Below are 55,811 nucleotides of genomic sequence, written 5' to 3'. Positions count from 1 at the left end.
CGAGATCTCCGGCGGAGGGGTCGCTTCCTGCAGTACCGAACGTGCGCAGGATCTCGGCGCTGGTTGCCCCGTCGAGGATCGCGTGGTGGGCCCGAAAATAGACGGCCACCGTGTCTGGTTCCGCCAATCCCTCCAACACCCAGATCTCCCAGAGCGGCCGGGCTCGGTCGAGCGGGCGACTTCCCAATGCGCCGCACGCCTCGAAGACGGCGCGTTCGTCACCCGGCTCGTCCACCACCACGCGTCGGACATGATCGGTCACATCGAGGTGGTATTCCTCGACCCATGCGGGTCGACCGAGGTTGAGGGGGGAGTCATAGATCTTTCGGCGCAACTCAGGGATCTGCTTGACGCGCCGTGCGAGCTCCGTCCGGAACCGCTCGAAAGTGTAGCCACCGCGGAGCCCGGAAACGTCGAGGTTGATGGTCGCGCCCACGACGAGTGGTTGCTGTTCGGTCTCCAGGTGCAGCAGGCTGGAATCGAAGCCGGTCATTCTCTCCATCAGAGACCCTTCTGGTCGGTTCGTGCGATCTGTGGGTTCACGCCGCGCCGGCAGGTGCCGCGCCGCGGGCCCGGGAGAGGAGTTCGGCGAACTCCTCCTCGATCAGCTCGGCTACCGCCGTGGGGTCGGGCAGCAGATGCTCGCACGTGATCACTCCCAGATCGAGGTGGTCGTCGAAGGACAGGCTCGTCACCGACAGACCGGAACCGTGCAGCAGCGGACCGAACGGGTGAATGTGGGTGATCTGGGCGCCCAGAAAATAGATCGGCTGCTTGGGGCCGGGCACGTTCGAGATGATGAAGTTGTAGATCACCGGGTGCACGTCCGCCAGACGCAGGAACTCGTAGACACGCATCCCTGCATCGAGTATCGAACGCGGGCTCATCCGCCCCCAGTTCTCGAGCAGTGCGGGCCGGATGCTGCCGGCCTGCTTCTTGGAGACCTGCGATAACGCGGCGATCTTGGTGTACCGCTTGACAGGGTCTAGCTCGTCGGTGGCCAGCGCGGCGAACATCGCCGAGACCTGGTTGGCGCCGGTCGGTGGGGTGTCCGCTCGGATGGACATGGGGACGACGGCCACCATCGGGCTCTCCGGTGCGGTGTCATAGATGTCCAGGTAGGAACGCACGGCCCCGCCGATCACGGTGAGCAGGACGTCGTTGACCGTCCCACCCAGGAGAGTCTTCACCTCTTTGACCTGCGCAAGGTCGACGGTCGCGGTCGCGAGCGCGCGGTGCGGTGTCAGGGCATGGTTGAACACCGTCCGGGGCGCGGTGAACGGCGCGGGCATCGACTCAGTGGTCCCGACCTGGTCCCGGACGCGCTTCATCTCCCGGGGGATTCCCAGCGTCTCCGGAAGCAACCGGAAGAACGCGGCCGGGCGGCCGATCAGATCGCGCACGCCGCCGAGGATGAGCTGCACGGGGTTCGGGTTGCCGACGTGCGTGCGGATCAGGGCCGGGTCCTGCACCGGGGTCGAGGCGTCAGTGGCGGCGAGAGCGGACAACAGTTCGGAGCCCAGCATGCCGTCGAGTACCGAGTGGTGTACGCGGTAGAACACGGACACGGTCGCAGCGACGTTCTCGCCCGGTTCGCGGCGCTCGATGAACCAGGCCTTCCACAACGGGTGGGCCCGGTCCAACGGCACCGACGCGAGCTCTCCGCAGAGGGAGAGGAACTCGTCGTCGTCGGAGCCCGGTTCCATCTCGATCAGCTTGACGTGGGTGGAGATGTCAAAGTCGAAGTCCTCGACCCACGCCGGGTGCCCCAGGTTGAGGCGCGAGTCGTAGATCTTCCGACGGAACGGGGGGATCTCTTTGACCCGCCGGGCCAACCCGCTGCGCATGCGTGCGAATGAGTACCCCTCGGTAATGGTGGAGACATCGAGGTGCACGATGCCGTTGATCACCATCTGCTGTTCCGGAGTTTCCAGGTATAGGAAACTCGCGTCCAGACCCGTCATTCGTTCCATCGGGTGCCTCTCTTCAGCGGGTGTCTACCGATGAAGTGTCCCTCATGAGCACCGTGGACGGGGCAGGTCTCCGAAGTGTCCTTGGAGAAGAATCGCACGGTCCGCATGGTGGCGGGGGCGGGCGTACCGGCAGTGGGGCCTAGAATCGGGGCCGTGGCCGAGAACGCACAGAACGACTCCCAGATCACCGCTGAGGCGGCGGCACCGCGCCCCGTGCTCGTCATCGACTTCGGTGCCCAGTACGCGCAGCTCATCGCGAGACGGGTGCGCGAGGCCCGGGTCTACTCGGAGGTGATCCCGCACACCGCGACGGTGGAGGAGATCCGCGCCAAAGACCCGGTGGCTCTGATCCTGTCCGGCGGGCCGGCCAGCGTATACGCCGAGGATGCGCCGGTCTTCGATCCGGCGGTGCTCGAGCTCGGACTGCCGGTGTTCGGCATCTGTTACGGCTTCCAGACGATGGCGGGTGCGCTGGGCGGCGCGGTCGAACAGACCGGTAACCGCGAGTACGGACGCACCGATATGACCGTGTCCGGTGGCTTGTTGCATGCGGGGCTGCCCGGGTCTCATCCGGTGTGGATGAGTCACGGCGACGCCGTCACCTCCGCGCCTGAGGGCTTCGCGGTCACCGCCTCCTCCGCCGGTGCGCCGGTAGCGGCCTTTGAGTGCGTTGAGCGTCGGATGGCCGGCGTGCAGTACCACCCCGAGGTCCTGCACTCGCCGCACGGACAGCAGGTGCTCACCCGGTTCCTCACCGAGGTCGCAGGACTCGAGCCGACGTGGACCGCCGCTAATATCGCCGACCAGCTCATCGACGCCGTCCGCGAGCAGATCGGCGAGGGGCGTGCGATCTGCGGACTGTCCGGCGGCGTGGATTCGGCCGTCGCTGCGGCGCTGGTCCAGAAGGCTATCGGCGACCGGCTCACCTGTGTGTTCGTCGATCACGGTCTGCTCCGGGCCGGCGAGCGCGAGCAGGTGGAGAACGACTTCGTGGCCGCCACCGGCGCACGGCTCATCACGCTGGACGATTCGGAGACCTACCTCGGCCACCTCGCCGGGGTCACGGATCCGGAGGCCAAGCGCAAGATCATCGGTCGCGAGTTCATCCGCTCTTTCGAGCGAGCCGTCACCCAGGCGCTCGAGCTGCAGGGCGATGATGCCGCCTCCGTGGACTTCCTGGTGCAGGGCACCCTGTACCCGGACGTCGTGGAGTCCGGCGGTGGTGCCGGTACGGCCAACATCAAGAGCCACCACAACGTGGGCGGACTGCCGGACGACATCGAGTTCTCTCTCGTCGAACCGCTGCGACTGCTGTTCAAGGACGAGGTCCGCGCAGTGGGGCGCGAGCTCGGCCTGCCCGAGGAGATCGTCGGCCGGCATCCTTTCCCGGGTCCGGGTCTGGCGATCCGCATCGTCGGAGCCGTTTCCAAGGACCGGCTGGACACCCTGCGCGCGGCAGATGCGATCGTGCGCGAGGAGATGACGGCCGCGGGCCTTGACGGGATCGTGTGGCAGTGCCCGGTGGTGCTGCTGGCGGACGTGCGTTCGGTGGGTGTGCAGGGCGACGGGCGTACCTACGGTCATCCGATCGTGTTGCGTCCGGTCAGTTCCGAGGACGCTATGACCGCCGACTGGACCCGCGTGCCGTTCGAGACGCTCGCGCTGATCTCAAACCGCATCACCAACGAGGTGCCAGACGTCAACCGCGTCGTGCTGGACGTGACCAGCAAGCCGCCGGGGACCATCGAGTGGGAGTGACGGCTCCCGTCTAGGCCAGGGGCCACACGCCACAGCCCGCACGCCGCAGGCCACAGCCGCGCCGCTCAGAATCATCCGCCCGCGATATATCGGGTGAGGATGACTCTGAGCGGCGCGGGTGTCTGTTCTGAGTCCCTGAGTCCCTGAGCCACTGGGTCCCTGAGCCGCCGGGGCGACCTGCGTCTTGCTGGTCGCGCACGGCCCGGTCAGCGACGGATCACCATGACCAGCCCCACGAGGACGGTCAGGACCAGCCCGGCGGCCAGCAGGGCCATCTGCGGGATGACTGGTGCGCCGAGGATGGCCCATACGGCCACTGCGAGGGAGGCGAGCCCGGCAACGGCCAGGACCGGGGATCCGGACCTGCGCTGTTCGTGCGGCTCCACCGTGACGCTTGGGACCGCGGTCTCTGGAACCACACCGAAGTCCGTGGTGGAGAAGCCGGTGCCGTACGGCAGCGGGGCGTAGAGCCGCTGTTCGGGCTGGGCGGGCGGGTCGTCGTAGCCGTCTGTCGGCGGAATATTCGTGGTCATCGGGTCACCTTCACGCTTCCCATTTCGTTGGCGATGTCCAGGGTCAGCACCGGGCCGACGGGGTTGTCAGCCGGGTCGGGACAGTCGACGTCGCCTATTTCGGTCCGGCAGGTCGCGTCCACGGCGAGCCCGTCAGGCAGCGTCACGCGCACGTCACCGACCTCGTTGGAGATGCGGTAGGTGCGGTCACGGTCGAGTTCGAGTGTGCTCATGTCCACGGTCACGGTGCCGATCTCGTGAACGATCGGGGCCTCCAGTTGGGCGGGGACGGTGATCTCCACGCGCTTCTCGCCGATGTTCTCCCAGCCGCCAGCGGGCACCTGGATGAGTGAGGCCAGCAGCACGAACCCGGCGAGGGGGCCGGCCACCACCAGGAGGCCGTGGCCGCGGCGGGTGATCGCGCCGACGAGCAGGCCTCCGGCCACCACGGCGAGGGCGAGGGCGGCGATCCGCGTGGCGTCGAGCCAGGTGAAGCCACCCAGCCTGGACAGACCGATGGAGACCGCGACCGAGATGAGCGCCAGCCCGAGCGTGACTGTGGTCAATCTCGACCGGGGCCGGGCGGGTGCGACCGGCGAGGGGGCGGCACCGGGTTCGGGCAGATCCCACGCGAACGGCGCGGCGCCGAGCGGGTCCCACGAGGGTGGCACCGGGGAACTGAAGGGAGCGTTGGCGCCGGACGAAGAGGAGGGCGGCACCGACGAGACCTCCATCCATCCGGCGGGTGGCTGCGGGGTGCGTCGGTACAGGCCGTACCAGCCGGCGAGCATCGCCGCGGTCAGGAGGAACCCCACGCCCACGACGAGGGACTCTCCCGACCCGCCGATGGTGGGGGCGGACAGGAGGACGACGACGACGAGGATCACCGCGGTGACCTTGGAGCCCGACGCCCGGCCTTTCCCGATGAGCGCTTCTCCCGAGGAGGCCTCGTCCCCGGCGGAACGCAGGAGCAGCCACATCAGGGCGTAGAGGAACACTCCCGCCCCACCCCACAGCGCGGTGACGACAAACGCGACGCGGAATAGGACCGGGTCGACGCCGTAGCGACGGCCGAACCCGCCGCAGACGCCGGCGATCTTGGAATCGTCCGGGGTCCGGACGGGACGGGTCCGCCACATCTCGCGGAGGTTGGACTGGATGCCGTGGGGCTGTGTTTCGGTCATGGACTCATCGTCGCCGCTCATCGTCGTCTCCACATCAGGGGACGACCCTGATTTACGCCCCTGAGGCCGCGGGGAAGGGAGGATGGCGGAATGGTCGACACGGTCGTGGAATTCCTCAGTTCGGACTCGCCCCTGCGTCTGTTCGGGGTGACGTTGGTCGGGGTCAGCGGCCGGACCGTCCTCAAGGTGTTGCTCAGCGTGGTGCTGTTCGTGGTGCTCTCGCTGTTCGCCTCGACGTCCCGGGCGGTGATGCGGGCCATCACCGGTCCCGCGGGGTCCGTCTCCAGGTTCTGGGCCAGGCAGGGGGTGCAGTTGCTCACCGCGATCGTGGCAGTGTTGGGGCTGCTGTCGATCTGGGTGACGCCGGGCACCGACCTCACGGTGGGGGTCGGGCTGGTGACCGCAGGACTGGCCTTCGCGCTGCAGAAAGTCATCGCGAGCCTCGCGGGCTACTTCGTCATCCTCCGAGGGAGGGTCTTCGCAGTCGGTGACCGGATCGCCGTCGGAGGGGTTCGTGGTGACGTCATGTCGTTGGGGTTCCTGCGGACGACGGTCATGGAGATGGGGGCCCCGGCGTCGATGACGGCGTCCGAAGCCGGTAACTGGGTTCCGAGTCGGCAGTTCACCGGCCGGGTGGTGACGGTGTCGAACTCGGTCATCTTCGACGAGGCGGTCTACAACTACACCCGGGGGTTCCCGTTCCTGTGGGAGGAGATCTCGGTCAACCTTCCCTTCGAGGTGGACCTGCGTCTCGTCGACGAGTTGTTCGTCTCGTGCGCCGATCGGCACACCCGGGAATTGAGCGAGCAGGCCATGGTGAGCATGCGCAGGATGAGCCGCGTGTATGCGGTCGATGTCCGCGAGTTCGGACCGCAGGTCTTCGCCTCCCTTGAAGAGGATTGGATCCTGGTGACCGTTCGGTTCGTCGTCGGCAGTCACGGTGGGCGGGCCGTCAAGGACGCGGTCTCGCGGGACCTAGTGGCGGGACTCCGGGAGGCGGGGATCGCTCCCGCGAGCGTTGTCTACGACATCCGCTCGATCGGCGACGGTTCCGCGGACCCGGGCCGCTCGTCGGCGGACGGGCATCGAGATCGCCCCTAGGGGGTCACCCGGAGATTCCCCGGGAACATCCCGATGCCGACGGTCCTGCGATCTGAGAGTCTGAGTGGATGACAGACGAACCTCCTGCTGACGCTGCGTCCGGCCCGGTGCCCGCAGTGGGGGCGACGTGGTCGTCGACTCCTCCCGGGGTAGCGAGGCCCCCGGTCTTCGGGTGGTATCCGGAATTGTCGCGCCGTACCGGACGGGCGGCGGTGCTCGGCGGCGTGTGTGCAGGCGTGGCGGAGCACCTCGGGGTGCGGGTGACCCTCGTCCGCATCGCGTTCGTCGTCCTGGCCTCACTCTCCGGCGCCGGAGTGGTGCTCTATACGATCCTGTGGGCTTTGGTGCCCGCTGCACAGTCCCCAGCCGTGCCGTCGCGGTCGGGTGTCGCGACCGCGGACGTGGGTGTGCGACGGCGGGGGCTGGCGCTACTGGCGCTGGCCGTGGTGGGGGCAATGACGTCGATCATGGCCGCGACGGCCACCGGCCTGCACGTCCTGGTCCCGGTCCTGGTCGTGGCGGTCGGTGTCGTGCTCGTCTGGCAGCAGTACGACGGTGGGGGACGAGTCGCCCCGCGTTCGGTCTTCGGCTGGGCCAGGGTTACGGCGGGGGCCACCCTCGTCGTCATCGGTCTCGCGGTCGTCGTGCTCGGTCAGGTCGAGCTCGCCGCACTACGGTCGTCCCTCCTCGCGGTTGTGGCCACCCTCGTCGGCGTGGGACTGCTCAGCGTGCCGGTGGGGTTGCGACTGTGGCGGTCGCTCGAGGAGGAGCGCGCGGCTCGAGTTCGTGAGACCGAACGCTCCAACATCGCCTCGCACCTGCACGATTCCGTCCTGCAGACGCTGGCACTCATCCAGAAGCGGTCCGAGGACCCGGGCCAGGTGTCGCGTCTGGCCCGCCGGCAGGAGCGAGAGTTGCGGCAGTGGCTGTTCGGCGCGGGCTCCCGGATGTCCTCGGGCGCGGCGACCGTCGCAGGGGCTGTCGAGGTGATGGTCGCCGACGTCGAGGATGACTACGGCCTGCGGGTGGACCAGGTCGTGGTGGGCGGGGACGGACCGGTGGGCGATGCCGAGGAGGCCGTCCTGGGTGCAGTCAGGGAGGCCCTGGTCAACGTCGCTAAACACGCTGGCGTCGAGACCGCCGACGTGTTTGTGGAGAACGACGGACGCACGCTCAGCGCGTTCGTCCGCGACCGCGGCTGCGGCTTCGATCTCGACGCCGTCGACGAGGACCGCCACGGGTTGGCGCGGTCGATCCGCCACCGTGTGGAGAGTCGAGGTGGGACGGTGGGCGTGCGCAGTACGCTCGGCCGCGGGACGGAGATCGGGATCGAGATGCCGCTGGAGGGCGAATGACGAACGGGCCGCAGGACAGGCCGGAGGGGGACGACGGGACGTGCCGGGTCTTCCTCGTCGACGACCACGCGGTGTTCCGCAGCGGGGTCCGGGCTGAACTCGCCGGACAATCGGCGATCGAGATCGTCGGCGAGGCGGGGTCGGTCGCGGATGCGGTGTCAGGCATCGGCCGGGTGCGTCCCGACGTGGTGCTGCTCGATGTGCACATGCCGGATGGTGGTGGCGTGGCCGTGCTGCGCTCGGTGCTGAGGGCCGACCCGGGCGGTGTCGTGGATCCCGCCCGCGCCCCGGAGCCGACCTTTCTCGCGCTGAGTGTGTCCGACGCGGCTGAGGACGTGATCGCGGTGATCCGGGCCGGTGCCCGCGGCTACGTCACCAAGACCATCACCGGCGAGGACCTGGCCGACGCGGTACGCCGAGTGGCCGACGGGGACGCCGTGTTCTCTCCGCGACTGGCCGGATTCGTGCTGGACGCGTTCGCGCGTGCCGCCCCCGGCCCCGCGGAGCGTGGCGAGCCCGTCCACGACCCCGAGGTCGACTCGCTCACCCCGCGCGAGAAGGAGGTGTTGCGACTGCTGGCCCGCGGGTACACCTATAAGGAAATCGCCGAGAAGTTGTTCATCTCGGTCAAGACCGTGGAGACCCACGCCTCCAACGTCCTGCGCAAAACTCAGCAGTCCAACCGCCACGCGCTCACCCGCTGGGCGCAGTCCCGGCATCTGGACTGATCAGCCTCTTCGTCGGGATCGGCCTTCACGCTCGGCCCGAGGCAACTACGGTGAGGTCGTGAGTGAACCCCGCGACCTGCCCGTCTGCATCATCGGCGACTCGTTGGTGGCCGGCTACGGCGACGAGACAGGTCGCGGGTGGACCGCCCATCTGGTCGAGGCGGGGCTCGGGGTCGGGTTGCAGATCCAGGCCGCGGTCGCCGGGGTCGGCGGGGACACCTCGGAGATGATCCTGGACCGCTGGGACGAGGTCGACCGCCGACGGGCCGCGTTCCCCACCACCGCGGTGATCGCGCAGTTCGGCGTCAACGACGCCATAGAGCACGAGGGCGAGATACGCGTCGACGAGGCGGGCACGGCCCGGGCACTGCGCGGGATGATCGAACGGACACCGCAGGGACAGTTCCTCGTGGTGGGGCCGCCGCCGGTCGCGTGGGACGAGGTCAATGAGCGGATCGCCGTTCGTTCAAAGGCGATGGCGCAGGTGTGCGCCGAGTCCGGGGTGCCGTTCGTGCCGACCTTCGACGTGCTGATGGCAGGCGGGGCCTGGGTACGCGAGGTCATCGCCGGAGACGGAGCGCACCCCGGGCCCGACGGGTACGCACAGTTCGCGCGGGTGGTGTCCAGCCCGGTGCTCGAGTGGTTGCGCCTGCTGCCGGATCTCGAGCCGGATTACTAGCGGGAACTCTTCATGGCGGGCCTGACCGTCACGGCCGGGTCGCGCTGTAGTTCGGACAGGCGCTCGGAACCCATGGGCAGTAGCGCGATGCGCCCGTCGGAGTCGAAGTGCAACGCCCAGCCGTAGGTCTTGGCCAGCGGAGAGGTGCGCAGGCACGGCTGACCGGTCGAGAAGAACCGCTCGCGTGCCGCCGGGCGATCGGCGTCTGGTATGCCCTTACGTTGGCAGTGCACGTCGAAGAGGAGGTCGTCGCTCGTCCACGTGTAGTCGTTGCCGGCCAGGCGCGCGTACTGCAGTTCGGCGACCGTTCCCTTGCCCGCCGGAGGGGCGAGGGCGGACTCTGCCCTGGTGTCGGGTGCGGGCAGGATCAGGGTGTGGGCGTAGTGGGTGGTGTGCATGGCATCCCTCTGTATTTGTAGTGGTATTGCGAGGGTGTAGGACAGTAGAAGGGGTTGCGGGGGAGAGTAATGTTAGTCGCGCCGCATCGCTCATGTGGTGGAAGGAGATCGATGCACGATGACCATTCCGCAGAATTCTGACCGCGAGGGCGACCCGTTGGCCGCAGACCTCGCAGCCAAGGCCAGTCACGACCACGAGGATGAGATCGCGGACGAGTGGGGAGTCGAGTCCTTCCCCGCCAGCGACCCGCCGAGTCGCTGACCTCCGCGCTATATCCCGAACTGTTCGGCCACCGCCCGCAGCGCACTCGCGCTGCGGGCGAACTGTTCCCGCTCGGTGGTGTCGAGTTCGAGCTCCACCACCCTCTGTACCCCGGTCCGCCCGATCACCGCGGGCACCCCGATGAAGATCCCGTCCTCGCCGTATTCGCCGCGCAGCAGTGTGGACACGGGCAACGAGACCTGCTCGTTCCGCAGCACCGCCCGGGTAATTCTGGCCAGTCCCATGCCGATGCCGTAGCTGGTGGACCCCTTGGAGTCGATGATCCGGTAGGCGGCGTCCCGGGTCTCGTCGAAGATCTGAGAGAGCCGCTCACGTTTGGCGGGCTCGCCGTCCAGATCCCGACGTAGCGGGACCCCGGAGACGTTGGCAGAGGAGAAGACCGGCAGCTCGGTGTCGCCGTGCTCGCCGATGATCAGGGCGTGCACGCTCATCGGGGCGACGTCGTAGTGCTGGCCCAGCATGAACCGGAAGCGTGCCGAGTCGAGGATGGTGCCGGAGCCGATGACCTGCGCGGCGGGCAGCCCTGAGTAGCGCCATGAGGCCTGGGTGAGGATATCGACGGGGTTGGTGGCCACCAGGAGGATGCCGTCGAAGTCGGTGGCCATGACGTCTCCGACGATCTTCTCGAACAGTGCCATGTTTTTCCCCACCAGCTCGAGTCGGGTCTCGCCGGGTTTCTGGGCGGTGCCTGCGCAGATCACCACCATGGTGGCGTCGGTGCAGTCGGCGTAGGTGCCCTCGGTGACGAGGGTGGGGGAGGGCGCCCACACGACTCCGTGGTTGAGGTCCATGACCTCGCCGACGAGTTTGTCGCGGTCGGTGTCGATGATGGCCAGGTGGTCCGCCAGACCCTGGTTGACGAGGGCATAGGCGTAGGCGACGCCCACGTCCCCGGCGCCGATGAGCACGATGCGGTTCCCGACGGAAGCTCTCATGGTCACCGAGGGTAGGCGGTCCGGGCCGACCAGGGGTGACGACGACGAGGACCGCCCGTCTCGAACAGGTGTTCTTGCGCGGTGTCGTACCCGTGGTGTTCACTGTTCCCGTGGTCGAAAAATAGTTCGATTAATGCATGTGACGGAGTGTCGCGCTGACGGGAGGTTCTGGTGATGGTAAAAGGTGCTGCTTCTGTCGCCGATCTGTCTGGTCTCGATACGGACGCGCGCGTCGCGGAGTTGCGGCGGCGCCTGGCCGCGATGCCGGGTGGGGGCGCGCCCGCGGCCGAACGTTCGGTAGCGCCAGCGGTGGCCGCCCGGGGTGTTCGTGCAGAGTCGGAAGTTCCCCTCGCCTCCGCGCCCGTGGGGCCCGCTGAGGCTACGGTGCCCGCCACGTCTGTCTGCGTCCCGGCCCCGGTCTCGGACTCCGCCCCGGCGCCGGCACCCGCGGCGGTCGTGCCCGGGGCGGCCGTGCCCGGCTCCGTGGCCCACCTCCTGCCGGGCGGGGTGCTGCCCGCAGGTCATGTCACGGCGGTGTCCGGCAGTGCGACCCTCCGTGTCGGTCTGCTCGCCGCGGCCACGGCGGCCGGTGCGAGGTGTGCGGTGGTCGGATGGCCGGAGCTCGGGGTGGCGGCAGTGGCCGAACAGGGTGGCCGGTTGGATTTTCTAGCGCTGGTCCCGGACCCCGGGCCGGACCCTGCGGCGGTGGTGTCCGTGCTGCTCGACGGGCTGGATCTGGTCCTGCTCGGGCCCGGTGTCGCGGCCGTAGCACCGTCTCGGGCTCGCGTGCTCGCCGGCCGGGTGCGGGCTGCTGGGGCGGTGCTGCTTGTGGGTGCTGGTTGGCCCGGGGCGGAGCTGACACTGGCGGGTCGGCACTGCCGCTACGGCGGGCTGGGCGCGGGCGCGGGCCGGCTCGCCTCGGTTTCCACCGTGGTGCGCAGCTCCGGCCGGGCTGCATCCACCCGGACCGCGGAATGGGTGGCGGCGGGATGAGTTCTCGGGTCATGGCGGTGTGGTGCCCGGACTGGCCGACGGTCGCGGCGGCTCGGGCTGAGGGGCACGGACTGCACCTGCCGTTGGCCGTCGTGGGTCCTCGCGGGGTGCTCGCGTGCAACGCCGTCGCCCGGGCGGTCGGGGTGCGGCGCGGACTGCGCCGACGTGAAGCGCAGTTTCGATGCCCGGAGCTCGTGGTGGTCGCGGCAGATTCGGCCCGCGATGCCGCCTGGTTCGAACCGGTGGTGCAGGCGCTCGACGCCGTGGTCCCGGGCATCGAGGTTCTGCGTCCGGGGCTGTTCGTGTTCTCCGCGGCCGGTGCCCTGCGCTTTCATGGAGGGGTCGAGCAGGTCGTCACCCGGGTCGTGGACTCGGTGGCTGCCGCCGGTGTGGAGTGTCAGGTGGGGCTCGCGGACGAGCTGCCCACGGCGGTGCTCGGCGCTCGTGGCTCGGCCCTGCTGGAGCCGGGTGGGGACGCCGATTACCTGGCCCGGCTGCCAGTGGGCGCTCTGGTGATGGAGCCCGCTCTGGGAGACCCCGAGGTGCTCTCCGAACTGGTGGGGCTGTTGCATCGGCTCGGGGTGCGGACGCTTGGGGACTTCGCCGCGCTCCCGCCACGTGATGTGGCCACCCGATTCGGGGAGGCCGGTGCGGTGGCTCACCGCATCGCCTGCGCTGTTCCGTGGCGTCCGCCCTCGGTATCCGCGGTGCCCACGGGCTCTGCGGTCGAGCACCAGTGTGACCCGCCCCTGGAGCGGGTCGATGAGGCAGCCTTCCTCGGCCGGCGACTGGCTGGAAAGTTGCACGCTGTGCTCGCCGCCGCCGGGGTCTCGTGCCTTCGGCTGTCGATCACCGCCCGGGTCGAGGGCGGTACGGAGGTCAACCGGGTTTGGCGATGCTCGTCGCCGCTCACTCCGGAGGGCACGGCCGATCGGCTCCGCTGGCAACTCGAGGGTTGGCTCACCGGCACCGCGATCGCCGGCGGGGCCGGGGGAGCGGTCACCGCACTGATCCTGGAACCGGTGGAGGTCGTCGCCGCCGGCCATGTCCAGGAGGGGCTGTGGGGAGAGGCCGGGCTCGCGGAGGCCCGTGTGCATCGCGCGCTGGTGCGGGTTCAGGGGCTGCTCGGACCCGAGGCGGTTCGTGTGCCGGTGCAGGTGGGCGGCCGCGGCCCGGCCGAGCGAGTGCGGTCTCTGCCGTACGGCGACGCCCCAGCAGAGCCTGCTTCCCGGGGGCCGTGGCCGGGAGCCCTGCCCGCGCCGTCGCCCTCGGTGGTCTGGCCGGGCCCGGGCTACCGGCTGGAGATCCGCGAGAGCGGCGACCCGGGAGCCACTGTAGCGGCGCGGGTGCCTCTCGTCGGGGGGGTCCTACTGCGCAGCGCGACCGGGGAGGCGGTCGGGGTCACACCGCGGGGCCTGCTCGGTGGGCGGCCAGCCGCGATCGAGGTGGGCGGGCGCAGGTGTGCGCTGCTCGGATGGTCGCGTCCGTGGCCGATCGACGAGGCCTGGTGGGAGCCCGCGCCCGGCGGTGAACCCCGTAGGCCCCGGGCCCGCATGCAGGTCCTCCCCGAGCGTGCGGCGGCGTTGTTGCTCTGCGGTGCGCTCGGGGACGAGTCGGGGCGCTGGACTGTCGAAGGGGTCTACGAATGAGCCGTGCGGGTTCAGCGCTCGATATCCACCACCACGCGGGTCGGGTTCTGCAGCAGAAAAGCGGAGAAGGGGCGATCGGAGCCCTTGAGTCCGATCACGGACTGAGCCTGGCCCTCGAACTGCCCGTTGAACGCCACCCCGGCCACCCCGGTCGCGCCGTCCCCGGCCACCGTGCCCACGGGCACTTCCTTCATGTCGGTCTCGGGGGGAATGATCTGGCCGCCGATCATCACCTGCAGGAACGAGTCGCCGGGCACATCGACAGGGAAGCCGCTGCCCTGTTGGGTGGGGGGGTCCACGTAGTCCACGGAGTAACTCGGGGTGCCGCGGCCGTCGAGCTCAAAGACCACGCGGTCCCGGCCCCGGAAGTCGCCCATGCGGATCTCGGACACGACCAGTTCGGCGCGCTCGGAGGTGGGGCTCGGCTCCTCGCGCTTAGGGGCGGAGTCCGTCGGGCTGGCACTGGGATCGGCGGCCTCGGTCTCTTCCGGCGACAGGGCCTGCGCCAGGGCTGCCGGCGAGGATTCCGCAGTAGTCGCCTGACTCGTGGTCGGGTCGTCAGTCGAGGTGCCGGTCCCACAACCCGTGATGGCCAGGGACGCGGTGGCGGTCAGGGCGGCGGCCGCGATGAGGCGGCGATGTCGGGTACGCATGCCCACAGCTTAAGTCTCTCTTGTCACTTTTGTCCCACAAGGTGGCTACAGTTACAGCACTTCATGCGGTGGGGCACCATGGGGGCGTGTCAGTCATCAATCCCACCCCACTTACCTCCTGGTGTTCGTTCCAGTCGGCTGACGAGCCACCGGCCGGAACCGCGGCTCACGAGCAATCGTGGGTCCTGCTGGAGTTGCCCGCACGCTGGGGACGCGACATCTTCGACGGCGAAGCGCTGGGCGAAGAGCTATCCGGGCAACTCAAGGAGCATGTCGCGGCCAGCGGATCCCGGATGCTCTTCATTCGGCGCCCCGGACGCGAGGGACAACGCATCGACCGTCACCGTTTCTACCTGTGCGACACCAGGCCCGGCCGACGGAGTATCCGCGTCGGCCGCGTCGACCATCCTGCAGACATGCTCGAATTGGACCTTTCACCCGGTGCGCATGTGGAAGGCACCCGCGAGGTCGCGGCGCCGGTCCCGCTGGTGTGTACCCACGCCAAGCGGGACCAGTGCTGCGCGCTTCGTGGGCGCCCTGTCGCTGCCGGGTTGGACGAGTTGGTCGGTGCTCGCTTGTCCGCGCTCGACCCGGACGCCGCGGTGTGGGAGTGCTCCCACACCGGCGGGCACCGCTTCGCCCCGGTTCTACTGCTGCCCGGCACCGGTTACACCTACGGGCCTGCGGATACGGACCTCGCGGCCCGCATTGTCGAGGCCGAATTGGATGGTCGGGTCGTCACCGAGGGACTGCGGGGTCGCAGCACATGGCCGCCGGCCGGTCAGGTGGCGGAGGTCGCCGTCCGTGAGTCCGGCGTGGAGGCGGGGATCGACGACCTCGTGGTCGACATCGACCCGGATGACCCGCTCGTGGCCGTCGTCCGACACACCGACGGGCGCGCCTGGCGTGTCGAGGCGGGTAAGCGACCACTACCGCCACGCAAGCAGAGTTGCCGCAAGCCCGCCGGCGAGGCCTCGGCGTGGGTCGTGGAGTCCCTCACCCTGCTCTGAGCAGATCTGCGGGCACCGGGCGGGTGAGCACCGGTGAACTGGTACCACGGACCGAAGACGTGGTCAGAACTCGAACGGGTGCTCTCCGGACGGCCCGATCCGCGTGGGTCGCAGGACCAGCACCCCGGCGACGGCAGCGACGCCCCCGCCTGGTCGCGTAAGCGTGGCGAATACACGCCCCCTCCGCTGCCGCGTACCCAGGGACGCGTGCCATACGCGGAACTGCACGCCCACACCGCCTTCAGCTTCCTCGACGGAGCCTCCTCTCCCGAGGTCATGGCCGAGACCGCGGCGGAATTAGGACTCACAGCGCTCGCGATCACCGACCACGACGGGTTGTACGGAGTCGTGCGCTTCGCCGAGGCCGCCTCCGAGCTGGGCCTGGCCACGGTGTTCGGGGCGGAACTCTCGCTACCGGGCGGCGAGCACCTGTTGGTCCTGGCTCGGGGCGCGGAAGGCTACCGAAGATTGTCGCGGGCGATCGCCCGTGCTCACCTGCGGGGCGGGGCCAAGGGCGAGCCCCGGTATGAGATCGCCGAGCTCGCGGAGGCGGCTGGCGGTCACTGGTATGTGCTCACCGGTTGCCGCCGTGGCCGGGTCCGTAGGGCCCTGGAGCGCGACGGTACGGGGGCGGCCGATTTCGACATCGCAGCCGCTCGTACGGCTCTGGATGAGCTCGTCGAGCTGTTCGGTCAGGACAGAGTGGTTGTGGAACTCACCTGTCACGGGGTGCCCGAGGACACGGAACGGTGCGACGCGCTGGCCGGTCTCGCCGCACAGACGGGACTGCCGCTCGTAGCGACCACCGCCGCCCACTGCGCGGGACCCGAGGATGCGCGACTGGCCTCGGTCATGGCGGCGCTCGGGGCGCGTGACGCGCTGGAGACCCATGCAGCGCACCTACCCGCGGCGGGCGGGGCGCACCTGCGCTCCGGTGAGGAGATGTCAGAGCTGTTCGACCGCTGGCCCGGCGCCGTCACCGGGGCTGACAGGCTCGGCAGGGAGTGCGCGTTCGACCTCCGGCTCATCGCCCCCCAGCTGCCGCCATTCGACGTCCCGGAGGGGCACACCGAGGACACCATGCTCGCCGAGCTCGCCTATGCGGGCGCTGCCCGGCGCTACGGGCCGCGCGAGAAGGCGCCGGAAGCGTACGCACAGATCGACCGCGAGCTGAAGGTGATCGCCGAGCTGGGCTTTCCCGGGTACTTCCTCGTCGTCCACGACATCGTCGAGTTCTGTCGCCGCGAGGGCATCCTCTGCCAGGGTCGTGGCTCCGCCGCCAACTCGGCGGTCTGCTATTCGCTGGGGATCACCAACGTCGACCCCGTGCGCGCCCAGCTACTGTTCGAACGATTCCTGGCACCGGAACGCGACGGTCCACCCGACATCGACGTGGACATCGAGTCCGGTCGCCGCGAGGAGGCCATCCAGTACGTCTACACCCGGTACGGGCGGGACCACGCCGCCCAGGTGGCCAACGTCATCACCTACCGCGGGCGCTCGGCGGTGCGGGACGTGGCTCGTGCCCTGGGCTACTCGCCGGGGCAACAGGACGCGTGGTCCAAGAGCGTCGACCGGTGGTCGGGTCTGAAGAACCACGAGCGGGAATCCACCGAGCACACCGTCCCGCCCGATGTTCTCGCACTGGCGCGGCAGCTCGTCGGACTGCCCCGCCACCTGGGGATCCACTCGGGTGGCATGGTGATCTGCGACCGCCCTGTGGCTGACGTGGTGCCCGTCGAGTGGGCGCGGATGCCGGGCCGGACGGTCCTGCAGTGGGACAAGGACGACTGCGCGGCGGTCGGCCTGGTCAAGTTCGACATGCTGGGACTGGGCATGCTCACCGCGCTGCACCACGCCATCGATCTCGCGTCAGAACACAAGGATCTCGAGGTGGACTTGGCCCAGCTGGACCTCGCGGACCCCGAGGTCTACGAGATGTTGTGCCGCGGCGATTCGGTGGGCGTGTTCCAGGTGGAGTCCCGAGCACAGATGGCCACGCTGCCCCGGCTCCGGCCGAGGACGTTCTACGACCTGGTGGTGGAGGTGGCGCTCATCCGCCCCGGCCCCATCCAGGGCGGCTCCGTGCACCCCTACATCCGTCGGCGCAACGGGCGGGAGAAGGCGGTATTCGACCATCCCGCGCTCGAATCGGTGCTGGGCCGGACGCTGGGGATCCCGCTGTTCCAGGAACAGCTCATGCAGATCGCGACCGTCATCGCGGGCTTCACCGGGGCGGAAGCCGACCAGTTGCGCCGCGCGATGGGGGCCAAGCGGTCGCCCGAGCGGATGGCCCGACTGCAGGAACGGTTCTTTGACGGGATGCGCGAGTTACACGGCATCGGCACCGACCCGCCCGGGACGCCTGTCACCGGGCAGGAGGTGGGGGAGCGGATCTGGGAGAAGATGTGCGCCTTCGCCAACTACGGATTCCCCGAGAGCCACTCCCAGTCCTTTGCCGCGATCGTCTACTACTCCGCATGGTTCAAGTGCCACCACCCGGCGATCTTCTGCGCGGCGCTGCTGCGTAGTCAGCCGATGGGGTTCTATTCGCCGCAGTCACTGGTGGCCGATGCCCGACGGCACGGTGTCCTGGTGCACCGTCCGTGCGTGAACCGCTCACTCGGCGGTGCGAACTGCGAGAACCAGGGCAGCGAAGTGCGGCTCGGACTGGAGTCGGTGCGGGCGATCGGCGCGGATCTGGCCACCGCGATCGCCGACGAACGTGACACCCACGGCCCCTACACCTCCGCAGCCGACCTCGCGGGGCGCACCGGCCTGTCCGTCCGGCAGATGGAGGCACTCGCTACCGCCGGGGCTCTTGACTCACTCGGCACGGGGGGCAGGCGGGCTGCGCTGTGGTCAGCGGCCACCGCGGCGCGCGAGAAGCCCGGGATGCTGCCCGGGCTCAGCCAGGTCGACGCCCCGGCCCTGCCCGGGATGAGCATCCTCGAACTCACCTCCGCGGACCTCGCCGCCACCGGGATCAGCCCGGAGGACTACCCGACCGTTCACGCCCGCCCGTGGCTCGACTCCCGCGGCGTGTGCACGACCGCCGGACTCGCCCATGTCCCGGACGGCAGTCGCGTCGAGGTCGCCGGCGCCGTCACCCACCGGCAGCGCCCCGCCACCGCAGAGGGCGTGACCTTCCTCAGCCTCGAGGACGAGACGGGGATGACCAACGTCGTGTGCTCGGTGGGGCTATGGGCGCGTTATCGGCCGATCGTCTCCGCATCTCCGGCGCTCATCGTTCGCGGGACCGTGGAGAACCGCTCGGGCGCGGTCAGCGTGGTGGCGGACAAGATCGAACGCCTCCACCTGGGTATGGCCATCGGCCGCAGCCGGGACTTCCGATGACCTGCCGAAGATGTCGGGTACGCCGATACATGCCACGATGACAAGGTGGAGGTGGCTGCGTTAATCGCGGCCGTTCGCGCGATCGTCGTCGTGTACGCGTATCCGCACCGCTGCCGCTACGGGTGTGCCCACCTGCACCTCGCGGCCCCGCAACTCGACGGAGATGACGCCGAGCTCCACCTGCCGCGAGACGACGGCCACCTCAGAGTCCGGCCGCAGACCGATCTCGGCGAGGTGACGCAGGACGGTGTTGTCACGGTCCGACACCCGTGTCACAACACCTGTAGCGCCTTCAGGGGCCTCGTCGAGAGGCAGGTCGCCGACAGGATCGACACGACCGTCACGGGTGGGGATGGGGTCGCCGTGTGGGTCACGCCGAGGGTGATCGAGAAAGCTGTCGAGAGCGTCAACGAACCGGTCCGAGACCACATGTTCGAGGGCGTCGGCCTCGGCGTGTACCTCGTCCCAGGAGTAGTCCAGGCACCTGGCCAGAAACGTCTCGAGGATCCGGTGCCGGCGGACCATGGCCACCGCCAGTGATCGACCGACGTCGGTGAGCGTGACCGGCGCGTACGGGCGATGATCCGCTAGCCCCAGGGCCACCATCTTGCGGACCCCCTCGGTGACGGTTGAGGGCGAGGCCCCGAGCCGCTCTGCCAGGGCGCCGGAGGTCACCGGGTCCCCACCGGAGCCAAGGGAGTGAACCGCCATCAGATAGGCCTGCATGGTCGGCGTGAGATCGGTTAGTCGCACAGTGGCCACATCGCTCATGCCGCCAGTGTTCCAGCCCGCCGCGACCGCCGGCCGGTCACGGCACGCGTCACGATCCCCCGCTGAGGCGCGAACAGTTGAGCCACCGTGAACAGGGTCGCCTGAACGATCACCACCATCGGTCCGGGGGGCAGGTCAGCGTAGTAGGCGACGTACACGCCGGTGATGCCGCCGATCAGGGCCACCACGACTGCGACGACCATCAACGAGCGCATGGTGTTGGTGAGCAACTGCGCGGTGGCGCCCGGAATGATGAGAGTCGCCACCACGAGGATCACCCCCACGGACTGGACGCCGGCGACGGTGGCGGTTGCGAGCGTGACCAACAGGACACCGGTCAACACTTTCGTCCGCAGCCCCAGGGTATGGGCGTGCAGTTTGTCGAACGCCAGGAGGACGAGGTCCCGGCGGAACGTCAGCAAGACCACCACGGTGAAGGTCGCGACGATGACGACCTGGACGAGTTGTTCATCGCCAACGCCGAGCAGGCTGCCGAACAAGATCGTGTGTAGGTCCTGCTGGCTGGGGAAGCGCGAGATGAGTACGAGTCCTATGGAGAACAGCGCGGTGAACACAATTCCCATTGCCGCGTCCTCACGAACGGTCCCGCCAGCGCGGACGGCACCGATCAGCCCGACCGCGATCAACGCGGCCAGGAGGGCACCGATGGCGAACGGCATGCCCACCATGGAGGCGATGGCGACGCCCGGCAGGACGGCATGGGAGACCGCGTCGCCCATGAGCGCCCAGCCCATGTGGACGAGCCAGCAACTCAGCAATGCTCCGGCGACGCTGGCGGCGACCACCACGATCATCGCGCGCCGCATGAAGTCGTACACCATCGGCTCGAGCAAGAAGTCGATCATGTGAACACCTCGTGGGACTGGTCGATGCGGTTCGGTGACGTCGTCGGGTCAGACGGCGCCGGGTCAGGATGGCGCGCGCCGAGCAGCGTGGCCAGCATCTCCGGAGTGGTGGTTTCGGCAACAGACCCGTGAGCGACCAGTCGGCCGTCCAGGAGCGCGACGGAATCAGCCAGTCGGTCGACAGTGTCGAGGTGGTGGGTCGAGACCAGCGCCGTCCGGCCCTCGGCCGCCAATTCGCGGAGCACGTCCAGGTAGACGCCTTCACTTCCGGCGTCCATGCCGCTGAACGGCTCGTCGAGCAGAAGTAGGTCGGCTTCCTGGGCAAGGCACCGCGCCAGCAGTACCCGGCGACGTTGGCCGCCGGAGAGCTCACCAATTCGACGCCGGGCCAGGTCGGACAGCCCCACCCGGTCGAGCGCCCCGTCGACTGCCTCGCGGTCCGAGCGGGATGGTCTCCGCCATAGTCCAGTGAACGGCCTGCGTCCCTGCATGACCACATCGCGCGCGGTCACCGGGAAGCCCTCGTCGATGCCGTCCGCCTGACCCACCGTGGCGACCCGGCCGGAGCGCAGAGCGTCGCGAATGGGCTGGTCAAGTACTCGGATGTGTCCGCGTACCGGTTTGACCAAACCGAGCAGAGCTAGAAGGAGGGTCGACTTACCGGAGCCGTTCGGGCCGAGGAGAACCGTCACCGTCCCGGTAGGTATCTGTATCGACACGTCGGCGAGGGCGCGGACCTGCCCTCGGTCGACTGTGAGGTCGGAGACGTCGACGGCGAAGTTATTCCGGTCGCTCATGATCGGGTCAGTCCCTTCGTGATCAGATCGATGTCGTGCTCGAGCAAGGCGATGTAGGTGGGCACGTCGCCGCCGGCATCCGACAGCGAGTCCACGTAGAGGGTCCCTCCGAACTCCGCGCCGGTGGTACGCGCCACCTGTCGCATAGCAGTGTCGGAGACTGTCGACTCGCAGAACACCGCCGGGATCTCCTGATCACCAACTGCGTCGATGAGCGCAGCCACCTGTTGGGGTGTTCCCTGCGCCTCGGTATTCACGGCCCACATGAAGTGTTCTTCGAGTCCGACGTCGCGCGCGAGATAGGAGAACGCTCCCTCGCAGGTCACCAGCGAGCGGAAATCGGCGGGCAATGAGGCGATGGAACTTTCGGCCCGCTCGAGGATCGCGTCGAGTTCGTCGTCGTATTCCGCTGCCCGTCGGGCGAACTCGTCGGCGCCCTCCGGGTCCATCTCGGTCAGTGCGGCGGTGATGTTGCGGACGTAGGTCTTACCCTCACGCGGTGAGATCCAGGCGTGGGGATTGGGCTTGCCCACGTACTCACCGGACACGATGGGCAGTGGCTCCACGCCCTCCGCGGCAACCGCGTGAGCGGCGCCGGACTGGAAGAAGCGGCTGAGCCAGTCGTCGACGCCGAGGCCATTGGAGATGAGAAGGTCGGCGCCCGCGACCCGCCTGAGGTCGCCTGTGGTGGGTTCGTACTGGTGAATGTCGGCGCCCACCTGGGTGATGGACTCGACGGCCGCACGGTCTCCGGCGATTCGCTCGGTGATGTCCGCGAGGATCGTGAACGTCGTGGCCACCAGTGGGCGGTCATCGTCCGACGAGTTCGCGTCGACGACACCGCATGCAGAGAGGGCGAGAGGCAAGACCAGTAGGGCTGCGAGGATTCGCCGGGAGCGAAAGGCGATTTTCGGCATACCGAAAAATATACCGGCGCTCTACGGTAATTCCAATTACGGGGCCCCCGTGAAGCCGTGTTGTCGCCACGCCTCGTAGACGGCCACCGCCGCCGCATTGGACAAGTTCATCGAACGGCGGCCCGCCAACATGGGGATTCGCACCCTCGCTGTGACCCGTGCGTCGGACAGCACGTCCTCAGACAGTCCTGTGGGTTCGGGGCCGAACAGCAGGACGTCGCCGGGGGAGAAGCTCACCTGTTGCAGTGACAGGTCTGCTCCTGCGGTGAACGCCCAGACCCGGGCGGGCAGGAGCTCCGCGTACGCCGCCTCCAGGTCTTCGTGGACCTCCACGTGTGCAAGGTCGTGGTAGTCCAGTCCCGCGCGTCGAAGCTGAGGCTCGGACAGATCGAAGCCGAGCGGGCCCGCGAGATGCAGCTCGCAACCCGCACCCGCGGCCATCCGGATCGCGTTGCCCGTGTTGGGCGGGATGCACGGACGGTCGAACAGCACGCGCACACCCACACCAGTCATGGGGGATATTCTCGCAGCGCGGTGCCGACGAGTCCGCCCCGGAGTGGGATACTGGTCCCCGTGACCGCGATCAAGCTGGACGGCAAGCTCACCCGCGACGAGATCGTCGCCGACCTCACCACCCGCGTAACCGCGCTGCGTGCCAAGGGCATCACCCCGGGACTGGCCACAGTTCTGGTCGGGGATGACCCGGGCAGCCGCTCCTACGTCAAGATGAAGCACCGCGACTGCGAGCAGGTCGGCATCAGCTCGATCAGACGCGACCTGCCCGCCGAGACGACCCAGTCCGAGCTCGAGGCCGTGATCGATGAGCTCAACGCCGATCCGGCCTGCACCGGTTACATCGTCCAGTTGCCGCTGCCGGAGCAGCTCGATGAAAACGCGATCCTCGAGCGGATCGACCCGGCCAAGGACGCCGACGGCCTCCACCCGGTCAACCTCGGCAAGCTCGTGCTGAACGAGCCCGCACCGCTTCCGTGCACCCCGAACGGGTCTATTTACCTGCTGCGCCGCTTCGGGATCGAGCTGAACGGGGCGCACGTCGTGGTGATCGGTCGCGGCGTCACCGTCGGTCGGCCGATCGGGCTGATGCTGACCCGGCGCAATGAGAACTCCACGGTGACCCTGTGCCACACCGGCACCCGCGACCTGGCCGCGGAGACCCGGCGGGCCGACGTGATCGTTGCCGCAGCGGGTGTCCCGCACATGCTCACCGCCGACATGGTCAAGCCGGGGGCCGCGGTACTCGATGTGGGAGTGTCTCGTCTCGACGGCAAGCTCGCCGGCGACGTCCACCCGGACGTGTGGGAGGTCGCGGGCGCGATCTCCCCCAACCCCGGCGGCGTCGGCCCTCTCACCCGTGCCTTCCTGCTGAGCAACGTTGTCGAACGTTGTGAGCGGCTCGCTGCCGACGGCTGACGATCCGACGATGACTCTTCGACTATGACGCACCCCGCCCCCGACCGGCCGACCCGGCCCGTGACCGACGCGCAGCCCCGCAGGACCAGACCGGCGCGACTGAGGTGGGCGCAGATCCGGGCACAGTGGCCGCTCGCCCTCGTATTGCTCGGAGTGGCCGTGGCGCTGGGGTTCGTGGTGCTCGAGAGGTGGAGGCGCGGCGCATTCCTGCTCGGGTTGGTGGCGCTGGCGGCCGCGGTCCTGAGAGCGGTGGTCCCCGACGAACGGGCCCGTCTACTGGGGGTCCGGAGCAAGTCCTTCGATGTGGCGTTCTTCACGGGCGTCGGTGCCGTTGTGCTGTGGCTGGCCGCGTCCATCGACTCACTGGGAACCGGCTGACCGTTCGCTCGATCCCCGAGCAGAGGCCGGCTTGTCACGCGTCGGCGTGAAGAACTCGCCGACCTGCCTCGGGTACGTGCTCCGATGCCTCGTCGACCGTGCGTACGACGACCATCGAGCAGTCATTTCCGAGCCCGTTCGACACCTTCTGGGAGGCCGCACTGCGGCTCTCCTCCGGCACATCACCGTGCGGGACCACCAGCGCGACGGCGATTCCCTCCGGGAAGGACTGCGCCGTCCCGGCAGGGACCGGGCCCCCGATCACGACGGATTCGACCCCGGCGATGTCCGAGACCGCCTCCCGAACGAGGACGTCGAGATGCGCGTCCGGATACAGCAGGTCGGCGAGGGCGGCCCACATGACGTTCTCGCGAACCATCGTCACCTCGTCCCTGACGGGGAAGCGCACTAGGCCCATCATCGCCAGTCGGGTGGCCACCTTAACGAACTGTTCTGGGGCCACCGCGGCGCCTGCGGCCACGTCCGGAGTGGGTGCTGATTCCTCACCGAGTAGATGCCGACGCGTCAGTTCTGAGACCGTACGGCCCGCTGCACCGGGGAAGAGTGCGGCGATCGGATTGTCGAAGTTCATCACCCCGACCGTACCAGCGAATCGAAGTGCCCCGCGGCGCGCGAGAGCGCCTCAACCAGGGAAAATGGGGCGGCGGGTCCGCCCGACCGTGCCTCAGCGCAGCCGCAACGGGATACCGTCGCGCACGTGCGCGCGGACGTCGTCTGAGTTGATCAGGTACCCCATCACGACCAGGGCGAGCAGTGAGAACACGGTCCCGACCACGGAAATGAACGTGAGACTGTCCAGGACCATGCGGACCAGCGAACTCAGTGCGAGCAGCGCCACCCCGACGCTGATTACCACCAGCGACGCACGGTGGGCGCGCCACAGTAGCACCGCACCCACGATGAGAATCAGACCCAACGCGAGCGAGGACACGGCGGAGACGATCATCGGGCCGAAGCCGGACGTGTCAAAGCCGCCGGAGGCGGTGGCGGTCACGCCCAGAACAGTGGCAAACCCGATGGACATCCCGATGATTCCGAAACCGCCAGAAAGCCCGGCGAGGCCGAGAGCGGCGGGCCGGTTCGTATGTTCTTGGCCATTCATGCCAGCCGCCTGGCCCGTTCGGTGGAACCGTGCTCGGCAAGTTCCATGGTGCGTTCCAGCATCGGGCCTACCACGTCGTCCTCCGTCAGAAATCCATCGTGCCCAGAGGGGCTGTTGATCACTACAAGCGGGTCGGCGGCGGGAAGCAGGGCTGCGAGTTCCTCCTGCTGGCGCAGCGGGTAGAGCCGGTCCGTGGTGACGCCGCCGATCACGCAGGCGACCGGGCACGAGCGCAGCGCCTCGTCGACGCCGCCCCGGTCCAGACCCACGTCGTGCCGGTTGAGTGCATCGGTGAGGAGAACATAGGTGCACGCGTCGAAGCGGGAGACGAGCTTGCCGGCCTGATGATCGAGGTACGACTGCACGGCGAAGCGGCCTGACATGGACAGGTCCTCGGCTCGCGGGTCCTCGCCGGGCTGGGGTCGGTTGGCAAATCGTTCATCCAGCTCCGCCTCGCCACGGTAAGACAGGTGGGCGATGCGCCGGGCGATGCCCAGTCCGGTCACGGGCGTGCGGCCGGTGCCGTGGTAGCCGCCCTGCTGCCAGTGTGGGTCGGAGGTGACTGCCATGATCTGGGCGGTCTGGATCCCGATCTGGTCGGCAGAGGCGCGCGCCCCCACGGCGAGGACGCAGGCTGCGCGGACACGATCCGGGTACGTGATCATCCATTCCAGCGTCCGGGCCCCGCCCATGGAACCGCCGATCACCGCGGCCCAGCGGTCGATGCCCAGCAGGTCGGCGAGGATCCGCTCGGATTCCACCATGTCCCGCACTGATACAGCGGGGAACCGGGCGCCCCAGTAATGCCCGTCGGGGTGTAGAGAACTCGGGCCGGTCGAGCCCCGGCAGCCACCGAGGACGTTGACCGAGAGCACGCAGTACCGGTCGGCGTCCAGGGAGAGACCGGGGCCGACGAGACCGTTCCACCAACCGGGGGTGGGGTGAAGGGAGTCGACCTGACCCACGACGTGGGAGTCCCCGGTCAGCGCGTGCTCCACCAACACAACGTTGGACCGGTCCGCGTTGATCCGACCCCACCGTTGTACCGCGAGTGTGACCCCGGGCAGGACGACACCTGTGACCAGGGTGATGTCACCTAACGCGACGTGGCCGAGGGTGCCGTCGCCCGGGGGCAGCAGCGCGAGGGGGTCGGTGGGGCGGATCATGCGCGCGAGGTCAGGAGATCGCGGCGAACCCGAGCTCGAGGTCGCCGATGATGTCCTCGACGGCCTCGATACCCACCGACAGGCGGATGCTCGAGATCGAGACACCTGCCTTGGCGTTGGACTCCGGGGTGCCCTGCGAGTGGGTGGTGGTGGCCGGGTGGCTCACGAGCGACCGCACGTCGCCGATGTTGACCAGGCACGAGTGCAGCTTGAGCGCGTCGATGAACGCCCACGCCTGCTTCTTGAGATCGTCCTCCGACGCACCGTCCGGGGACGCGAGCTCGAACGTGATGATGGCGCCCGCACCCTTGGGGGAGATCTTCTTCTGATTCGCGTTCCAGGGCGAAGAAGCCAGTCCGGCGTAGTTGACGGTGGCCACGTCGCCGCGGGCCTCGAGCCATTCAGCGATCTTCTGGGCGTTGGCGACGTGCCTCTCGACACGCAGGCTCAGGGTGTCGATGCCCTGGGCGATGGCCCACGCGTTGAACGGGCTGGGCGCGGCCCCCGTGTCCCGCAGCAGGGTGACGCGCGACTTCAGGGCGAGCGCAGGTGCGCCCAGGTCGGCGTACACGGCACCGTGGTACGCGGGGTCTGGGGTGGTGAACGACGGGAAGAGGTCCTCGCCGTCACGCTGCGCGCGCCAGTCGAAGGAGCCGCCGTCGACCAGGACGCCGGCGAGCGATGAGCCGTGGCCGCCGAGGTACTTGGTTGCGGAGATGACGACGACGTCGGCGCCCAGCTCCAGGGGGCGGACCAGGTACGGCGTGGCCGTGGTGTTGTCCACGACGAGCGGGACCTGATTGTGGTGCGCCACCTCGGCGATGGCCGGTATGTCGAGGACGTCGTTGAGCGGGTTGGAGATCGTCTCCGCATAGAACGCGCGGGTGTTCGGCCGGACGGCGGCCTGCCACGACTCGGGGTCGTCCGGGTTCTCGACGAAGGTGGTCTCGATGCCGTACTTGGGCAGTGTGTGCCGGAGCAGGGCGTCGGTGCCCCCGTAGACGCGGGGCGAGGCCACCACGTGGCCACCGGCCTGCATGATCGACTGGATCGCAGCGGTCTCCGCGGCCATTCCCGAGGCGAACATCGTCGCTGCGACGCCGCCTTCGAGCGACGCGATGCGCTCTTCCACCGCGGCGACGGTCGGGTTGGTGATGCGGGTGTAGATGGGGCCCATCTCGGACAGCGCGAAGCGGTTCGCGGCCTGCTCGGCATCGGCGAACACGAACGACGTGGTCTGGTAGATCGGCAGGTTGCGGGAGCCGGTGTCCGAATCGACGGGCTGCCCGGCGTGGATCTGGCGGGTCTCGAAGGCCCAGTCTGGATTGCTGTTGTCGTACGTCATGGGGGCGGTGCCCCTCCTCTCGTCAGAAGGGTCCGCCCGCTACAACGTCAGCGGACCCGCGCTTGCCTCTCACCCGGTCGGGTGTCGGCCAGGTCGTCTCCCGGGGCACCCCACCGCGGAGGAGGGTTGCCGTCCAGCGAGCCGGGGCTTGTCGCTGGCACTCATGACCTGGTGAGAAGGCTAGCCTAGGTCGCCTGACGCCTGCAATGAGGGGTCATGGGGCACAACCTCACTTCTTGTGGGCTCCGCATCGGTAATGTGAGGCGCACGTCACGATTTGCGTCGATAGTGCCGATCCCGGGATGGCCGGTCGGAGGAAGAGGGCCGGATGTCGAAGATCAAGGTGGAGGGGACTGTCGTCGAGCTCGATGGCGACGAGATGACCCGGATCATCTGGAAGTTCATCAAGGACGAGTTGATCTATCCGTACCTGGATGTGGATCTCGAGTACTACGACCTCGGAATCGAAAGTCGTGACGCCACCGACGACCAGATCACCGTCGACGCCGCCGAGGCCATCAAAAAGCATGGAGTGGGCGTCAAGTGCGCCACCATCACCCCTGACGAGGCCCGCGTGGAGGAGTTCGGTCTCAAGCGCATGTACCAGTCCCCGAACGGCACCATCCGTAACATTCTCGGCGGGACGATCTTCAGGGCTCCGATCATCATCTCCAACGTGCCGCGATTGGTTCCGGGCTGGACCAAACCGATCATCGTCGGCCGCCACGCCTTCGGCGACCAATACCGGGCCACCGACTTCGCGGTCCCCGGCGCCGGCAGCGTCACCATCACGTACACGCCCGCCGACGGCTCCGAGCCGATCGAGCACGAGGTCGTTCAGATGCCCGAGGATGGGGGCGTGGTGATGGGGATGTACAACTTCACCAAGTCCATCGAGGACTTCGCGCGCGCTTCCTTCAACTACGGACTCCAGCACGAGTATCCGGTGTACCTGTCCACCAAGAACACCATCCTCCAAGCGTACGACGGCGCCTTCAAGGACATCTTCCAGGACGTGTTCGACCGCGAGTTCAAGGCGGACTTCGACAAGGCGGGCCTGACCTACGAGCACCGGCTCATCGACGACATGGTCGCCTCATCGATCAAGTGGGAGGGCGGTTACATCTGGGCGTGTAAGAACTACGACGGCGACGTGCAGTCCGACACCGTCGCCCAGGGCTTCGGCTCGCTCGGCCTGATGACTTCGGTGCTGCTCACCCCGGACGGTAAGACCTGTGAGGCGGAGGCCGCCCACGGGACCGTGACCCGACATTTCCGTCAGCATCAGGAGGGCAAGCCCACCTCCACCAATCCGATCGCCTCTATCTTCGCCTGGACACGTGGGCTCGGGCACCGGGGCACCCTGGACAACACGCCTGAGGTCGTCGAGTTCGCCCATCGACTTGAGGACGTCGTCATCGAAACGGTCGAAGGTGGCCAGATGACAAAGGACCTCGCGCTGCTCGTCGGTGGAGATCAGGACTACCTCACCACCGAGGAGTTTCTCGCAGCGCTGGACGAGAACCTCAAGAAGACGCGCGCCTGATCCCCCCAGCCGGATCGAGCGCCCGGGCGCCTGCCCCGACCCGCCGCGTACACCGGGCCCGACGCCGCTCGCTCCCCACTTTGTCGTCGCTACTGCGGTGGCCATCGGAGTGTCGTCGCAGTGGTGACGACAAATCGGCCAGCGGCCAGCGGCCAGCGGTGAATAGCGAACGGCGAATAGCGAAGGGCGAAGGGCCAACGGCGAATAGCGGGCGACGAATAGCGAACGACGAATAGCGAACGACGAACGACGCCCCACGAAACCCAGGAGCCCTAGGTGGACCAGAGTCCTCTGATCGATATCGGCCTGCCCGTCGCGCTGGCGATCATCATGGTCGGAATCGGGTTGAGCCTGACCAGGGAGGACTTCGCGGTCCAGGCGAGATCTCCCCGGGCGAGTGTTGTCGGGCTCGTGGGCCAGTTGGTGCTGGTACCGCTGGTGGGCGTCGGCGTGGCGGTGGCGTTCGACCTCGCCCCACTCTTGGCTCTCGGTGTGGTCCTGGTGGCTGCCTCGCCAGGCGGCGCGACGTCGAATCTCATCACCTATCTGGCCCGCGGCAACGTCGCGCTGTCGATAATCCTCACCGCCATCGCTTCGGTCGCGGTGATCTTCACTCTGCCGCTGTGGTTCGACCTCGGGGCCCGCATCATCCCCGGTGCCGACGCCTTTGAGGTGTCGGTGCCACTCGCGCAAACCTTCGGGCTCCTGCTCGGCGTCATCCTGATCCCCGTCGTCGTCGGCATGGTCCTGCGAGCCCGGAAGCCGGCGCTGTCGGACCGCATCGAGCGATTCGTCGGCGTCGTCGGACTCGTCGTGCTGGTGCTCCTGATTATTGGCGTCGCGCTCGGGGAGCGGGACCGCATCGTCGACCTCATCGTGTCCGTGGGCCCGGCGGTGGTCGTCCTCAACGTGACCGTGATCATCGTCGGCGGCCTGTTGGCCTGGGTCTGCAGGCTTGGGCGCGCCGAGCAGATCGCGATCGCAGCGGAGTTCGGGGTCAAGAACACCACGCTCTCGCTCCTCATCGCGTTCACCGTCATCGGTAGCGAAGAGGTCGGCCTCGCCGCGGCCGTGTACAGCATCGTCATGTACATCACCACGTTCGTGCTGGTCTACGGTGGCCGCCGGTTGATGCGCACGGCCCCCGGGCCGGGCTGATCGTCACCCGGCCGCTCGACTCGGCGTAACCTGCTGCGGTGTCCCAGCCAAGCGCCAATCCGGCCACCAGTGCGACGGCGCGTCCGTCGACCGCTCGCGTCCGCCTCGCGATCCTCGCATTGTCGCTCGGCGGGTTCGGCATCGGCGTCACCGAGTTCGCGGCGATGGGTCTGTTGCGGCTGATCGCCGACGGCTTCGACATCACCGAACCGCAGGCCGGCCACATCATCTCGGCCTACGCCCTCGGCGTGGTGGTGGGCGCTCCGCTGCTGACCGTGTGGACCTCTCGCTGGCGACGACGCACCCTGCTCGTGATCCTCATGGTGCTGTTCACCATCGGCAACACGGCGGCAGCCTTCGCCCCCACGGTCGAGGCGTTGATTGTTGCGCGCTTCGTCGCCGGCATCCCACACGGTGCCTACTTCGGGGTCGCGTCGCTGGTGGCGGCCTCCCTCGCCGGACCCGGCAGACAGGCGCGTGCAGTGGCCCAGGTGCTGCTCGGTCTGTCGGTGGCCAATGTGGTCGGCGTGCCGGTGGCCACCTGGCTCGGCGAGTCATTGGGCTGGCCGTCGGCCTTCCTCGCAGTCGGGGTGATCGGCGCGGCGACCGTGGTGGCGATCCTCGTCGTCGTCCCCGAACCCACCGGCGGGGTGGTGGTCAGGGCGCGCGAGGAGTTGGCCGCGCTCGCCCGTCCGCAGGTCCTCGCCACACTGGCGGTCGCCGCGATCGGGTTCGGCGGGATGTTCGCCGTCTACACCTACATCCAGTGGACGATGGTCGATGTCGCCGGGATCGACCGCTCCTGGATGCCCGGGGTGCTCGCCGTCTACGGGCTCGGGATGGTCGTGGGCAACGTGGTGGGTGGCATCGTCGCCGACCGGGATCTCGACCGCGGCCTGGTGATCATCACGACCGTGATGACCGCGATCCTGGCCCTGTTCGCCATCGCCGCGCACCACCCGGTCTCCGCCGTGATCGGGCTGTTCCTCGTCGGCACCACCGGGTCTGCGCTCGTGCCCGGGCTGCAATCTCGTCTCATGCGCCACGCAGGGCGCGGGCAGACCCTGGCCGCAGCGCTGAATCACTCGGCACTCAACGCCGCCAACGCGCTCGGGGCGTGGATCGGGGGAGTGGTGATCGCGTTCGGGTTTGGTTACACCTCGCCGGCGCTCGCGGGGGCAGTGTTGGCGCTGGTGGGGCTCGCGGTGCTGGTCCCGGCGGTGTTGGCCGCGCGGCGTGCGAACGCCGCACCGCAGGGGACGCCGCACCGCAGGGGACGCCGCACGGCGGGTGAAGGCCGTACCGCGCGGTAACGCTGCGCCGAGGGGGAAGTAGGGCGGGGTCGGCGACATCCCCAGCTGACGCCCACCCATCTGACGCCCACCGCAGTCGCTCGTCGCCTACGCTGTCTCCTCGCACACTTCGAGCACCCCGCCCAGCGCATCCCACCCGACTCACGCTGCCTGCCGGCCCACTCCGTGCACTCCGCCAGCGCATCCGACCCGACTCACGCTGCCTGTCTGACCCGCGCTGGCGGAGTGTCCGGCTTTGGTCCGGTTGCGCTGGCGGTGTGGACCCGACCGCCAGCACAGGTCACGGAGGCAGCGCATCCGGCGACGCTCACGCTGCCGGTCGACACACTCCGCTGAACAGCGGTAAACCACGCAGCGCCTGCCGCTGAAATCCAGGCGCGCCGTGTTCCGCAGGCGTCCGGACCGGCCGTGGCCATTCGTTGCCGCTCGGGGATGGGCGTGAAACTGCCTGCTTCGATCCACAACCACCCGCTTATCCACAGATGCCGGTCCAGTGGATATTTTTCAGCTGGCATTGTCCGTTTGCGCAGGCAAGATCCACTCCATGGAATCTCGCACAAGTGACACACATCCGTACGTTCAGACGCGGTCGAGGATCATGCGCGCGGTCGCGAGGTGCCCGGCATGGGTGGGGTGTAGCGGAACGGCGCCGGCGTCGACCCCGAGAAACGAGGTCCATCGGTCGGGGTCGCAGGCGCTGTGCCCCGGCGGCGCGCGGTCGGCAACGATTTCCACGCCTTCAGCACGGGCCACCTCGCGCAACATCGCGTTGAGGCGATCGATGTGTCGGCGTCCGAAGTTCTGGTTGGCGGCACTGTAGGGCGCGATGTTCACGCAGGGGACGGGGTGGAACGGCTGGAGGTATCCGACGAGCACGATCCGAGCGCGCGGGGCCCGGGCACGGATATCGCGAAGGAGTTGGCGTAGCCCGGGCGCCACCCTCGGCACCTTCGCCGCCCATTCGCGCTCGAGGTGGCTGCAGTCGGCGCTGAGGACGCACAGTTCCGCGAGTCGCAGCACGTCGGTGTCGTTCCCGCCGACCTGCAGTGACACGAGGTCGACACCGGAGTGCAGCGCGTTGATCTGGGGCGGTCCGTACTCGGCGCGGCTAGTGTAGGTCAGCGGCACCTTAAGCCCACGGCAGGAGACATCGATGACATTCCAGTTTGTCGCCTCGCGTATCCGACTCGGGTAGTTGTCAGCCGAGCGGAAGCAGGTGTCGCCGCCGAACGAGCCGAACGTCATGGGGTCCATCCCGACAATCGACCCGGTCGAGGTGAACGAGTCGCCCATCGCCACGTACGTGAGTGGCTCGGCGAGACGGCCGGTCGGAGGTGCCAGCGGAGACGACGAGTCTGCGAAGGGCGTGGAGCCGGCGACGGTGGCGATCGACCCGTCCAGCGACTGAGCTCGCGCGCCAGGGGCGACCGCAACCAGTCCCGTCGCGATGAGCGCGAGCACTGCGCAGTAGGCGAGAAGAGAAACAGCGACCCTATTCACCCAGTTCATGATCGCAGTGAACCATCCATTGGCTTGGTCGTCCATCGGTCCGCGCCTCATCCGGTCGGGTCACCGCAGTCCGACAATGCGGCTGCCCTCGTATCCGCTAGATGACCGATTCGCGCTCATCATCCCCGGGGGATCGCTGCGGCTACCCTGGTCGGCGTGACTCTCACTGTATCGACCGTCAACGTCAACGGGATCCGCGCCGCAGTCAAGCATCGGTCGGAGACCAACCTCGGGTTCCTGCCCTGGCTGGAGGCCAGCGGCGCGGATGTCGTAGCGCTACAGGAGGTGCGCGCCGACGAGGACCAGGCACACAAGGCGTTGGCGCCCGCGCTCGAGGCCGGCTGGCATCTCGTGAGCGCGCCGTCGGAGCTCAAGGGCCGGGCCGGTGTCGCGCTGCTGTCCCGTCACGAGCCGTCGGACGTCCGCGTGGGCTATGGCGATCCAGAGTTCGCCGACTCGGGCCGCTACATCGAGGCCACCTACCCGGGCGCCAAGGACGGCGAGACCGTCACGGTCGCGAGTCTGTACCTGCCGTCGGGCTCGGTGGACACCCCCAAGCAAGACGAGAAGGACCGCTTCCTGGGCACCTTTCGGGAGTTCCTCACCGAGCGCGCCGAGTACCTCTCCGGCCGCGACGGCCACGAGATGATCATCTGTGGCGACTGGAATATCGCCCACCGCGAAGAGGACCTGAAGAACCACAAGGGCAACCACAAGAGCTCGGGTTTCCTGCCGCACGAGCGCGAGTGGATGACCGACGTGTTCGCCGACGGCAGCGGCTGGACTGACGTCGTCCGTCACCGACGCCCGGACGAGGTCGGACCGTATTCGTGGTGGTCGCAGCGGGGTAAGGCCTTCGACAACGACGCCGGCTGGCGCATCGACTACCACGTGGTGACCGACGGTCTGGTCGATCGGGCGGTGAGCGACCGGGTGGATCGCGCGAGCGCCTACGACATGCGGTGGTCCGACCACGCGCCCGTGACGGTGGTCTACGAGTAGGAGCGGGAAGAGCGACGACGACGACGAGGGCAGCCGCAGCGTTCGGGCCGCGGTCGCAGGTGCCGCGCGGGGTACAGAGCCGTAACCTCGGCACCATGCCGAAGTACGCGACAGCCGACCGTCCTGACCGAGCCGGGCTCGAGGATTTCCTGCGACCCCGGCACCGCGCCGTCCTCATCACCCACCGCAGCTCCGGAGAGCTGCAGTCCTCACCGGTGACCTGCGGTGTCGACACGGAGGGCAGGCTCGTCGTGGCGACCTACCCGCAGCGGGCGAAGGTGGCCAACATCCGCCGTGACCCTGCAGTGAGCGTGTGTGTGCTCTCCGACGACTTCAACGGCCCGTACGTTCACCTGGACGGCACCGCCGAGATCGTGGACCTGCCCGAGGCCGTGGAGCCGCTGGTCGAGTACTTCCGCAGTGTCGCCGGCGAGCACGACGACTGGAACGAGTACCGCTCGGCGATGGTGCGTCAGGGCAAGTGCCTCATCCGCGTGACGATCGACGACTGGGGCCCGGTCGCCACGGGCGGGTTCCCACCCGAACAGACTTAGACGACGAGCGGGGTGCGGGAAGTGAGATGGCCGCCACCTGCCCGTTCCGAACGTCATCGGCGGCCGTGGGATGATGAACGCCATGTCTGAGCAGTCCTCCTCCGCAGCTCCCACGTCCGCCGATGGGCCGGCCGAGACCACAGCGCCCGCCAAGCGCCAGCGCGTCCTGTCCGGCATTCAGCCCACCGCCGATTCGTACCACCTTGGAAATTACCTGGGTGCCGTGCGCCAGTGGGTCGACCTGCAGGACGAGCACGACGCCTTCTACTTCATCCCTGACCTGCATGCGATCACGGTGAAGCAGGACCCCAAGGAATTGCGGGAGCGAGTCTTCCGGGGCTGCGCGCAGCTCCTCGCACTGGGCATCGACCCGCAGCGTGCGGTGCTGTTCGTGCAGTCGCATGTCCCCGAGCACGCCGAACTGTCCTGGGTGCTCAGTTGCATCACCGGCTACGGCGAGGCCGCTCGCATGACGCAGTTCAAGGACAAGGCAGCCAAGCAGGGCACCGACGGCACCACCGTGGGATTGTTCACCTACCCGGTGCTCATGGCCGCCGATATTCTTCTCTACCGCCCGCACCTGGTGCCGGTGGGCGAGGACCAGCGTCAGCACCTCGAACTCACCCGTGATCTCGCGATGCGGTTCAACTCGCGCTACAAGAAGACGTTCGTGGTGCCGGAGGGCAAGATCCTCGACGGCTCGGCCAAGATCTACGACCTGCAGGACCCCACGTCCAAGATGAGCAAGTCGGGCGAGAACCCCAAGGGCCTGGTGAACCTGCTCGACGATCCCAAGGTTTCCGCCAAGCGCATTCGCAGCGCCGTCACCGACTCAGACGGTGACATCCGCTTCGACCGCGAGACGAAGCCCGGAGTGTCCAATCTGCTGACAATCCAGTCCGCGTTCTCCGGTCGGCCAGTCGCGGAGATCGTGGCCGACTACAAGTCTGCGGGGGCGCAGTACGGGGCTCTCAAGACCGACACCGCCGATGCGCTCGAGGCGTTCGTGACTCCGCTGCGCGGCAAGTTCGACGAGTTCATGTCCGATCGCGCCGAGCTCGAGCGGATCCTGGCGGACGGCGCCGAGCGTGCCCGGGAAGTGGCGAGCCCAGTGCTCTCGCAGGTCTACTCGGCAGTTGGGCTCACCGCACCCCGCCGAGGCTGACCCGGCCCCGCCTCTCCGCCCACAGCCGCGCCGTCCAGAGTCACCCGCCCGCGATTTTTCAGGGCCGGATGATTCTGGACGGCGCGGCTGGCGGCGGCGTGGGCGATCGCATCAGGGCGGCCGTCAGCGCAGCGATTGGCCGTGGGTGCCCACGTGGCGGACGTGGCTCCCCGGTTGGCGGACGTGGCTCCCCCCGGTTGGCGGACGTGGCTCCCCGGTTGGCGGACAGGATGTTCGATAGCGGGCTGGATTTCGCACTGAATGTCCGCCTGGTGCGAGTGGGTGTCCGCCAACCGGCGGCGGTAACGGGGGCAGCGGCGGCGGGGGCAGATCAGGGTTCGCGGGTGCCCTGCTGGAATGTCTGCTTCCAGTCGTCGCCTGTGCGCTGCCAGATCGAGCTGCGCAGCGACGACACCCCGTCAGGGCCGCTCGCGCGCCACAGCAGCAAGATCACGTCGTTCGACAGTCTCCGCGTCTCCAGCACCTCGAGCTTCACGCCCGCGTGCGATGAGCCGGTGTCGGAAATCTCGCGGCGGGTCCACGTGCGGCCCGTGGCATCGACCTGACGCCACCGCACGTCGAGCAGCCGCGTGAGCTGTTTACGGTCCCGGCGAACCGCATCGGTCAGAAGCGAGCGTTCCAGGTCGACGACGAGATCCTCGTCGGCCTGGCTGGCCGGGACAGCAGGGCTGGCCGGGGAGGCGCCATCGTCAGCGTTGGCGTACCGGTCAGAGGTGTCCGCGTCCAGCGAGAACAGGTCGGGCTGGTCGGAGGATGCGGGCGTTGTCGTCGTTGTGGTCGATGACCGTGCTCGGGAGGGTCGCGCGCCGTCGGCTGCGGGAGCAGACCCGCCCGCACCATCGGCGGCCGGCGGCACCGAAGGATCCTCGCCCGCGCCCACCGCGGTGGCGCCCGGAAATCCCGGGCCGGCTTTAGGTAGTTGCTTGGACGCGTGGGCCTTGGCGGCACCGTTGGCCAGAACGTCGGCCTTCTCGTTGAGCTCGTGGCCGGCGTGGCCCTTCACCCACTCGAAGGTGACCTGCCGGCCCTGCATCGCGGCGTCGAGGGCCTTCATCACCTCGACGTTGAGCACCGGCTTGCCGTCGGCCTTCTTCCAGCCCTTGCGCTTCCAGCCCGCCATCCACTTGGTGACTGAATTGATGACGTACTGCGAATCGCACAGGATGTGCAGCGGCTCCGGAACGTGCGCGGTCTGACGCAACAGGTCCAGCACGGCAGTCAGCTCGCCCTGGTTGTTGGTGCCGCGCTTCCAGCCGCCGCAGCGCCACCGGGAATCGTCGATGTACCAGGCCCAGCCCGCGGGGCCGGGGTTTCCGAGGGCGGAGCCGTCCGCTGCGGCGATGATTGTCACGGTAGGCGATCCTGCCACCGCGGCCGGCGACCGTGCGCACCGGCCACGGTCGGCTAGCGGTTCAGGGCGTCGCCGTGGTCGTCGTGCTCCTCGCCGCTGGCGCTCGCAGTGCCGTCGCTCCCGGTGAGGTCGATCGAGGAGGCGCCGTTCTGCTCGGCGTGGCGGGAGACCCTGGCAGCTTCGCGCATCTCGATGCCGTCGGTGACGAAGTCGCCCACCTCGCGCGCGATCGATCCGATCGCGTCGGTGACGATCATGGTGATCCGCCCGACCAACGACGCGCCAGCCTGGACCCCGGCCTGCACCCGATCCTTGTTGCGTTCGAACTCGCTCATGAAAGCGCTCCCCCTCCCTGGCTGTGCCGCGGTGGCGACCCCCGTATCGAGGCCGCCACCGCGCACTGGCATGGGATTGACGTTACCCCGCGTCAGGCCACCGGTGCGGACGTCCTGCGCTCGATGAGCACCGCCGGGGCGTCCGCTCGCGTCGGGGGCAGCGGCAGCGCCAGGCGGAACATCTTGGCCCACACGCTGCCGATCTGCTTCCACAACGGACCGGTGTTGTACGGCAGGCCGTTCTCGGTGCAGATGCGGCGCACCTCCTCGGCGATCTCCGGATAGCGGTGCGCGGGAAGATCCGGGAACAGGTGGTGCTCGATCTGGTGGGAGAGGTTGCCGGTGGCCAGGTGCATGAACGGACCACCGGAGATGTTGGCCGATCCCAGCATCTGCCGCACGTACCACTCGCCGCGGGTCTCGTCGGCGGTCTCCTCCTGTGTGAACACCTGCGCCCCGGAGGGGAAGTGCCCGCAGAAGATCACCGAGAACGTCCAGATGTTGCGCACCACGTTGGCGGTGAGGTTGCCGGCGAAGGTCAACGGGAACAGCGGTCCGGTGAGTGCCGGGTGCACGATGTAGTCCTTGGACACCTGGCCGCGAACCTTGCGCCACCAGCCGGCGGCGAGGGTCTTGATGTCCGACCACTTGCGCTTGCCCTTGAGCACGTTCTCGTACTCCAGGTCATGCATCATGATGCCCCACTCGAACATCATCATGAGCAGGAAGGCGTACGCCGGGTTGCCCAGGCGCAGCGGGTTCCACGGCTGCTCGTACTCCATGCGCAGCAGGCCGTAACCGATGTCCCGGTCCAGGTCGAGAATGTTGGTGTATGTGTGATGCATGTAGTTGTGCGAGTGCCGCCACTGGTCGGACGGGCACACGATGTCCCACTCGAAGCTGGAGGAGTGCAGCATGTCGTCGCGCATCCAGTCGTATTGACCGTGCATGACGTTATGGCCGATCTCCATGTTGTCGAGGATCTTGGAGGCACTCAGTGCCGCGACCCCCGCGAGCCAGGCCGGCGGGAGAAAGCCGAGGAACATCAGGCCGCGCCCCGCCAACTCGAGCCGGCGCTGGGTGCGGACGACCCGCAGAATGTAGTCGCGATCGACGGTGCCGAGATCTGCCACCACGCGATCGCGAATGGCGTCGAGCTCGCGCCCGATGATCTCGACCGATTCGGCAGACAGCACGATCGGCCCGGAGCCGGAGCCGGAGCCGGAGCTGGTGCCCGCGTCCGTGTCGACGGCCGAGGTGGACTTCGGTGTCTTCTTTGCTGTCTTCTTCGGGCGGAGAGTGGGTAGTTGCAGGAGAGTCATGATGGTGTCCTTCCGGGTTGTTCCGGGCGGGTGAGATGAATGGTCTAGAGCTCGATCTCAACGTCGCCGACGGGGGCGTTGACGCAGATCTGGACGTGGCAATCTGGTGTGGAGTCGACCTCGCCGGTGCGTAGGTCACGGGTGGCGCCGGACACGCGTACGGCGGTGCATGTGTGGCAGATGCCCATCCGGCACCCGTGCTGGGGGCTCAGCCCGGCGGCTTCGGCCCCCTCGAGGAGGCTGGTCCCGTCGTTGCGAGCGGTGATGCCGCTGCGTAAGTGGGTGACGGTGCCGCCGTCTCCGTCCGGCACAGGACCGGTCGACCCGGTGAACCGCTCCCGTCGGACGCCGGAGAACCGCTCAGCCCCGAGCATCTCCTCGAGGCCGCCCGCCAGGGCCTCGGGCCCGCAGAGGAACACGGTGGCGTCGCCGTGCCAGGGCGCGGCGGCGTAGAGGTGCTCGGTGGTGAGGTGCCCCGAGAGTCCGTCGGGGGTCGTTCCTTCTGCGGTCGGGACCACGCGGATCGACACACCGGTCCGGGACAGCGCAGTGAGCTGATCGCGAAAGGGGACGTCCGACAATCGACGGGCGTAGTGCAGCCACGCGACCCGGATGGGCGTCGCGCCCGCACTGCCGTCGGCCTCGAGGTAGCCGCGTGCGGCCAGCGTCGACGCTATCGACAGCATCGGAGTGATACCGCTACCGCCGCTGACGAGCAGCACGTCAGACGGGACGGTGTCCGGCAGTGTCATCTCGCCGACCGGGTTGCCGAGGAGTAGGCGCGTCCCCGGTACGGCGTGGTCCCAGAGGTAGTTCGACACCACGCCGCCGGGATGTCGACGGACTGCGATGGTCGCCAGCCTGTCGCGGCGGGTCGCGGGGTCGACGGGGGAGTAGTGCCGACGATGGACGACGCCGTTGACAACCACTCCGATCTCGAGTGCGGCGCCCGCGGCAGGGCGATCGACCCCGGCAGGCAGGCGCAGGGTGAGAACGGTGACGTCGGGGACCGGACGTTCGACGGCCACGACTGTCACTCCCGTCGGGTCGTCGGACCACTGCACGCCCAGAGAGCGGGCGTAGTGCTCGACTGGGTGTGGGGTGAGCAGCGTGCGGGTGATCCGGCGGGAGAAGAGTTGGCGGATGGGCGGAGCGGTCATGTGGACCTCCGTTGGGATGTGGGTCGGTGTGGTCGTACGCCGTCGGACGCGGCTACCCCTTGGCGTTCCTCGCGCCTCGCACCGGGTCGGTGCCGTCGCGTCTGGGGTGCGCAGCCACCCGGGTCGACCACCGGACACGTTTGAGTGTACACGTGTTCTCCCAAATAGAAAGAGGGCGGGCTGAAGATCTGGGGCGCACCCCCCGAGCGGGAGCTACGAGCGCTTAATGCGGAGCGAAGCTACGATGAGACCCGTGACAGGCCCCAGGACTCGCGCTGAGCAGAAGCAGCACACCCGTGCACTCATTGTTGATGCGGGACGTCACGCGGTGGCCGCCCGAGGCTTCGGCGGGCTTGTCGTTCGCGAACTCGCCCGAGAGGCAGGGATCGTTCCCACCGCCTTCTACCGGCACTTCGAGTCCGTTGACGCCCTGGCGTCAGAACTGGCGGTGGGCGCGGCGGGCAGCCTCGGCAGCTTGATCGACGACCTCATCTCCACCACCATCGACGACCCCGCCGCCGAGTGGCCCCGGCTGGCTTCGGCAGCCGCTGGCCAAGAGCCGCAGACCTGGGGGATGCTCGCACGCGGGCTGGTCGACGTCGCCCACCCGGATCACCGGATTCTCGCGAACGCCGTGGACTCCGCTCGCCGTCGGCTGGGGATCACCCTGGGTCGGCTCGAGTCGCTCTCCGGGGCGGGCGACACGTCCGTGGACATCGCGGCCGACCTCGTCGTCGTCGCTCTCCTTCGGCTGCTCCTGGAGGTATCGGTCGGGCAAGACGAGCGCACCGCGGTCGACGAGTGCGCCGGGCGAATGCGGATCGTTCTCGCAGGCGCCGCTGCAGAGTCCTAGTTCCGCGACCGCAGGGTCAAAACGGCACCGGCCAGCACCGCGACCCCAGCCGCGCCCAGCGCCAGCCACGGCCCGTAGCGACCGAGCAACGAACCGTCGTGACTGGTCGAGTCGGATTTCCCGGACGAACCGAGCGGGCCGGAAGCCAGGTGCTCGGTCGCGTCGTCGAGGGCGTCGTGCTGACCCGAATCGAGCATGCCCACCGGATCCGCACCCCCGGCGGCGAACCCGGCATCCAACAGCCCGGCCGCCTGCTGCCACGGTGCGCTGGGCACGCGGGTGCCGTCGAGCAACACCACCGCCAGCCGTCGCCCGTCGCGCTCGGCCGCGCCGATGAACGTGTGCCGGGCGTCATCGGTGAAACCGGTCTTCCCGCCGATCGCGCCGGGGTAGTTGTAGAGCAGTTGATTGTCGTTCCCCAGGACGAAACCGGGGTTCACCGTGACGCCGTCCGCGCGGACAGTCGGAGCGATGTCCGCCGGTGCGGCCTCAGGATCGGGTGGCCCCGCGCCTTCGCCGGCGGGATAACCCGGGAAGCCGGTCGACTCCGTGGCGACGATTTCCGCGAACTCCGGACGGGTCATCGCGTCGCGGAAGATCAGCGACATGTCGTAGGCGGTGGTCATCATGCCGGGGCCGTCGAGTCCGTTGACGGTCGCGATGTACGTGCTGCTGGCACCGAGTTCAGCAGCGTGGTTGTTCATCGCGCCGAGCGTCTGTTCGATCCCGCCCAGCCGGTGAGCCAGCACCACGGCGGCGTCGTTGCCCGATGACATCAGAAGCCCGCACATGAGCCGGTGCACGCTGTACTTTCCGCCCGGGCCGATTCCCACCAGGCTGCCCTCGGCGCCTTCGAGATCAGAATCGGAGACCTCGATGACCTGCTCGCGGTCGAGTGAATCCAATGCGACGGAGGCGAGCAGCGTCTTGATGATGCTGGCCGGGCGGTATCGACCGTGTGGATCCTTTGCGGCCACGACCTCGCCGGTGTCCAGGTCGGAGATCAGCCAGGCACTCGCGGTGACATCGCCGGGCACCTCGAACCCGTCGGGCGCCGCCACTTCGCAGCCGGCGAGCGCGTCACCGCCCGGCGCGGCGTCCGGCACCGGGGGAGGAGCCGGGGCCGAACCTCCCGGTAGCGGGACCTCCGACTCGTCGACGGGCGCGGGCGGGGTAGTGCGGTATGGGCATCCGGTGAGGTCCCGGGGGGTGTCGAAGTACGACGACGACGTGGTTGACGGCAGCACCGCGACCGGCGGCGGATCGGTTACCGGAATGCCCGCCTCGGGTTCGACACCTGTAGCGGAACCCGCTGTGGCGAGCGGCGCCAGTGCGACAAGGGCTGCGGCCACGAGGCCTGCGGCGCGCTGGACGGGCCGTCGTCGGATGCTGGTCACGGGGCCTGAGTCTACTCCCGACCCCGTCCGCTCAGCGGCTGGCCCGCCGGGCCGTGGCGGGGGAGCGGAAGGCGAGGCACCCGCTGCGCAGGCCGACTCTCCGGTCCGGAGCGGGCGTTTCTGCTGCGCAAGCGACGTCGGATGTGCTGCCCCTCGGGCTTGCGATGCCGTTGTGGTCCATTTCGCCAGCGCAAGTAGCGGCTTCGCGTACACAGGGCCAGCACCAGTCAGAGAGGCAGCGTATCCGCGGCCGTGTGTGCTGCGACTTCGCTCGCGGCCGGTATTCCGCCGGCGGCGCGGGGTCCGCCGAGGGCGGATTCGAGGGCCGGGAAATGCGAGCGGGGCCGCGCACTCCGTAAGTGGAGAGCGCGGCCCCGGGCCGTTGGATCAGCGTGCGAAGAGCAGTGCGCGCTTGACCTCTTGAATCGCCTGCGTCACCTGAATGCCACGGGGGCACGCGTCGGTGCAGTTGAAGGTGGTGCGGCAGCGCCACACGCCCTCGGCGTCGTTAAGGATCTCGAGACGCTCAGCGGCGCCCTCGTCACGGGAGTCGAAGATGAACCGGTGCGCGTTGACGATCGCCGCCGGCCCGAAATACGACCCGTCGGCCCAGAAGACGGGGCACGAGGTAGTACAGCAGGCGCAGAGGATGCACTTGGTGGTGTCGTCGAAGCGGGCGCGGTCGGTCTGCGACTGGATGCGCTCGGCAGTCGGCTGATTGCCCGAGGTGATGAGGTACGGCATGACGTCGCGGAACGACTTGAAGAACGGCTCCATGTCGACGTACAGGTCCTTCTCCACCGGTAGGCCCCGGATCGGGGCGATGGTGATGGTGACGGGCTTGCCGTCTTTGGGGAGCATGTCCTTCATGAGGACCTTGCATGCCAGCCGGTTGACGCCGTTGACCTGCATGGCATCCGAACCACAGACGCCGTGCGCGCACGAGCGACGGAACGCCAGGCTGCCGTCGATGTAGTTCTTGACGTACATAAGGAGGTTGAGCAGACGGTCGGACGGTAGAGCCGGGACCTCGTACTCCTTCCAGCCCGCTGAGTCCGGGTCCTCCGGGTTGAACCGGGCGATCTTGAGCGTGACCATGGTCGAGCCGGGCGGAGCGGGACGCTTGCTGGCGCCGTCCGTGGCATTGCTGGTGTCGACTGCGGAACTCATCAGTACTTACGCTCCATCGGCTCGTAGCGGGTCTGCACAACCGGCTTCCAATCAAGCCGGATCTCGGAGAGCAGGTCAGGGCCCTCCTTGAACGCCATGGTGTGCTTCATGTAGGTGGCGTCGTCGCGGTCCGGGTAGTCCTCACGGGAGTGACCCCCGCGGGACTCCTTACGGTTGAGGGCACCCACCACGGTGACCTCCGCCAGCTCCAGGAGGAAGCCGAGCTCGACGGCCTCCAGAAGTTCGGTGTTAAACCGCTTGCCCTTGTCGCTGACTGTCACGTCAGCATACCGCTTCTTGAGGACGCGGAGCTCCTCGCGGGCCTCCGTGAGCGACTGCTCGTTGCGGAACACCGACGCCTTGTCGTCCATCATGGCCTGCATCTCACTGCGGATGTCCGCGGCGTTCTCAGTGCCGTGCGGGGCGAGCATGCGCTCCATCCACTCGCGCACCATCGTCTCTGGCTCCTCCGGGAGTTCCACGAAGTCGTGGCCCGCGGCGTAGTCAGCGGCGGCGATACCGGCGCGACGACCGAACACGTTGATGTCCAGCAGCGAGTTGGTGCCAAGACGATTGGAGCCGTGCACGGACACGCAGGCGCATTCGCCGGCGGCGTAGAGGCCGGGGACCACGTCGTCGTTCGTGCGCAGAACCTCGCCCTTGACGTTGGTCGGGATACCGCCCATGACGTAGTGGCAGGTCGGGAACACCGGCACGAGCTCCGTCACCGGGTCGACACCCAGGTATGTGCGCGAGAACTCGGTGATGTCGGGGAGCTTCTCCTCGAGGACGTCAGCACCGAGGTGGGTCACGTCGATGTAGACGTAATCCTTCTCGGGTCCGGCGCCGCGGCCCTCGCGGACCTCGAGGACCATCGAGCGGGCGACGATGTCACGCGGCGCGAGGTCCTTGATCGTGGGGGCGTAGCGCTCCATGAAGCGCTCGCCCTCGGCGTTGCGCAGGATTCCGCCCTCACCGCGGACGGCCTCGGAGATGAGGATGCCCAGGCCGGCCAGGCCGGTCGGGTGGAACTGGTGGAACTCCATGTCCTCCAGGGGCAGGCCCTTGCGGAACACCACGGCCATGCCGTCACCGGTGAGGGTGTGGGCGTTGGAGGTGGTCTTGTACATCCGGCCCGAGCCGCCGGTGGCGAACACGGTGGCCTTGGAATGGAAGACGTGGAGGTCGCCGGAGGCGAGCTCGTAGGCCACACAGCCGGTGGCCACCGGGCCCTCGGGGGTCTCCGACAGGCAGAGGTCGAGGACGTAGAACTCGTTGAAGAACTCGACGTCGTGCTTGACGCAGTTCTGGTAGAGCGTCTGCAGGATCATGTGACCCGTGCGGTCGGCCGCGTAGCAGGCACGACGCACGGGCGCCTTGCCGTGGTCACGCGTGTGGCCGCCGAAGCGGCGCTGGTCGATCTTGCCCTCGGGCGTCCGGTTGAACGGCAGGCCCATGTTCTCGAGGTCGATGACGGCGGTGATGGCCTCCTTGGCCATGATCTCCGCGGCGTCCTGGTCGACGAGGTAGTCGCCGCCCTTGACCGTGTCGAACGTGTGCCATTCCCAGTTGTCCTCCTCGACATTCGCGAGGGCGGCGCACATGCCGCCCTGGGCGGCGCCGGTGTGGGAGCGGGTGGGGTAGAGCTTGGTGAGGACGGCGGTCCGGGTGCGCGGACCGGCCTCGATGGCGGCGCGCATACCGGCGCCGCCGGCGCCGACGATGACGACGTCGTACTGGTGTTGGTGGACCTGGCGATCGGTCATGGGATTCTCAGTGCTCGCTTTCGGAAAATGGGGAGTCCGCAGCCGTCGATCAGATGTCGTAGGCGAGGCCGAAGATTGCGTAGGTGCCCAGGACGAGGACCAGGACCGTGGCGGCGATCAGGAGCGCGTTGAGCCAGAACCGGGTGGAGTCCTTGCGGGAGTAGTCCGCGATGACTGTGCGGACACCGTTGGCGCCGTGGAGCTGCGCCAACCAGAGCATGAGGATGTCCCACGTGGCCCAGAAGGGGCTCTGCCAGCGCTCGGCGACGTAGTCCCAGTCGAGGCGGTGGACGCCGTCGTCGACCATGAGGCCGACGAAGAGGTGGCCGAACGTGAGGATGACCAGCGCCACACCGGAGGCGCGCATGAACATCCACGCGTTCCGCTCGAAGTTGCCGCGCGAGCGCAGGCGGGGGGACCGGGGCTGGGCCAGCGAGGCCGGGCGGTCGTAGGAGGTCTGGAGAACAGGTGCGTCTGCCATGGTGATCGTTCTCCTTAGATGTGCTCGAAGAGGAGGAAGAGGAGGCGAGCGGTCGCGGCGGCAAACACCACGACCCAGATCGCCAGAACCGCCCACAGCATCTGACGCTGGTAGCGGGCGCCCTTGGACCAGAAGTCCACGAGCACGATCCGGAGGCCGTTGAGGCCGTGGTACAGGACAAGCGCGACCAGTCCGATCTCCATGAGACCGACGATCGGGGTCTTGTACGAATCGATCACGCTGTCGTAGGTATCGGGACTCACCGTGACCAGCGAGGTGTCCAGCACGTGAACGAAGAGGAAGAAGAAGATTGCTACGCCGGAGATGCGATGTGCGACCCACGACCACATCCCCGGGTCACCCTTGTAAATGTTGACCTTTTTAGAGGGGGCCGGACGCGCCGGCGCCTGCGCAGTACTCATGGGCTTGTCGTGCCTCCGAATCGTCTGGGCGTCATGCCATCGGCGCACGTTCCGGCTCGCGAGCACAGCGGGCGCCTACTAGGACTTTAGACCTGAGATCTGACTGATGAAAAGCAGGGTGGGTACCGTGGCATGAACAGATTCTCCCTGTTAGGGGACCCTAAATAAAGTTACCGGAGGGTAAGTCGAGGTGTTATCCAGCGAAACCGCAGCACAACACAGCGAGTTTATTGACAAGCTCAACCAGGCGGCGCTCGCCGCTGCGGGGAAGGCCTACCGTCCGTACTCCGGACTGGGGGTGGGTGCCGCGGCGGTGGCCGTCGCGCCCGGCGGCTCGGAGGTCAGGATCGTCACCGGGTGCAACGTGGAGAACGCCTCGTTCGGTCTGACTCTCTGCGCCGAATGTTCCCTGGTCTCAGACCTCCACCGGACCGGCGGCGGGAGGCTGTTCGAGATCGTCGTCGTCTCCCACACCGGCGACCTCCTCGCCCCGTGCGGACGTTGCCGGCAGCTCCTTTATGAGCACGGCGGCCCGGACCTGGTGGTCCACATCGCTCGCGGCCCGGTGCGTCTGGGCGAGCTGCTCCCTGACGCCTTCGGCCCGGAGCACCTGGCGTGAACGGGGTCACAGAGGCGGGGCGGAGCCTCGATGCCGTACGGATCATCGAGGCGAAGAGGGACGGGAGGGAGCTCGACGACGACGAGATCGACTGGATAGTCGACGCCTTCACCCGCGGGGCGGCGCCGCCCGAGCAGATGTCCGCGTTGGCCATGGCGATCTACTTCCGAGGGATGAGCGGGCGGGAGATGTCCCGGTGGACCACCGCGATGGTGAATTCGGGATCGCGGATGGACCTGTCCGGCCTGACCCGCGGCGGGCGGACGGTGCCCACGGTCGACAAGCATTCGACTGGCGGGGTCGGCGACGCGATCACGCTCGTGCTGACGCCGCTGCTGGCCACGTGGGACGTCGCGGTCCCGCAGTTGTCCGGGCGCGGTCTAGGCCACACGGGCGGCACGCTCGACAAGCTGGAGTCCATCCCCGGCTGGCGCGCCGATCTCGACGCCACCCGGATGCGGGAGATCCTTTCCGGGACGGGCGCGGTGATCTGCGCGGCCGGAGCCGACCTCGCCCCGGCCGACCGTGCGCTCTACGCGCTGCGAGACATCACGGGCACCGTTCCGTCGATCCCGCTCATCGCCTCTTCGATCATGAGCAAGAAGATCGCCGAGGGTACGGGCGCCCTGGTCCTGGACGTCAAGTTCGGGTCCGGCGCCTTTATGGTCGATCGCGCCGACGCATCGGAACTGGCCCGGGTGATGGTGGAGATCGGCACCAACGCGGGCGTCCGCTCCAGCGCCCTGGTCACCACCATGCACACTCCGCTCGGTCGGGCGGTAGGCAATGCGCTCGAGGTGACCGAGTGCCTTGAGATCCTCGACGGGGGCGGCCCTGCGGACATGGTCGATCTCACGTGCGCGCTGGCTGAAGAGGCGCTGGCCGCAGTGGGGATCGTGGGCGCGGACCCCCGCGAACGGCTGGCCGACGGGCGCGCGATGGACTCGTACCGGGCGCTGATCTCGGCTCAGGGCGGCGACCCCGATGCCATGCTCCCCAGGGCCTCACACGTCGAGCAGGTGACGGCGCCGACCGCGGGCCGTATCCACTGGAACGCGCTCGGCGTCGGCCGGGCGTCATGGCTGTCCGGGGCGGGCCGGAGCAGACCGGGGGAATCCGTCGACCCTGCTGCGGGCGTGCTACTCGAGCGGCTCGATGGCGAGCAGGTCAGCGCCGGCGACGTGGTGGCCACGGTGCATACGGGAAATGCGGAGCGGATCCCTGCTGCGGTGGCCGAACTCGGCCGGGCCCTCGAGTTCGGCGAGGACCAGCCTGGCAGCGGACCCGCTGGGGTAGTGGTCGAGCGCCTGCGCGGCTGGTAATCCGGCCACCCACCCCACTCGACCACCCATCCCGCTTGCCCCTCCCACTATTCGCCGCGAAGAGTGTTCCGCGCGCATCGCTCGAGTAGACACGTGCGAAACACTCTTGGCGGCGAGGGGCGAGGAGCAGGCCGCGACGGTCGAGGTGCGACGGCCGAGATTCAGGCGATGTCCGGCGTGGTGACGAGCTTCTCCACGTCGTCGACCAGGTCGCGCCACTCGGAGGTCTCGTCGTCGAAGGGGCCGGAGGGTTCGAGAAGCTTGGTGTCATCCGGGTTGAGCACGTAGTTCAGAAAGCGTCGCAGTGCTGAGCCACGGCCGGTCACCGAGGCCTCCAGGTCGGCGTCGCCGACGTAGTTGGCCAGGTCGGTGATGAATTCGACGGCCAGCCCCAGCTGTTCGGAGTCCACCATGCCCGGGCCGACCTCGATGTCGCGATCCAGTCCGGCCAGCACGTAGGCGTTGTCGACGGTCACGTGGACGTCGAGGCTGCCGTCGGTCGCGGCGATCTTCACGCGTTCAAACGTGGCGACCCGACTGAGCGTCTCGTCGTCGTTGTCCGCCAGGTAGCGGGACAGTCCGCGAGGGCTGGTGAACACGTACACCTGGTCGCCGTCGCCGAGGAACACGGGCCGGTCGCCCAGGTAGCACCTCAGGCTCAGGTATTCCTGGTCAGCAAATACGATCTTGACCGGGTCGATTCCCACGCCCTCCCAGATCGAGCCCTCGGGGTAACCCGTGGGCGCCGCTTCGGGCTCGGGCTCCGGCTCGGGGAGTGCAGCCTCGGCGGTCTCGAGATCCGTGCGGGCCCGCTCGACCTCCGCGGGGTCGACGCCGGGCCGGGTCATGACGTCCTGGATCGCGTCGAGGACGTCGTCCCAGCCCTTGGCGACGGTCTTACGGATGGACTTCCACAGCTTCAGGCCGTCGCGGCCATAGAACTCGTCCATGCCGTGGGTGACGGACGCGAGCACCGGGTTTCCGTTGAAGAACTTGGTGACACTGTCGAGTTCGCACACCTCGCCGATCGAACGAGCGATCGCGAAGGACTGGTCGATCTCATTGACCGACGACTCGGTGGGCTTGTCGCCCAGCAGTTCCATAACGCCGACGAGGTCGTAACAGTTCTCGTCATCCGCGCGGAATGTCAGGACGTCAGACTGCGCGAACTCCGACCACGACGGGTGATCCACCAGGTCATGCTTCTTATCGCTGCGGACCAGAGCCAGGAGTTCGGCGGTGGAGTCCAGCGCGTAGAGGTCCTCGTCGAGACCGAGAAAAGCCTCCCAGTCGTCGTTGTCCTCGCGCCAGCTTGGCGCCCAGAGGGTGGTGATGTCTCCCTCCGGGAGACCGAGCTCGATCGGGACGATGTCCTTGGCCATGCGGGTCAGCATATCCACGGCCGGTCAGCCGGTGCCACGGCCCGTCGCGGAGGCGTCGGCAATCCGCCCTGCGGCGTGCTCCGCGGCCCGCTTCCGTCCGGTCACGGCCAGAGCGACCGAACCCGAGACCAACTCCGCCCGACGGGCATTGGCCTGTTCGACGGCGGAGGAGGTCGCTTCGAGGATGGATGCGGATACCGTCTGCGCGCCATGCCGACGCAAACCCGGCGCCAACACCAGGTCCACAACGGCCCCGCCGGAATCCGCGGTCGCGGTGGCGAGCTGGTCGCTGCTCGAGGCCACCACCCGCAGCGTCTCGAGCTGATCGTGGGCGGATTCCCACTCGGCCGCGATCCCGCGCAGACGGTCGAGAAAAGCCTCGACGTCCAGTCCGCCGCCGCTCACCGGACGGACTCGTACAGCGCGTCGTCGTCCGTGTTCCAGGCGTCGGTTTCGCCCCACTGGCCGTCCTCGGCAATGTGCTCGAGGAGTTCCCGCGCCTCACCCGCCGCCGCGGTAATGGCGCGAAGCACCGCCCGCGCGACCTCGGAGGGCGTGCGATTGAGGAGATTGCCAGGCAGGGCCAGCCCAACCGGGACACCGTCAGTGCCGACCTCGGCCACGACGCCGGTCATGGGGTCGGTGTGACGGCAGGATTCGGGGGTCATCCGCCTGTCGGGCGGTAGAAGCCGTAGAAAGACATGCCGATATTGTCGGTCCGAAGGCCGGAAACCGCCACAGGGTCCCCGGCTTCGACGATCTGGCCATTGCCGATGTACATGGCCACGTGGCCGTCCCAGACCAGCAGATCGCCAGCCGCGAGGTCCTGTTGCGACACCTGGACACCCACGCCCTGCTCCTGGGCCAGTCGCGGGATCTCCACACCCGCATCCCGGTATGCCCACTGCGTCAGACCACTGCAGTCCAGGCCCTGACCCGGGGTGGTGCCGCCCCAAACATAGGGCACGCCCTGCTGGCTCAGCGCGTTGCGGACCGCTCCAGCGGCGTTCTCGTTGGGCGCGGTGGCCACCGACCCGTCGGGCAGAACCACCTCGACACCGCTGCCGATCACCCCGGAGCCTGCGTCGCCGGAGGCCACCGGCCCCGGAGTTGAAGACTGGCCTGCCTCGGCACCAACACCGGCCCCTGCCTCGAGGCCACCAGTTGAGCCCCCGTCGCCGGAGAATGCTCCCGGCCCGGATCCCGAATAGGCCACGGTCGAGGCGTTGATGGCGCTACCGCCGGTGCTGGAGTCGGCGCTGAGCATGCCGGGCATCCGTGGGGCCGGCGGGATCCCGGAGGCGATCGCGTTCATTTCGGCGGTCGGTGCCTGCAGTTCGAGCTGGACCCGCTCGGCCACCTGGATGCCGCGGGCAAGATGCTCGGTCGCCAGCCCCAGTAGCGCGATCTGCCCAGGTGGGGACAGAAGTGTGGGGCCGAGCGCGGCGGCACGCGTGATGAATTGCTGCACGATGCCTATCACCTCGATCGTCCCCCTTACCACGATGTCAGCGGCCACGGAGGTCACGCGCGCGATCTCCACCGCCGATTCACTCAGCGCACCCACCGTCCGGCCGACCTCGGCGATCGACTGGGCGGCCCCCAACGAGGCCAGTGAGTCCCAGGATTCCGAGAGCAGGCGCTCGAGTGGTGCCCCGACCTGCTGGGCCACTTCAAGTCCGTCGCTGACGGGCTTCATGAGGTTCTGCGCCTCGGCGGGGACGAACTCCTCGGTCGAGAGCAGATCGAGGATCTGCTTGATGGGCCCGGCGTAGGCCAGTGCATCGGCGATCATCGGATCACACCTGCCTGTCGGCGACGTGGCCGCCGGCGATGCCGAGTGCCTGAGCCGTCGAGGTGTCGGTGTCCTCGTAGAGTCCCGCCGTCTCCGTGATCAGGTCGCCGGCCGCGTCGGTCACCCGCGCCACCCCGGCAAGGACCTCTCGATGACGTGCGGTGGCCGTCAGAAGGGCGGACATGAAGTCAGCGCCCACCGGCCCCACGACCGGGGAGATGGCGTCGACGGGTAGCCCGTCCACCGCCTGGAGCGCGCTTCCCAGTGAGCTCCCCAGCTCCCGTAATCCGGTGCCCAACTCACGTAAACCGTCTACGTGGACGTCGATCGCCCCGTCAGCCATGGTGTCGTCCCCTCAAGTGGTTCTTTCTGTCCCGTCACAGGGTTCGACGTGCCCGGGTGTCAATCCGGTTCCACCCGTCCAGAAATATTTTCCGTGTGGAATCCTGACGAGCATGGACATCAATGTCGTGGATCACCCGCTGGTCGGGGACCGGCTCCGCACGCTTCGCGATTCCGCCACCGACACCGCGGGGTTCCGGGCCGCGATGGACGCGCTCGGCACCATGCTCTGCTACGAGGCATTCCGCGCCGTGCCCACCAAGACGGTGACCGTCACCACCCCGATCACCGACACGTCCGCGGTCGCGGTGGACGGCACTCCGCTCATCGTCCCGGTCCTGCGGGCCGGCCTGGGACTGCTGGAGCCGGCCACCCGGCTGCTGCCCGGTGCCCAGGTGGGCTTCATCGGACTCGCCCGTGACGAGGAGAGCCACGAGCCGGTGTCCTACCTGTGCTCGCTACCCGACGATCTCGACGGACGCCACGTGGTGGTGCTCGACCCGATGCTCGCGACCGGCGGCTCACTGGTATCGACGCTGGAGACGCTGGCCGCGCGCGGTGCGACCGGGGTGACCGTGGTGTGCGTGTTGTGCGCGCCGGAGGGGATCGAGACCGTCCGCGAATCGGGACTGGCGGCGTCGCTGTTCACCGCGACGATCGACGAGCGGCTCGACGACGACGCCTTCATCGTCCCCGGGCTGGGAGACGCGGGCGATCGTCTTTTCGGCCCCCGCTGACGCTCACGTCCGGGCCGCCTCGGCGACCGCCCGGGCCAGCAGGCCCAGTCGTCGCACGGCGTCGTGCCGGTCTGTTTCGGACGGGCCGGCCGCCGTCCACGCCTCGACGTAGGTCTTGAGCAGTGGTTCCGTTCCGGACGGACGAACCACCGCGCGGGCGCCGTCGACACTCAGCCTGAACCCCGCCGTACCGTCGAGTTGACGGACCTGACCGTCGGAGGCGAGTAGTCCGGCGGCTCGATCCAGCGCCCTGGAGACGACGATGCCGGGCTCGAGTGGGAGCGGGGCGTTGCGCCGCAGGTGGGCGCCGAATTCGACGTCGAGGCGGTGGAGTCGCTCGTCGACCGTCGGCCCGTCGGAGCCGAGCATCGCGCACCAGGCGGCGGCGGTGGCGATCCCGTCCTTGTCCGCGACCAGCTCCGGCAGCACGCAGTGTCCGATCGCCTCCTCATATGCGTAGCGGAGCGGTTCGCCCGCACGTACCAGCCATTTGAACCCGGTGAGGGTCTCGACGTGCCGCCCGCCCCGCGCCGGCACGAGCAGCGACGGCAGTCGCGAGGACACGATCGTTGACGCCACCACCGGAGCCCCCGGCCCGCGCGTCGATCCCGGTAGGGGCGTGCGCAGCAGTTGGTCGGCCAGCACGGCACCGGTCTGGTCGCCGTCGAGCATCCGCCACCGCCCGTCGGGCCCGGCCAGGCCCACTGCGCACCGGTCGGCGTCGGGATCCAGGGCGATCGCCACATCGGCATCGATCCGGACGGCCAGTTCGAGCAGTCTCGCGGTGGTCTCCGGTCGCTCGGGGTTGGGCGAGGAGACGGTGGGGAAGTCCGGGTCCGGGTCCGCCTGTTCGGTCACCAGGTGGACATCGCCGACGCCGATCCCGGCCAGGACGCGGCGGCAGAGGTCGCCTCCCACCCCGTGGACGGGGGTCAGGGCCACGCGAGGCGCGCGAGGGGGCCGAGGCAGGGCCGCGACGACGCCGGCCACGTAGTCGTCGTCGAGTCGCGGGTCTACACGGATCCTCCGTGCACCGGCCGTCGGCACGGTGATCGACTCTCGGGCCGCGGCGTGCAGGTGGCTCTCGATGTCTGCGTCTGTCGGCGGCACGATCTGTGCGCCCCCGCGTCCGTAGACTTTGATGCCGTTGTCGCCTGCCGGATTGTGGGAGGCCGTCACCATGAGCCCGGCCACCGCTCCGCGCGCGCGCACCGCCGCGGCCACCACGGGAGTGGGGACGGGGCCTGAAGGAACGACGACGACGAGGTCGTGCGCCGCCACCACCGCCGCCACCAGGTCCACGAATCGGGCTGAGCCGTGCCGGGCATCCCCACCGACGATGACGGTCGACCCGGCTGGCTCCCGTTCGCGCAGGTATCGCGCGACGGCGGTGGCCACCAGGGTGACCGTGTGGTCGTTCATCCGTTCGGGCCCGGATCCGAGCGGGGCGCGGACGCCCGCGGTGCCGAAAGCCAATGTCACCGGCTGATTCCCGGACACGGGTTGCTCCTCAGGCGCGGGCGACCGCGGGGACCAGGGCCCGCAGTGCCCCGGTGAGGCGGGCGGACCCAGCAGCGCCGGCGGCCAGCACCTCGGTGTGGTCGAGTGGCTTCCCGGTGACCCCTGCGGCGAGGTTGGTCACGAGCGACATCGCCACCACGTCCAGCCCCAGACCGCGGGCGGCGATGGTCTCGGGCACGGTCGACATCCCCACCAGATCCGCGCCGAGCGTCCGCAACATGCCGATCTCGGCGGGGCTCTCGTACTGCGGGCCCGGCATAGCGGCGTAGACGCCCTCCGGTGGGTGGGTCCCAGCCCGCGCCCCGTCGTTCCCTCCGGGTCCGTCCCCGCCGACCGCGGCGATGGCCCGGGAGGCGGCCGCACGCAGGCGCGCGGAGTAGGCGTCGACCAGGTCCACGAATAGTGGACCTGTCAGCGGCGAGCGGCCGGTGAGGTTGAGGTGATCGCGGATCAGGACCAGGTCACCCACGGTGAGGTCGTCGCGCAGGCCGCCCGCCGCGTTGGTGAGGACCAACACCCGGGCACCCACCGCGGCGGCCACATGGGCCGGGTGGACAACGGGTTCCGTGCCGCGGCCTTCGTAAAGGTGGGTTCGACCGGCCACGGACAGCAACGGCACACCGTCGACCAGGCAGCTCGTCACGGTGCCGCGATGGCCGGCGGCTGACGGGGCCACGAACCCCGGCAGGTCCCGCACCGGAATCGTCACGGCGGTGCCGGCGTCGGCCAGGCCACCCACGACCTCGGACCAGCCGGAGCCCAGCACCAGGGTCACCTCGTGGGTGGTGCGGCCACTGGCCTCCGCGATCACCGCGGACGCGGTCTCGGCATCGCGAGTGGGGGAGAGCAGGGGCACCTCGATCAGGCGCCCGGGCCGACGTTGCGTGATTCCCGGGTTCGCAACTCGTGCACGTACGGGTCGGGGGCACCTGCACATTCGGCCGCGTCGGCGAGCAACCCCAGGTAGCGCGCCGAGGGCAGGCCTCCCTCGAAGGCGTCCATCACGTACAGCCACGCGAGTACCGAGTCGTCCGCCCCGGTGGGGGAGGCGGTCTCCACGGCGAACTCGGATTCCTGCGCGCTGACGGGGGGCCCGTCCGGCACGGTCGGCCGACGCTGGATGCGGACCCGGATCTTGCCGGCGGGTATCCGATCAGTGCCCTCCCACCGGTCGAGAGCGCGGGCGTCCTCATCGGGGACGTCGTAGAGCACCACGAAGACCCGCGAGTCAGGATCCTCGACGACGGTGGCGACAGCGCCTTCCCACGTGGGGTCGTTCCCGGCGAAGGTCAAGCGCCAGCCGTTGAGCCACCCCGTCCCGGCGAAGGGCGAGTGCGGCGCGCGGATGTTCATCTGGTCGGGATGCATGTTGGTCCCGTACGCGGCGTAGAGAGGCACGAGGACAAGCCTAGTCCCTCGCCGGAGGGTGTTGCTCCAGTGTCCTCCGGCCGTGGAGCTGGTGTTCGACTACCGTGTACGGCGGACGCGGCGCCCGCCACAATGGGACGCGGCGCCCGGCCCTTACCCCTGTGAGCCGTGGAGGATCTGTGACGCAGCGCATCATCATCATCGGCGGCGGGCCCGCAGGCTACGAGGCGGCGCTGGTCGCGGCGCAATACGGAGCGGACGTCACGATCGTCGACTCGGACGGTATCGGCGGTAACTGCGTACTCCACGACTGTGTGCCCTCCAAGACGTTCATCGCCACCACGGGTGTACGGACCGACATGAGGCGCGCTGAGGAGATGGGCGTCCAGGCGCACTTCGATCCCACCGCGTACCGACTCGGACAGGTCAACGGTCGCGTGAAGTCGCTTGCGCGGGCCCAGTCCGCCGACATCCGTTCGCAGCTCCAGCGCGAGGGCGTGCGCCTACTCTCCGGAAGCGCGCGGCTGCACGACTCGAAGCCGGGAATGGCCTCGCACAGCGTCGCCGTGACCTTCGAGAACGGCCAGCAGAAGATCCTTGACGCCGACGTGGTGCTGGTGGCCACCGGTTCCAGCCCCCGGGTCCTGTCCGGTGGGGAGCCCGACGGCGAACGGATCCTCAACTGGCGACAGCTCTACGACCTCACCGAACTGCCCACGCACCTCGTGGTGATCGGCTCGGGCGTGACCGGTGCCGAGTTCGTTTCGGCGTTCACGGAGATGGGCGTCAAGGTCACCATGGTCTCTAGCCGGGACCGCGTACTACCGCACGAGGACGC

At 68.5% G+C, this 55,811-nt stretch carries 57 protein-coding genes and 1 riboswitch (2 of these 58 only partly in view); of the genes, 23 read left to right on the top strand and 34 right to left on the bottom strand.

What is annotated here, in order from left to right:
* Window positions 1–493, bottom strand: partial view of a WS/DGAT/MGAT family O-acyltransferase gene (locus ON04_RS13155; RefSeq protein WP_010542094.1) — the beginning only. It extends 971 nt beyond the left edge of the window; only the first 493 of its 1,464 coding nucleotides appear in the window; its start codon is at window positions 491–493; its stop codon lies beyond the left edge, outside the window.
* Window positions 494–539: 46 nt separating this feature from the next.
* Entirely contained in the window at window positions 540–1,973 is a 1,434-nt protein-coding gene (locus ON04_RS13150) for a wax ester/triacylglycerol synthase family O-acyltransferase (RefSeq protein WP_081477192.1), read from the bottom strand.
* Between the two features lie 183 nt (window positions 1,974–2,156).
* Here ON04_RS13150 and guaA point away from each other — a divergent pair, with 183 nt between their 5' ends.
* A complete protein-coding gene (gene guaA, locus ON04_RS13145; protein ID WP_029458417.1) occupies window positions 2,157–3,731 on the top strand; it encodes a glutamine-hydrolyzing GMP synthase in 1,575 nt (524 codons plus the stop codon).
* A 206-nt stretch (window positions 3,732–3,937) separates the two neighbouring features.
* Here guaA and ON04_RS13140 read toward each other — a convergent pair whose 3' ends face one another.
* Together ON04_RS13140 and ON04_RS13135 are read right to left on the bottom strand one after the other, a co-directional pair.
* Window positions 3,938–4,264 (bottom strand): hypothetical protein, encoded by a 327-nt coding sequence (locus tag ON04_RS13140; RefSeq protein ID WP_010542091.1) that lies wholly within the window; start codon window positions 4,262–4,264, stop codon window positions 3,938–3,940.
* A complete protein-coding gene (locus ON04_RS13135; protein WP_141564779.1) occupies window positions 4,261–5,427 on the bottom strand; it encodes a PspC domain-containing protein in 1,167 nt (388 codons plus the stop codon). Before ON04_RS13135 ends, ON04_RS13140 begins: the two co-directional genes overlap by 4 nt.
* A gap of 90 nt (window positions 5,428–5,517) precedes the next feature.
* On the opposite strand from ON04_RS13135, the gene ON04_RS13130 reads away from it, so the two are divergent.
* The 4 genes from ON04_RS13130 (at window position 5,518) to ON04_RS13115 (ending at window position 9,290) form a co-directional block, all read left to right on the top strand.
* Window positions 5,518–6,528, top strand: coding sequence for a mechanosensitive ion channel family protein (locus ON04_RS13130; RefSeq protein WP_010542089.1), 1,011 nt, complete (start codon window positions 5,518–5,520; stop codon window positions 6,526–6,528).
* Between the two features lie 68 nt (window positions 6,529–6,596).
* A complete protein-coding gene (locus ON04_RS13125; RefSeq protein WP_081477191.1) occupies window positions 6,597–7,883 on the top strand; it encodes an ATP-binding protein in 1,287 nt (428 codons plus the stop codon).
* On the top strand, window positions 7,880–8,611 hold the full coding sequence (locus ON04_RS13120; protein ID WP_010542087.1) for a LuxR C-terminal-related transcriptional regulator: 732 nt from the start codon (window positions 7,880–7,882) through the stop codon (window positions 8,609–8,611). Before ON04_RS13125 ends, ON04_RS13120 begins: the two co-directional genes overlap by 4 nt.
* Window positions 8,612–8,669: 58 nt before the next feature.
* Window positions 8,670–9,290 (top strand): SGNH/GDSL hydrolase family protein, encoded by a 621-nt coding sequence (locus ON04_RS13115; RefSeq protein WP_010542086.1) that lies wholly within the window; start codon window positions 8,670–8,672, stop codon window positions 9,288–9,290.
* Here the strand turns inward: ON04_RS13115 and ON04_RS13110 are convergent.
* The gene (locus ON04_RS13110; protein WP_010542085.1) at window positions 9,287–9,688 is read right to left on the bottom strand and encodes a DUF6157 family protein; all 402 of its coding nucleotides are present in this window, start codon (window positions 9,686–9,688) and stop codon (window positions 9,287–9,289) included. The two genes, ON04_RS13115 and ON04_RS13110, sit on opposite strands and share 4 nt — an antisense overlap.
* A gap of 118 nt (window positions 9,689–9,806) precedes the next feature.
* Between ON04_RS13110 and ON04_RS16850 the strand changes: the two genes are divergently transcribed.
* On the top strand, window positions 9,807–9,950 hold the full coding sequence (locus tag ON04_RS16850) for a hypothetical protein (RefSeq protein WP_193350637.1): 144 nt from the start codon (window positions 9,807–9,809) through the stop codon (window positions 9,948–9,950).
* A gap of 8 nt (window positions 9,951–9,958) precedes the next feature.
* On the opposite strand, the gene ON04_RS13105 is transcribed toward ON04_RS16850, so the two are convergent.
* The gene (locus ON04_RS13105; protein WP_010542084.1) at window positions 9,959–10,906 is read right to left on the bottom strand and encodes an L-lactate dehydrogenase; all 948 of its coding nucleotides are present in this window, start codon (window positions 10,904–10,906) and stop codon (window positions 9,959–9,961) included.
* A gap of 384 nt (window positions 10,907–11,290) precedes the next feature.
* Here ON04_RS13105 and ON04_RS13100 point away from each other — a divergent pair, with 384 nt between their 5' ends.
* Together ON04_RS13100 and ON04_RS13095 are read left to right on the top strand one after the other, a co-directional pair.
* Complete coding sequence (locus ON04_RS13100) at window positions 11,291–11,899, top strand: hypothetical protein (RefSeq protein ID WP_238529327.1); 609 nt, start codon at window positions 11,291–11,293, stop codon at window positions 11,897–11,899.
* A complete protein-coding gene (locus ON04_RS13095) occupies window positions 11,896–13,548 on the top strand; it encodes a DNA polymerase Y family protein (protein ID WP_029458413.1) in 1,653 nt (550 codons plus the stop codon). Before ON04_RS13100 ends, ON04_RS13095 begins: the two co-directional genes overlap by 4 nt.
* Before the next feature lie 11 nt (window positions 13,549–13,559).
* Here ON04_RS13095 and ON04_RS13090 read toward each other — a convergent pair whose 3' ends face one another.
* On the bottom strand, window positions 13,560–14,201 hold the full coding sequence (locus ON04_RS13090; RefSeq protein WP_010542081.1) for an AMIN-like domain-containing (lipo)protein: 642 nt from the start codon (window positions 14,199–14,201) through the stop codon (window positions 13,560–13,562).
* 86 nt (window positions 14,202–14,287) lie between these two features.
* Here ON04_RS13090 and ON04_RS13085 point away from each other — a divergent pair, with 86 nt between their 5' ends.
* Entirely contained in the window at window positions 14,288–15,211 is a 924-nt protein-coding gene (locus ON04_RS13085) for a sucrase ferredoxin (protein ID WP_010542080.1), read from the top strand.
* 33 nt (window positions 15,212–15,244) lie between these two features.
* A complete protein-coding gene (locus ON04_RS13080; protein WP_010542079.1) occupies window positions 15,245–18,568 on the top strand; it encodes an error-prone DNA polymerase in 3,324 nt (1,107 codons plus the stop codon).
* A 60-nt stretch (window positions 18,569–18,628) separates the two neighbouring features.
* On the opposite strand, the gene ON04_RS13075 is transcribed toward ON04_RS13080, so the two are convergent.
* Genes ON04_RS13075 through ON04_RS13055 form a run of 5 tightly spaced genes read right to left on the bottom strand, consistent with a single transcriptional unit; the run spans window position 18,629 to window position 22,432 of the window.
* Complete coding sequence (locus ON04_RS13075) at window positions 18,629–19,339, bottom strand: metal-dependent transcriptional regulator (protein ID WP_010542078.1); 711 nt, start codon at window positions 19,337–19,339, stop codon at window positions 18,629–18,631.
* Window positions 19,336–20,205 carry a metal ABC transporter permease gene (locus ON04_RS13070; protein ID WP_010542077.1) on the bottom strand — a complete coding sequence of 290 codons (870 nt, stop codon included), beginning with the start codon at window positions 20,203–20,205 and terminating at the stop codon, window positions 19,336–19,338. The genes ON04_RS13075 and ON04_RS13070 overlap by 4 nt, the downstream gene beginning before the upstream one ends.
* On the bottom strand, window positions 20,202–21,002 hold the full coding sequence (locus ON04_RS13065) for a metal ABC transporter ATP-binding protein (RefSeq protein WP_010542076.1): 801 nt from the start codon (window positions 21,000–21,002) through the stop codon (window positions 20,202–20,204). Before ON04_RS13065 ends, ON04_RS13070 begins: the two co-directional genes overlap by 4 nt.
* On the bottom strand, window positions 20,999–21,919 hold the full coding sequence (locus ON04_RS13060; RefSeq protein WP_010542075.1) for a metal ABC transporter substrate-binding protein: 921 nt from the start codon (window positions 21,917–21,919) through the stop codon (window positions 20,999–21,001). The genes ON04_RS13065 and ON04_RS13060 overlap by 4 nt, the downstream gene beginning before the upstream one ends.
* Window positions 21,920–21,955: 36 nt before the next feature.
* On the bottom strand, window positions 21,956–22,432 hold the full coding sequence (locus tag ON04_RS13055) for a tRNA (cytidine(34)-2'-O)-methyltransferase (protein WP_010542074.1): 477 nt from the start codon (window positions 22,430–22,432) through the stop codon (window positions 21,956–21,958).
* A gap of 60 nt (window positions 22,433–22,492) precedes the next feature.
* Between ON04_RS13055 and ON04_RS13050 the strand changes: the two genes are divergently transcribed.
* Window positions 22,493–23,350 (top strand): bifunctional methylenetetrahydrofolate dehydrogenase/methenyltetrahydrofolate cyclohydrolase, encoded by an 858-nt coding sequence (locus tag ON04_RS13050; protein ID WP_010542073.1) that lies wholly within the window; start codon window positions 22,493–22,495, stop codon window positions 23,348–23,350.
* A gap of 24 nt (window positions 23,351–23,374) precedes the next feature.
* A complete protein-coding gene (locus ON04_RS13045) occupies window positions 23,375–23,728 on the top strand; it encodes a DUF3017 domain-containing protein (RefSeq protein ID WP_010542072.1) in 354 nt (117 codons plus the stop codon).
* Between the two features lie 34 nt (window positions 23,729–23,762).
* Here ON04_RS13045 and ON04_RS13040 read toward each other — a convergent pair whose 3' ends face one another.
* The 4 genes from ON04_RS13040 to ON04_RS13025 all read right to left on the bottom strand — a co-directional run bounded on the left by ON04_RS13040 (window position 23,763) and on the right by ON04_RS13025 (window position 27,362).
* The gene (locus tag ON04_RS13040; protein ID WP_010542071.1) at window positions 23,763–24,320 is read right to left on the bottom strand and encodes a hypothetical protein; all 558 of its coding nucleotides are present in this window, start codon (window positions 24,318–24,320) and stop codon (window positions 23,763–23,765) included.
* A 93-nt stretch (window positions 24,321–24,413) separates the two neighbouring features.
* The gene (locus ON04_RS13035; RefSeq protein ID WP_010542070.1) at window positions 24,414–24,851 is read right to left on the bottom strand and encodes a hypothetical protein; all 438 of its coding nucleotides are present in this window, start codon (window positions 24,849–24,851) and stop codon (window positions 24,414–24,416) included.
* Window positions 24,848–26,017 (bottom strand): homoserine O-acetyltransferase MetX, encoded by a 1,170-nt coding sequence (gene metX / locus ON04_RS13030; RefSeq protein WP_010542069.1) that lies wholly within the window; start codon window positions 26,015–26,017, stop codon window positions 24,848–24,850. Before metX ends, ON04_RS13035 begins: the two co-directional genes overlap by 4 nt.
* Window positions 26,018–26,027: 10 nt before the next feature.
* Complete coding sequence (locus tag ON04_RS13025) at window positions 26,028–27,362, bottom strand: O-acetylhomoserine aminocarboxypropyltransferase/cysteine synthase family protein (RefSeq protein ID WP_010542068.1); 1,335 nt, start codon at window positions 27,360–27,362, stop codon at window positions 26,028–26,030.
* 53 nt (window positions 27,363–27,415) lie between these two features.
* Window positions 27,416–27,531, bottom strand: a riboswitch (SAM riboswitch).
* Window positions 27,532–27,690: 159 nt separating this feature from the next.
* On the opposite strand from ON04_RS13025, the gene ON04_RS13020 reads away from it, so the two are divergent.
* The 3 genes from ON04_RS13020 (at window position 27,691) to ON04_RS13010 (ending at window position 31,379) form a co-directional block, all read left to right on the top strand.
* Complete coding sequence (locus tag ON04_RS13020; RefSeq protein WP_010542067.1) at window positions 27,691–28,908, top strand: NADP-dependent isocitrate dehydrogenase; 1,218 nt, start codon at window positions 27,691–27,693, stop codon at window positions 28,906–28,908.
* Window positions 28,909–29,184: 276 nt separating this feature from the next.
* Window positions 29,185–30,066: a bile acid:sodium symporter family protein gene (locus tag ON04_RS13015; RefSeq protein ID WP_010542066.1), complete on the top strand. Its 882-nt coding sequence runs from the start codon at window positions 29,185–29,187 to the stop codon at window positions 30,064–30,066.
* 38 nt (window positions 30,067–30,104) lie between these two features.
* On the top strand, window positions 30,105–31,379 hold the full coding sequence (locus ON04_RS13010; RefSeq protein WP_010542065.1) for an MFS transporter: 1,275 nt from the start codon (window positions 30,105–30,107) through the stop codon (window positions 31,377–31,379).
* Window positions 31,380–31,958: 579 nt separating this feature from the next.
* Here the strand turns inward: ON04_RS13010 and ON04_RS13005 are convergent.
* A complete protein-coding gene (locus tag ON04_RS13005) occupies window positions 31,959–32,888 on the bottom strand; it encodes an SGNH/GDSL hydrolase family protein (RefSeq protein WP_158217842.1) in 930 nt (309 codons plus the stop codon).
* A gap of 156 nt (window positions 32,889–33,044) precedes the next feature.
* On the opposite strand from ON04_RS13005, the gene ON04_RS13000 reads away from it, so the two are divergent.
* The 3 genes from ON04_RS13000 to trpS all read left to right on the top strand — a co-directional run bounded on the left by ON04_RS13000 (window position 33,045) and on the right by trpS (window position 35,609).
* Entirely contained in the window at window positions 33,045–33,890 is an 846-nt protein-coding gene (locus ON04_RS13000) for an exodeoxyribonuclease III (protein WP_010542063.1), read from the top strand.
* 95 nt (window positions 33,891–33,985) lie between these two features.
* Complete coding sequence (locus ON04_RS12995) at window positions 33,986–34,444, top strand: PPOX class F420-dependent oxidoreductase (RefSeq protein WP_010542062.1); 459 nt, start codon at window positions 33,986–33,988, stop codon at window positions 34,442–34,444.
* 82 nt (window positions 34,445–34,526) lie between these two features.
* Window positions 34,527–35,609: a tryptophan--tRNA ligase gene (gene trpS / locus ON04_RS12990; protein ID WP_010542061.1), complete on the top strand. Its 1,083-nt coding sequence runs from the start codon at window positions 34,527–34,529 to the stop codon at window positions 35,607–35,609.
* A gap of 331 nt (window positions 35,610–35,940) precedes the next feature.
* On the opposite strand, the gene ON04_RS12985 is transcribed toward trpS, so the two are convergent.
* The 4 genes from ON04_RS12985 to ON04_RS12970 form a co-directional block, all read right to left on the bottom strand.
* Window positions 35,941–36,981, bottom strand: a complete 1,041-nt coding sequence (locus tag ON04_RS12985; protein WP_010542060.1) for a ribonuclease HI family protein — start codon at window positions 36,979–36,981, stop codon at window positions 35,941–35,943.
* A 53-nt stretch (window positions 36,982–37,034) separates the two neighbouring features.
* A complete protein-coding gene (locus ON04_RS12980) occupies window positions 37,035–37,316 on the bottom strand; it encodes a hypothetical protein (RefSeq protein ID WP_010542059.1) in 282 nt (93 codons plus the stop codon).
* Between the two features lie 92 nt (window positions 37,317–37,408).
* The gene (locus ON04_RS12975; RefSeq protein ID WP_010542058.1) at window positions 37,409–38,638 is read right to left on the bottom strand and encodes a fatty acid desaturase family protein; all 1,230 of its coding nucleotides are present in this window, start codon (window positions 38,636–38,638) and stop codon (window positions 37,409–37,411) included.
* Between the two features lie 44 nt (window positions 38,639–38,682).
* Complete coding sequence (locus ON04_RS12970; protein ID WP_010542057.1) at window positions 38,683–39,798, bottom strand: flavin reductase family protein; 1,116 nt, start codon at window positions 39,796–39,798, stop codon at window positions 38,683–38,685.
* A 253-nt stretch (window positions 39,799–40,051) separates the two neighbouring features.
* On the opposite strand from ON04_RS12970, the gene ON04_RS12965 reads away from it, so the two are divergent.
* The gene (locus ON04_RS12965) at window positions 40,052–40,651 is read left to right on the top strand and encodes a TetR/AcrR family transcriptional regulator (RefSeq protein WP_141564777.1); all 600 of its coding nucleotides are present in this window, start codon (window positions 40,052–40,054) and stop codon (window positions 40,649–40,651) included.
* Here the strand turns inward: ON04_RS12965 and ON04_RS12960 are convergent.
* The 5 genes from ON04_RS12960 to sdhC all read right to left on the bottom strand — a co-directional run bounded on the left by ON04_RS12960 (window position 40,648) and on the right by sdhC (window position 45,887).
* The gene (locus ON04_RS12960; protein WP_010542055.1) at window positions 40,648–42,048 is read right to left on the bottom strand and encodes a D-alanyl-D-alanine carboxypeptidase family protein; all 1,401 of its coding nucleotides are present in this window, start codon (window positions 42,046–42,048) and stop codon (window positions 40,648–40,650) included. The two genes, ON04_RS12965 and ON04_RS12960, sit on opposite strands and share 4 nt — an antisense overlap.
* Window positions 42,049–42,435: 387 nt before the next feature.
* A complete protein-coding gene (locus ON04_RS12955) occupies window positions 42,436–43,218 on the bottom strand; it encodes a succinate dehydrogenase iron-sulfur subunit (protein ID WP_010542054.1) in 783 nt (260 codons plus the stop codon).
* The gene (gene sdhA, locus ON04_RS12950; protein WP_010542053.1) at window positions 43,218–44,984 is read right to left on the bottom strand and encodes a succinate dehydrogenase flavoprotein subunit; all 1,767 of its coding nucleotides are present in this window, start codon (window positions 44,982–44,984) and stop codon (window positions 43,218–43,220) included. Before sdhA ends, ON04_RS12955 begins: the two co-directional genes overlap by 1 nt.
* A 49-nt stretch (window positions 44,985–45,033) precedes the next feature.
* Complete coding sequence (locus ON04_RS12945) at window positions 45,034–45,465, bottom strand: succinate dehydrogenase hydrophobic membrane anchor subunit (RefSeq protein ID WP_010542052.1); 432 nt, start codon at window positions 45,463–45,465, stop codon at window positions 45,034–45,036.
* A gap of 14 nt (window positions 45,466–45,479) precedes the next feature.
* Entirely contained in the window at window positions 45,480–45,887 is a 408-nt protein-coding gene (gene sdhC / locus ON04_RS12940) for a succinate dehydrogenase, cytochrome b556 subunit (protein ID WP_081477188.1), read from the bottom strand.
* 190 nt (window positions 45,888–46,077) lie between these two features.
* On the opposite strand from sdhC, the gene ON04_RS12935 reads away from it, so the two are divergent.
* Together ON04_RS12935 and ON04_RS12930 are read left to right on the top strand one after the other, a co-directional pair.
* Window positions 46,078–46,506: a cytidine deaminase gene (locus ON04_RS12935; protein ID WP_010542050.1), complete on the top strand. Its 429-nt coding sequence runs from the start codon at window positions 46,078–46,080 to the stop codon at window positions 46,504–46,506.
* Window positions 46,503–47,828: a thymidine phosphorylase gene (locus tag ON04_RS12930; protein ID WP_010542049.1), complete on the top strand. Its 1,326-nt coding sequence runs from the start codon at window positions 46,503–46,505 to the stop codon at window positions 47,826–47,828. The genes ON04_RS12935 and ON04_RS12930 overlap by 4 nt, the downstream gene beginning before the upstream one ends.
* 161 nt (window positions 47,829–47,989) lie before the next feature.
* Here the strand turns inward: ON04_RS12930 and ON04_RS12925 are convergent, their stop codons facing one another.
* The 5 genes from ON04_RS12925 to ON04_RS12905 are packed head-to-tail and all read right to left on the bottom strand — an operon-like array spanning window position 47,990 to window position 51,348.
* Window positions 47,990–49,210, bottom strand: a complete 1,221-nt coding sequence (locus tag ON04_RS12925; protein ID WP_193350635.1) for a primosomal protein — start codon at window positions 49,208–49,210, stop codon at window positions 47,990–47,992.
* A 24-nt stretch (window positions 49,211–49,234) separates the two neighbouring features.
* On the bottom strand, window positions 49,235–49,615 hold the full coding sequence (locus ON04_RS12920; protein ID WP_010542047.1) for a YbaB/EbfC family nucleoid-associated protein: 381 nt from the start codon (window positions 49,613–49,615) through the stop codon (window positions 49,235–49,237).
* Window positions 49,612–49,878 carry a hypothetical protein gene (locus tag ON04_RS12915; protein WP_010542046.1) on the bottom strand — a complete coding sequence of 89 codons (267 nt, stop codon included), beginning with the start codon at window positions 49,876–49,878 and terminating at the stop codon, window positions 49,612–49,614. Before ON04_RS12915 ends, ON04_RS12920 begins: the two co-directional genes overlap by 4 nt.
* Complete coding sequence (locus tag ON04_RS12910; RefSeq protein WP_010542045.1) at window positions 49,875–51,005, bottom strand: C40 family peptidase; 1,131 nt, start codon at window positions 51,003–51,005, stop codon at window positions 49,875–49,877. The genes ON04_RS12915 and ON04_RS12910 overlap by 4 nt, the downstream gene beginning before the upstream one ends.
* 4 nt (window positions 51,006–51,009) lie before the next feature.
* Entirely contained in the window at window positions 51,010–51,348 is a 339-nt protein-coding gene (locus ON04_RS12905; RefSeq protein WP_010542044.1) for a type VII secretion target, read from the bottom strand.
* 112 nt (window positions 51,349–51,460) lie between these two features.
* On the opposite strand from ON04_RS12905, the gene upp reads away from it, so the two are divergent.
* Entirely contained in the window at window positions 51,461–52,084 is a 624-nt protein-coding gene (gene upp / locus ON04_RS12900) for a uracil phosphoribosyltransferase (RefSeq protein ID WP_010542043.1), read from the top strand.
* Window positions 52,085–52,087: 3 nt separating this feature from the next.
* Here upp and ON04_RS12895 read toward each other — a convergent pair whose 3' ends face one another.
* From ON04_RS12895 to ON04_RS12885, 3 genes are read right to left on the bottom strand one after another with little or no spacing between them, the layout of a single operon-like run.
* Window positions 52,088–53,584, bottom strand: a complete 1,497-nt coding sequence (locus ON04_RS12895) for a phosphohexomutase domain-containing protein (protein ID WP_010542042.1) — start codon at window positions 53,582–53,584, stop codon at window positions 52,088–52,090.
* Between the two features lie 10 nt (window positions 53,585–53,594).
* A complete protein-coding gene (locus tag ON04_RS12890) occupies window positions 53,595–54,470 on the bottom strand; it encodes a purine-nucleoside phosphorylase (RefSeq protein WP_029458405.1) in 876 nt (291 codons plus the stop codon).
* Complete coding sequence (locus ON04_RS12885) at window positions 54,467–55,003, bottom strand: gamma-glutamylcyclotransferase family protein (RefSeq protein ID WP_010542040.1); 537 nt, start codon at window positions 55,001–55,003, stop codon at window positions 54,467–54,469. Before ON04_RS12885 ends, ON04_RS12890 begins: the two co-directional genes overlap by 4 nt.
* Before the next feature lie 149 nt (window positions 55,004–55,152).
* On the opposite strand from ON04_RS12885, the gene ON04_RS12880 reads away from it, so the two are divergent.
* Window positions 55,153–55,811, top strand: the 5' portion of a protein-coding gene (locus ON04_RS12880; protein WP_010542039.1) for an NAD(P)H-quinone dehydrogenase. The gene runs 748 nt beyond the window's last position; 659 of the gene's 1,407 nt are visible here — the first part of the coding sequence; it begins with the start codon at window positions 55,153–55,155; its stop codon lies off the right edge, out of view.

The organism is Dietzia alimentaria 72, assembly GCF_000226215.1.
Lineage (GTDB): Bacteria > Actinomycetota > Actinomycetes > Mycobacteriales > Mycobacteriaceae > Dietzia > Dietzia alimentaria.
This window is presented reverse-complemented; position numbering and strand designations above follow the sequence as displayed.

Bases quoted from the DNA above. Each gene is read 5' to 3' on its own strand.
- sdhC (WP_081477188.1), bottom strand. From the start codon at position 45,887: ATGAGTACTGCGCAGGCGCCGGCGCGTCCGGCCCCCTCTAAAAAGGTC.
- ON04_RS13130 (WP_010542089.1), top strand. From the start codon at position 5,518: ATGGTCGACACGGTCGTGGAATTCCTCAGTTCGGACTCGCCCCTGCGT.
- ON04_RS12955 (WP_010542054.1), bottom strand. From the start codon at position 43,218: ATGAGTTCCGCAGTCGACACCAGCAATGCCACGGACGGCGCCAGCAAG.
- upp (WP_010542043.1), top strand. From the start codon at position 51,461: ATGGACATCAATGTCGTGGATCACCCGCTGGTCGGGGACCGGCTCCGC.
- ON04_RS13105 (WP_010542084.1), bottom strand. From the start codon at position 10,906: ATGAGAGCTTCCGTCGGGAACCGCATCGTGCTCATCGGCGCCGGGGAC.
- ON04_RS12970 (WP_010542057.1), bottom strand. From the start codon at position 39,798: ATGACCGCTCCGCCCATCCGCCAACTCTTCTCCCGCCGGATCACCCGC.
- ON04_RS13135 (WP_141564779.1), bottom strand. From the start codon at position 5,427: ATGACCGAAACACAGCCCCACGGCATCCAGTCCAACCTCCGCGAGATG.
- ON04_RS13035 (WP_010542070.1), bottom strand. From the start codon at position 24,851: ATGAATGGCCAAGAACATACGAACCGGCCCGCCGCTCTCGGCCTCGCC.
- ON04_RS13040 (WP_010542071.1), bottom strand. From the start codon at position 24,320: ATGAACTTCGACAATCCGATCGCCGCACTCTTCCCCGGTGCAGCGGGC.
- ON04_RS12975 (WP_010542058.1), bottom strand. From the start codon at position 38,638: ATGACTCTCCTGCAACTACCCACTCTCCGCCCGAAGAAGACAGCAAAG.
- ON04_RS12980 (WP_010542059.1), bottom strand. From the start codon at position 37,316: ATGAGCGAGTTCGAACGCAACAAGGATCGGGTGCAGGCCGGGGTCCAG.
- ON04_RS13025 (WP_010542068.1), bottom strand. From the start codon at position 27,362: ATGACGTACGACAACAGCAATCCAGACTGGGCCTTCGAGACCCGCCAG.
- ON04_RS13110 (WP_010542085.1), bottom strand. From the start codon at position 9,688: ATGCACACCACCCACTACGCCCACACCCTGATCCTGCCCGCACCCGAC.
- ON04_RS12910 (WP_010542045.1), bottom strand. From the start codon at position 51,005: ATGATCGCCGATGCACTGGCCTACGCCGGGCCCATCAAGCAGATCCTC.
- ON04_RS13045 (WP_010542072.1), top strand. From the start codon at position 23,375: ATGACGCACCCCGCCCCCGACCGGCCGACCCGGCCCGTGACCGACGCG.
- ON04_RS12915 (WP_010542046.1), bottom strand. From the start codon at position 49,878: ATGACCCCCGAATCCTGCCGTCACACCGACCCCATGACCGGCGTCGTG.
- trpS (WP_010542061.1), top strand. From the start codon at position 34,527: ATGTCTGAGCAGTCCTCCTCCGCAGCTCCCACGTCCGCCGATGGGCCG.
- ON04_RS13125 (WP_081477191.1), top strand. From the start codon at position 6,597: ATGACAGACGAACCTCCTGCTGACGCTGCGTCCGGCCCGGTGCCCGCA.
- ON04_RS13005 (WP_158217842.1), bottom strand. From the start codon at position 32,888: ATGAACTGGGTGAATAGGGTCGCTGTTTCTCTTCTCGCCTACTGCGCA.
- ON04_RS13120 (WP_010542087.1), top strand. From the start codon at position 7,880: ATGACGAACGGGCCGCAGGACAGGCCGGAGGGGGACGACGGGACGTGC.
- ON04_RS13140 (WP_010542091.1), bottom strand. From the start codon at position 4,264: ATGACCACGAATATTCCGCCGACAGACGGCTACGACGACCCGCCCGCC.
- ON04_RS13090 (WP_010542081.1), bottom strand. From the start codon at position 14,201: ATGCGTACCCGACATCGCCGCCTCATCGCGGCCGCCGCCCTGACCGCC.
- ON04_RS13020 (WP_010542067.1), top strand. From the start codon at position 27,691: ATGTCGAAGATCAAGGTGGAGGGGACTGTCGTCGAGCTCGATGGCGAC.
- metX (WP_010542069.1), bottom strand. From the start codon at position 26,017: ATGATCCGCCCCACCGACCCCCTCGCGCTGCTGCCCCCGGGCGACGGC.
- ON04_RS12925 (WP_193350635.1), bottom strand. From the start codon at position 49,210: ATGGCCAAGGACATCGTCCCGATCGAGCTCGGTCTCCCGGAGGGAGAC.
- ON04_RS13075 (WP_010542078.1), bottom strand. From the start codon at position 19,339: ATGAGCGATGTGGCCACTGTGCGACTAACCGATCTCACGCCGACCATG.
- ON04_RS12945 (WP_010542052.1), bottom strand. From the start codon at position 45,465: ATGGCAGACGCACCTGTTCTCCAGACCTCCTACGACCGCCCGGCCTCG.
- ON04_RS16850 (WP_193350637.1), top strand. From the start codon at position 9,807: ATGACCATTCCGCAGAATTCTGACCGCGAGGGCGACCCGTTGGCCGCA.
- ON04_RS13150 (WP_081477192.1), bottom strand. From the start codon at position 1,973: ATGGAACGAATGACGGGTCTGGACGCGAGTTTCCTATACCTGGAAACT.
- ON04_RS13065 (WP_010542076.1), bottom strand. From the start codon at position 21,002: ATGAGCGACCGGAATAACTTCGCCGTCGACGTCTCCGACCTCACAGTC.
- ON04_RS13095 (WP_029458413.1), top strand. From the start codon at position 11,896: ATGAGTTCTCGGGTCATGGCGGTGTGGTGCCCGGACTGGCCGACGGTC.
- ON04_RS12905 (WP_010542044.1), bottom strand. From the start codon at position 51,348: ATGGCTGACGGGGCGATCGACGTCCACGTAGACGGTTTACGTGAGTTG.
- ON04_RS13070 (WP_010542077.1), bottom strand. From the start codon at position 20,205: ATGATCGACTTCTTGCTCGAGCCGATGGTGTACGACTTCATGCGGCGC.
- ON04_RS13060 (WP_010542075.1), bottom strand. From the start codon at position 21,919: ATGCCGAAAATCGCCTTTCGCTCCCGGCGAATCCTCGCAGCCCTACTG.
- sdhA (WP_010542053.1), bottom strand. From the start codon at position 44,984: ATGACCGATCGCCAGGTCCACCAACACCAGTACGACGTCGTCATCGTC.
- ON04_RS12995 (WP_010542062.1), top strand. From the start codon at position 33,986: ATGCCGAAGTACGCGACAGCCGACCGTCCTGACCGAGCCGGGCTCGAG.
- ON04_RS13055 (WP_010542074.1), bottom strand. From the start codon at position 22,432: ATGACTGGTGTGGGTGTGCGCGTGCTGTTCGACCGTCCGTGCATCCCG.